The following is a 54,627-nucleotide window of genomic DNA, read 5'->3' on the forward strand; positions in this document are numbered from 1 at the left end:
GTGCTGGCGGCGGCCGCGGGCGGGATGGCGGTCGGGGAGTTCGCGGTGGGCAGGTTCGCGACGCCCCCGCTGCGGGAGCGGCTGTCGTTGCCGCTGGCGGTGCTGCTGGGGGTGCCCTGGCTGGCGTACGCACTGGAGCCGGGGATCGTGTGGGCCGCCGTGCTGGCCGCGATCGCGACGGCGGGGCTGGCGTACCAGCTGGGGCTGCAGCGGCGGTTCGTGGACGTGGTGCCGGAGGAGGTGCGCGGGCAGGCGTTCGGGCTGCAGTCCGCGGGGCTGATGACGGGGCAGGCCGCCGGTGCGGCGCTGATCGGCGCGCTGGGCGAGGCGATCGAGCCGGGACCCGCGATAGCGGTCGCGGGCGTCGGGGGCATCCTGGTGGCGCTGGCCCTGGCCGGCGTACTGCGCCCGTCGCCCGCGCCTCAGCCGGTCCGCTGACCCGAACGCCCACGCGTGCCCCTGCCGTCATCGCGGCGGGTGGCTGGGCGAAGGGGTGGGTGGTCGGATGACGGGCGGGGTGCGCCCGGCGCATGCGGTGGTCAGGCCGGTGGGGGTGCCTGGAGTTCGCCCGAACCGCGCGGGATGAGCCGGACCGGGAGCTGGATGTGCTCGGGCGGCCCCACGTCGCCACGGAGGCGGCGGAACAGCAGCTCGGCCGCCACCTTCCCCATCCAGGCCGGGTCCTGCGCCACCACGGTCACCCCCGGATCCAGCAGATCGGCCAGCTCGAAGTCGTCGAACCCCACCAGCGCGATCCGCCGCCCCGCCAGCGCCCGCAGCGCCGTCACCGTGTACCTGCCGTTGCCGGTGAACAGCGCCGTCGGCGGCCGGTCCAGCGCGAACATCCGGGCCAGGTCGGCCCGCACCCCATCGAGCGACGGCGGCCGCATGGACACCAGCCGCGGGTCGAACAGCCCTCCGAGCGTCTCGCGGTAGCCGCGGAGCCGCTCGGCCGCGGTGTAGATCGCCGGGTCGTCCCCGAGGAAGGCGATCCGATGGTGGCCGTGGCCGAGCAGGTGGCGGATCGCCTGCTCGGTCCCGCCCGCGTTGTCGGCGAGCACGGTGTCCACGTCGAGCCCCCTCCCCGGCGGCCGGTCCGCGAACACCACCTTCGTACCCTCCTCCAGCTCGGGCCGCAGGTACGTGTGATCGTCCCCGGCGGGCACCACGATCAGCCCGTCCACCCGGCGCGCGCAGAACGTGTCGACCAGCTCCCGCTCCCTGCGGGGCTCCTCCCCGGACGAGCCAGTCAGCAGCAGGCAGTCGTGGGCGATGACCAAGTCCTCCACGGCCCGGCTCAGCCCGGAGTAGAACGGGTCGGCGACGTCCTCGATGACCAGCCCGATCGTGGCCGTCCTGCCCCTGCGCAGCACCCGCGCGCTCTCGTTGGGGCTGTAGCCCAGCCGGTCGATGGCCGCGCGCACCCGTTCGGCGGTGGCCGGGTGGACGCCAGGCTCGCCGTTCACGACGCGCGAGACGGTCTTGAGCGCCACGCCCGCCGCCGTGGCGACGTCCTTCATCGTCGGTCTCACGCCAGGATCATTTCCTACCTGGGCGGGGTAGACAACGTTGTCAGGGCGCTGTGCGAGAGTGGTGCCCTATGTCGTTGCGATCTGCCGTGCTCGTGGCCGGGTTCGTGCTGGCCGCGCTCAACCTCCGCCCGGCCATCGCGGGCGTCTCGCCGCTCCTCGACGAGATCATGAACGACGCGGGGCTCTCGCCCGCGGGCGGCGGCGCGATCACCACGGTCATGGTGATCTGCCTGGGCGTGTTCGGCCCGGTCGCGCCGCTGCTCGCGCGGCGCATCGGCCTCGATCGCACGTTGCTGGCCGGCCTGCTCGTCATCGCCGCCGGCGTGGCGCTGCGCGGCCTCGACGGCGCGCCCGTGCTCTACCTCGGCTCCGCCCTCGCCGCCACCGCGATCGCCGTGATGAACGTCGCCATGCCCGGCGTCGTCAAGCAGCACTTCCCGTCCCGGGTCAACGTGATGACCGGCGTGTACGTCTCCAGCGTCGTGGCCGGCGCCGCCACAGCCTCCGCGGCGATGGTCCCCGTCGAACACGCCACCGGGTACGGCTGGCGCGGCGTCTCGGCCCTGCTCGCCGTGCCCGCGCTGCTGGCCGCGCTGCTCTGGCTGCCGCAGGCCCTGGGCAAGCAGGCCGAGCCGCAGAACGGGCCCAGGCCGTTCGGCATGGTCCTGCGCAGCCGCGTGACCTGGTACATCACCGCGCTGATGGGCCTGCAGTCCCTCACCTTCTACGTCATGCTGGCCTGGCTGCCGACGATCTTCCTCGAGCGCGGCCTGCCCGCCGACCAGGCCGGCTACCTGCTCAGCCTGACGAACCTGATCCAGGTGGCGGCCTCGCTCGCGGTCCCCGTGCTGGCCGGGCGGCGGGAGTCGCAGGTGCCGTACGTGGTCGGGGCCGGCGTGCTGACCGTGCTCGGCTACCTCGGCGTGCTGCTGGCCCCGACGACCGTCCCGTGGCTGTGGATGATCGTGCTCGGGGTCGGCCAGGGCGCCTCGTTCGCGCTCGCGCTGCTCATCATCGCGTTGCGGCCGGCCGACCCCGCCGCGGTGACCGCGCTGTCGGCCGTGGCCCAGTCCGCCGGCTACGTGATCGCGGCGCTCGGGCCGCTGCTGTTCGGCTTCCTCAGGGAGGTCTCCGGCGGCTGGTCGGTGCCCCTGATCGCCGGGCTGGGGGTGCTCGCGCTGCAGATCTTGGCTGGGTGGTTCGCCGGACGCCCTGCTACTTTAGGTAAGGCTAACCTTTAGGGGGAGGGTTCCAGCGTGCTGACCGAGGCGCTCCAGCGCATGGCCGACGGGCGCGGCGGGGTGATCGGGGTCGAGCCCGGCCTCGTCATCGAGCCCGACGAGAGCTGGACGCCGGTCACTGAGCTGGTGCGGGAGCCGTACACACTGCTGGACGGGCTGATCGGCGAGACGGCCGGGCGCTGGAACGCGCCCCGCCACGTCGGCGCGGCGCTGTTCTGGAAGACCTTCAGCTACTGGCACACGCTGCCGATGGCGCTGGGCTGGGCGCTGGACGGGCAGGTGCCGATCATGCGGCCGGCCGACACGTACTTCAAGGTCTCCGAGGCCGGGGTGACGATCGCGGCCACGCGCGTGAGCTGGGCCTCCGGCGCCCGCGCGATCGGCGACGCGCTGGCCGAGGCGCAGCGGCCGCTGGTCGAGGCCATCAGCACCCGCGCCAAGGTGGGCGAGCGCACGCTGTGGGGGTCCACGGCGGAGGCGTTCGCCCATCCGCTGACGGCCATCGTCCCCGGCGACTACATGCGGCTGCTGAAGGAGATCGGCCGGCCCGTCGACGGGCTGGTCGAGCCTGCGGACGACGGCTACTTCCGCAGGACCTGCTGTCTGTGGATCACGCTGCCCGACGTCGAGCCCTGCGGGAGCTGCTGCGTGCTCAGGCCGCAGCGTCGTCCAGCGGCCTGAGCTCGTCGGCGTAGCTCACCGAGACGCGGCGCATGACGCCGGTGTCGTCGATCGAGTACTGGCCGAGCCGCCACAGCGGCGGCGAGTAGGCGTGGATGGAGACGCTGTCGTCGAGCGCGCCGGTCAGCCGGTGGATGTGGTCGGGCCCGAACGAGAACGACTGACCCTCCGGCATCACGGTCTCCAGGTGCTCGCCGCCGATGCGCGGGTTGCACTCCTTGAGCGCGCCCTGGACCACGTGTACCGCCCCTGAGGAGATGTCGTGGTCGTGCCAGCCCGTGTCGTCCTGAGGGCGCCAGCACAGCACCCAGACGTCCACGTACGCGTCGCGGTGCAGCGAGGCGTAATGCCGCCCGCCGTCCTCGGGGAACTCCACCTGGTCGCGCCACTCCTCGGGGCGGGCGGCCAGAGCGTCCACCAGGTCGCGCAGCTCGCGCCGGTCGAGCGTGCGCTCCGGGAGCCGCGCACAGGTGCCCCCGTCCTGGATCTGGTAGGTGCTCATTTGCGAGACTCCTTTCTGCCGAGTAGACGACGGGGGTTGGTGACGCGGATGGCGTGGGTGGCCGCGGCGCCGAGCCCGGGGTCGGGCGCGGTGGCGTAGGGGGCGTCCGAGCCGTTGACGACGACGTCGATGCCCAGCTCGCGGACGATCGCGTCGATCGCGCGCGGGCCGTAGGAGGAGGTCTCCACGAAGGCGTCCCGGTCGACCCGGCCGCGGCCGGTGCCACCCCTGGCCGTCAGGCGTTCGGAGTGCAGCGGCGCCAGGCCCGCCAGCAGCGCGAAGCACACACGCAGCCTCGGGTGCCTGGGTCTGACGACGGCGTGGAAGTAGTGCCAGGCGGCGTGCATCTGCTGCACGTACGGCACGAGCGCCGGCCACCACGGCGGCACGCCCGCGGTCCTCTCCGCCGGTCCCGGGTGCACGAACAGCGGCAGGTCCCGGTCGGTGAGCACCTTCAGCAGCCGGTCGTCGGGCACGGCGGTCGCGGGGATCTGCAGCCCGGCGAGGCCGCGGTCGAGGTCCTTGGCCAGCCGCTCAGGGTCGGGCTCGCTGTGGCAGGTGGCGGCCCAGGCGCCGAACGGCTCGCCCAGCGCCAGCGCGCCGTCGTGGTAGGCGTCGAGCAGCGGCCAGCACTCCTCGGGCGGCAGGAACTCGATGCCCAGCGGGCTCGACAGCGACACCAGCGCCAGCTCCAGGCCGGTGGTGTCGCGGTGCTCATGGTCGGCGGGATCGACCTCGTAGGGCGGCTCGCCGTCGAGGATCAGCGTCCAGCCGTCGAGGTATGGCGGGGAGGTGCGGGCCCGCAGCGCGTCGACGAACGAGCCGGTCCACAGATGCTGATGCACGTCGATGCTCACGATCACACCTCCCTGTATTTCCTACAAGTATTGCAGACAAACTCACTAAGCTGCGAAGCCGTCTCGTGAACCGCTTCAGTGATACGCTTCAGTGAACCGCTTCACCTCTCACTTGTCAACGGCTACCCTGGTGCGGCCAGACCACACCGGCCAGGTGTGTGATGGACGGTTCTGGGACCGATGACATGCCTTCGGGATAGGAAGGCAAGGCCGACAAGTGAGGCGGGAAATCCGTTTCTGTCGGTGCCACGCAATAGGCTGGCGGAATGCCTCGCAAGCGAGCCACGATCCGGGAAGTGGCCCAGGCCACGGGTCTGTCACCAGCGGCCGTCTCCTACGCGCTACGCGGACTGCAGGTGTCCGAGGAGACGATGGAGCGGGTGCGCGCGGCGGCGGCCGAGCTCGGCTACGAGGCCGACCCCATCGCCAGGGCCCTGGCCAGCGGGCGCACCGGCATGATCGGGCTGCTCTGCGGCTCACTCTCGGACCTGTGGCAGCAGTCGCTGGCGGTCGGCATCAGCAGGGGCCTGCGGGAGAAGGACCGCTACGCCCTGATCCTCGACGCGGTGGGCGACCCCGCCAGGGAGCGGGTCCTGGCCCAGCAGTTGCGCGACCAGCGCGTGGACGGCATGATCGTGCAGCCGCTCGACCCGTCGGCCGTGTTCTGGCCGGAGCTGGGCGAGTCGCTGCCGGTGGTCGCGATCGGCGACTCGCTCGCGGGCACGGCCGGTGAGGTGATCTTCGACAACCGGCGCGGGGTGACGCTGGCCCTGGAGCACCTGCGCGACCTGGGGCACCACAGCATCGCCGTCCTCACCTCGACCCAGCCCAGCACGCCCGACCGTCCCGCCGACGTGCACGTCACGGCGGAGGCCGACCGCCTGGGCCTGGACATCGAGGTCGTCACCGCCCCGCACGGCCTGGCGGGGGCCACTTCGGCCGCCCGCGACATCCTCACGGCGCGGAAACCGAGCGCCGTCTTCTGCTTCGCCGACTCCATCGCCTACGGCGTCTACGCGGCGGCCCAGGAGCTTGGGCTGTCGATCCCCGGCGACGTGTCGGTGATGGGCTACGACGACTACCCGATGTCAGGGCTGCTCACGCCGGGGCTGACCACGGTCGACTGGGACATCGACGGGATCGTGCGGGCGGCGGTGCGCCTCATCACGGCCGCGGCCGACGGCGCCACCCGCCGCCGCCGCATCGTCCAGGCCCCGACGCTCAGGGAACGCGGTTCGGTCGCCCAGATCTCCTGACCCGCCGCCGTGCCCACGCCTGGCCATCCGGCCTCTGCGGCGCGCCACCATCCCGTCCTTCCCGGTTCATCGCCTGGCGCCGGCCGTAGCGGCGGGCGGGTCAGCCGGTGGTGGGCTCAGGCGGTCGCCGTTCCGGGTCAGGGTGCGGCGGGCCGCCTCCAGGTCGTCCGTGAGGGGGCGATCCGGTGGCGGGGCGTGGAGGGCCCGGGTGGCGGCGGTGTGCTCGCAGGCCAGGACGATCTCCAAGGGCTCCAGGCAGCGGAGGGCGTGGCGGGCGGCCTGGGTGGCGAAGCCCGCGTGGTCCTCCACGCCGAGCGAGATCACCGCGGTGCCGGTCGTCACCGGGTTCGCCAGGTGGCGGAGCTCGGCCAGGGCGTCCTGGGCCACGTACTCGAGGATCAGGGCTCCCGAGGCGCCGGGATGGCCGGCGAGGAAGCGGTGGCGGCCGGTGTAGGCGGGGTCCATGAGGGTGGCCAGGCGAGCCGTGCTGAGCTGGGCCGTCTGCACGAGCGCGGCGCGCAGCGCGTCCAGCGCCAGGGCCACGGGGGCGGAGTGGAAGTTTCCGTTGTGCCAGGCCAGGGAGCCGGAGATGAGGGGGTTCTCGGCCGCGGCGTTGAGGTCGATCTCGACCGTGGCGGCCGCCCGGTCGAGGGCCTCCACGGCGGCGCCGTGCACTTGGGCGAAGGCGCGGAAGCCGTACGGGTCCTGGATCCGGGTGGCCTGTTCCCTGGCGAGCAGGCCGCGCAGGCGTGCTGCGACGGCGGTCTGGCCGGAGTGGGGACGGGCCTCCTGTACGGCGGCGGCCAGCGGTTCGGCCGAGGCGCCGACGGCGGTGAACGACACGGCGGCCACGTCGATGGCGACCTCGAACAGGAGCCGGAGGTGGTGGCAGGCGATCGCGGCGTCGGCCAGCGTGGCGGCCCCCGAGCTGATGAACGGCAGCGCGTCGCTCGACGCGAGCGGGAAGCGGGGAGCCGGGGCCGGCGGCTCGGGGTGAGGGTGAGCCGGGGCCTGCGGCTCGGGATGGCGGGGAGCCCGGGCCGGCGGCTCGCCGTGGTGCCAGGGGAGCTCGCCGAGCAGGCATAGGGCGGTAGTGGCCAGGGCGGCGAGGTCGCCGGTGCCGATGGCGCCGTACGTGCGGAGCGGCGGTGTGAAGCCGTGGTTGACGGCGTCGGCCAGCACCGGCAGCACGGCCGGGTCGATGCCGGAGCCGCCCGCGAGCAACTGGTTGAGCCGGACCACGAGCATCGCCCTGGCGCGGGCCGGTTCGATCGGCGGGCCGGCGCCGCACGCGTGGCTGCGCAGCAGGTCGAGGCCCGGGGCTTCGAGCGTGACGTCCTTGGCGGCGCCGACGCCGGTGCTGCGGCCGTACACGGGCCCGGTCAGCTCTTGAGCGGTGACCCACGCGGCCCGAGCCCGATCCAGGGAGGCGATCGTGACCCGGGCCCCGTCGTACGCGGCCTCGTGGACCTGCGCGCATGTCAGGCCGGCACCGTCGAGCAGCACCACGGAAGGTCAGTCTTTGTCGGGGATGAACAGACCCAGCAGCCAGCTCACCACGCTGACGATGATCGCGCCCCAGAACGCGGCCGGATAGAAGCTGTCGACGTGGAAGGGGATGTCCAGCTCTCCCGCGATCCAACTGGTCAGCAGCAGCATGAGCGCGTTGATCACGAGCAGGAACAGGCCCAGCGTCAAGGCGATGATCGCGCACCCGAGCGCCTTCACGATCGGCTTGACGATGGCGTTCACGATGCCGAAGATCAGCGCCACGAGAAGCAGGACGCCCCAGTATTTGGCCGAGTTGGACGGGGCATTGACGTCAATGCCATCGATGAACTGGACGGCGACCCAGAGGGCCACTGCCGCCGCGATGGTTCTGATGATGAATCTCACGCTGGTTGATCCTCCCACTTCAGATCAGCGCCGCGATAGAGGCGCAGCGGAACGATGCCCGGCCTTCACTGTTCGTAGTCGCCGGTTATCGGCGCCCGAACGCGGGGAAGAGGCGTGCAGGGGGGAGGGAGCGAGATGGACGCGAACGGGCTCGAGTCGTTGCCGGCCAACGAGTTGCACGATCGCGCGGTGCGGTACGCCGTGCGCCATGGCGACCTGGGATTCCTGTGGGAGCTGCTGAAGGTGATCCCGGCCGCCGAGGCGGCCAGCGGTCATGAGACCACCGCCGACCTCACCAAGGTGTCCGCGCTGCTCAGCGACGCCATCGCGGCCGGGGAGGGGGAGTTGGGCGAGGCGCTGCGCCCGGTCTACATCGAGTATCTGCGCAAGCACCCCGACGCCTAGCCCACGCCTAGCCCGCCAGCCGGGCCTCCGCGCCGCTGTACTCGGCCAAGCCGGGCGTGCTCACCTCCTGGCCGTCGCGGCCGACGATCATGGTCTGGTACGGGCTCGACGCCGCCAGATCGGCGGCGTAGCGCCGGGCCAGGATCGGGCCCATGGCGTAGATCGCGGTGGCGTACGCGTCGGCCAGTCCGAGGTCGGGGCCGATCACGGTGACGAAACCGAGCCCCTGCTGGACCTCACCCGTGCGCGGATTGACGATGGGCGCGCCGCCCGAGGTGGCGATGCCCAGGTCGTTGGCGAAGACGACCTTGCGGACCACGTCCTTGCGCGGGTCGCGGATGCCGACGCGCCAGCGCTTGCCCGGGGCGGCCGAGCCGCGTACCCGGACGTCGTTGCCCGCGGTGATGCGGTGGTCGCCCGCGCCCGCGTTGGACAGGGCGCGGGACAGGCGCTCCAGCGCCCAGCCCTTGATATAGCCGGACGGATCGATCACGCCGTTGATGCGGGCCTCGAACCAGCCGCCGGTGGCCTCGCTGAGTTCGTCGCAGCGGTGCAGGACCTCGATGAGCTCCGGGATCTGCCGGATTGTCCGGCTCCGGTTGAGCCGGCCGATCTGGCTGTCCTCCTTGACCGGGCTGAAGGTGTCATCCACCCACCTCAGCCAGGAGAATGCGTCATCCAGCAGGGGCGTCAGCTCACGGGCGGGGAGAGCCGTGCGGATGTCCACGCTGACCGGCATGCCCATGATCATTTCGGCACGACGCGTTCCAGGGAAAAGACGCGTTCCAGGGAAAAGACGCGTTCCAGGGAAAAGGGCGGTTCTGGGGAAAGTCGTCACCTTGCCTCCTTGTCGAGCCCACCGTTCCAGAAGGCGCATAATGTCAGGCTAAACATCTTGCCCAGATTTGAAATGAATCTGTGACTTTGGGATGGCAAGGCGTGACAGGGCGCCACCGACGTACCGCTTGAACTGCCGCGGACCGGCCACCACTACGTCGCGCTCGGCGATGTCGGGAATCTCGCGGCTCAGACCTGAGGCGCTCAGCCGCTCCTTGGCCCTCGGGTCGTGCTCCTTGCCCACGACGAGGATGAGCCCGTGTCTGGCCTCCAGGTCGCGGAGCTCGTCGGTGGGGTGCTCGGTCCGGTAGACCGCCACGGTGTCCGGGGCGCCGGCCAGGCGCGTGCGCAGGGAGGCCGGGTCCAGGCCGGTGGCGATCAGCAGGGAGCCCTTGGTCGTGTGGGGAACCCGGTGGCTCCAGACCGCCATCACGGCCGCCATCGTGTAGAGGATGAGCGCGCCCACGCGGCTGAGGTCCGTGACGTACGCCGTCGAGGTGAACTGATGGGCCACCAGCAGCGCGCCCGCCAGGTAGCCCCCGAGCCGCAACCGCTGCCTGGCCTCTTCGGTGCGCAGATAGCCGGCGGCCTTGACGCTGAGGAAGCCGAGTGCGACGAGCAGCGCCGCGGCGGCGTACGCGGTTGGGGTCCACGGGTAGCCGAAACCCGGCTGGATCGCGCCGAACTCGGCTACCGCGACACCGCACCAGAACAGGACGGGACCGTGATGAGCTTTGACCTCGCTAGCCATGTCACTCACGTTCCTGAACGAACATTAAAGGTTTCTGAGTGATGCTGAGGAATCTGGTTAATGTGGCCGGCGCCGGCGGACTTCACCGGTCACGGCAGTGGGGCCGCAGGTTCATGAGCAAGGCCTGGTCGGTAAAGTCCCCATCATGGCTAACGTGCGTGTTGAGCGGACTGAAGACGGCGGATTCCGGGCCACGAACGCCCGTGGCGCCGAGGTGCGGATCGGCGACGGCAAGGAGGACGGGGTGTTCACCCCGGTGGAGCTGCTGCTGGCCGCGCTGGGTGGCTGCAACATCGTGACCGTCGAGCCGCTCACCGCCAAGCGCGGTCACCGGCTGGTCCGGCTGGCCATGACCGTCGGGTCGGAGAAGGTCGAGCCGAACAAGCTGGGTCCGGTGACGATCACCTACGACGTGGAGCTGCCGTCGGAGCAGGCCGGGGAGGTGTTCCGCGCGGTGGCCGGGCGGGTCCACGAGAAGTACTGCACGGTGGGCAGGTCCCTGGAGGAGGGCACGAAGGTTCGGTTGGAGCTTCCGTAGTCGGATTAAACAGATATTCGACCCCGTTATGACGCGACCGTTGCATTCGTCTCGGTAGCGTTGTAGCAGGTCAGGAGCACTGCGACTGACCAACGGCTTTCACCGAAGCGGACGCGGAGGGGGACCGCGGGCCGCTAGTGCGGGACCGCCGACGTTTTTGGGGGAAATCGTCGGCCTGGACCGCCGCCGATCGGGCCGGGCAGCTTTGGGGGAACTGCCCGGCCCGATCCATGCGTATCCTCCGGTTTTGTGAAGAAGATTCTCCTTGACTGTGACCCCGGCATCGACGACGCGCTCGCCCTGGCTCTGGCCGCCGGATCCGCAGACGCCCTGGAGGTGGCAGGGATCACCACGGTGGGCGGAAACGTCGATCTCTCACTGACCACGGCCAACGCGCTGGCGCTCAGGGAGTTCCTGGAGTTCGGGGACGTCCCGGTCACGCCGGGCAGCGCGGGCGCGCTGCTGCGGCACACGGTGCGGGCCACCCACGTGCACGGGGCCACCGGGCTCGGCGCCGTGGTGCTGCCCGCGCCGGAGCGGGGGCCGTCCGAGGGGCACGCGGTCGACTTCATCGTGGAGACGTTGCGGGCCGCCCCCGGCGAGATCACGCTGGTGGCCGTGGGGCCGCTGACGAACATCGCCCTCGCCGTACGCCGGGAGCCCCGCGTCGTCGAGTGGGCCCGCGACCTGGTCATCATGGGCGGCTCCTACACACGCGGCAACCACAACCCGGCCGCCGAGTTCAACATGCTGGCCGACCCGGAGGCGGCGGCGATCGTCTTCGAGGCCGGGTGGACGGTCAAGATGATGGGCCTCGACGTGACGCTGACCGCCATGGTGACCTCGGACGTGCTGGACCGGATGTGGCCGCTCGGCCGGCTGGCGGAGCTGCTGGTGCCGGCCGCGCAGTCGTACGGGGTGGTGACGGCCGAGAGCGGGCCGGCCATCCACGACGCGTGCGCGGTGGCGTACGTGCTCGACCCTTCGCTGTTCACCTGCGTTCCGGCCGTGGTGAACGTGGAGACGGCCGGGCTGTACACGCGGGGGATGACGGTGACCGACTTCAAGGTCGGCGACCGGCGGGCGAACGCGCTCGTGGCGACCTCGCTGGACGTGAAGCGGTTCTGGGATCTGGTGCTGGGGGCCTACGAGAGGCTGGCCGCCCGGCTCGGCTGATGTGCGTGGGCAGTGCTCGGCGGCTGATACAGTTACACCTGTTGCGCCGCTAGCTCAGTTGGTTAGAGCAGCTGACTCTTAATCAGCGGGTCCGGGGTTCGAGTCCCTGGCGGCGCACCATTCCAGGTCCCTGACCAGGTGAAACCGTCTAGTTCGCTAGGCGGTTTTGCTGTTTCCGGGGTAGGAATCAACGTTTCGTCAACATACGGCGGGGCGTCAACGTCTTCAGCGATGGCCGCCCGCGACCGGCTCGGCCGGGTCGCGAGCAGGCGCTTGCCGCGTCGGCGACCGGAATAGGTGGAATTTGCCGGTTACGGCTGTCTCGGGAGGGTGAGGCCGTGCTTGCGGGCCTGGCTCAGCGCCTCCTCGTAGCCGGCGTCGGCGTAGCGGGCGACGCCGAGAGCGGGGTCCGCCCAGAAGACGCGGCCTATCTTGCGGTCGGCCAGCGCGCTGCCGTCGGCGACGACCACCTGGCCGCTGTGGACGCTGCGGCCGACGCCGACGCCGCCGCCGTTGCCGACGGCCACCCAGGTCGCGCCCTGGGCGGTGTTGAGCAGGGCGCTGAGGATCGGCCAGTCGGCGATGGCGTCGCTGCCGTCGCGCATGCTTTCCGTCTCTCTGGTCGGTGAGGCGACCGAGGCAGGGTCCATGTGGTCGCGGCCCAGCGCGAGTGGGCCGATCTCGCCCCGCCGTACCAGGTCGTTGAGGTGCAGGCCGACGGCGTGGCGTTCGCCGAGGCCGAGCCAGCAGATGCGCGCGGGCAGCCCCTGCGGGGTGACACGCTTCCTGGCCAGCGCGAACCACCGTTCCAGGCCAGGTGTCCCCGCCACCTCCAGGACGGCTTCCTCGCTGCGCCGCAAATCGGCGGGGTCGCCGCTGAGGCAGATCCAGCGGTAGGGGCCGACGCCCCTGGCCAGGATCGGCCTGACGTACTCGGCCACGAAGCCGGGGATCTCGGCGGCCCCTTCCGCACCGGCGGCGACCGCCTGGGCACGCAGGTTGTTGCCGTACTCGAAGACGATCGTGCCCCGCTCGCGTAGCGCCAGCAACGCGACGGCGTGCGCTTTCAGCGTGGCCTGTACGGCGGAGCGGTAGGCGGGAGAGGAGGGGTCCGCTGCCCGTGCCTGTTCGACGTCGTAGCCGAGCGGGATGTAGCCGCGGTCCAGGTCGTGCGCGGCGGTCTGGTCGGTGGCGACGTCGACGGCGATCCCGTCGGCCACCATCCTGGGCAGGACGTCGGCGATGTTGCCGACCAGGGCGATGGCGGCCGGGTCTGCGGACCCGGTGAGGTCGGCCACCGCGGCGGCGTAGTCGGGGGCGATGCGGTCGACCCAGCCGGCCGCGAGCCGCCGCTCCACCCGGTCGCGGTCGACGTCGACCAGGAGCGCCCGCCCGCCGAGGTTGGCGATGGCCAGGCCCTGGGCGCCGCCCATCCCACCGAGTCCTGCGGTGACCACGCGGCGCCCGGTGAGCGTGCCGTCGAAGTGACGGCGGGCGATCGCCGCGAGGGTTTCGTGGGTGAAGCCGAGGACGCCCTGGGTGCCGATGTAGAACCAGGACGCCGCGGTCATCTGGCCGTACATGGTCAGCCCGGCCTCCTCCAGGCGGCGGAACTCCTCTGCCCCTGACCAGGCGGGGACGACCATCCCGGTGGAGATCAGGACGCGCGGCGCGTCCGGGTGGGTCGGCAGGACCAGGACCGGCCTGCCGGACTGGATGACGAGCGTCTCGTCGGAGCCGAGGCGTTCCAGGGCGGCGACGATCGCGTCGACATCGGCCCACGAGCGGGCTGCCCGCCCCCGCCCGCCGTACACGACCAGCTGGGCGGAGTCCTCGGCCACCGCCGGGTCGAGCGTGTTGAGCAGGCAGCGCAGCACCCCCTCCTGTTCCCAGCCCTTGCAACGCAGAATGTCGCCTCGGGGTGCCGGCTCCCCCACCCTCTTGATTGCATCCATGGATGCAAAGTAGTCTCCCGGCCATGATTGCGGAACCCCCGGAGCAGCCTCCCGTGCACGCCAGGGCGCTGGCCGACGAGATCGCCTTCCGGCTGCGGGCCGAGATCCTCGACGGCAAGCTGCCGCGCGGGGCGCGTCTCCAGCACGAGGAGCTCGCGGCCAGGTTCGGCGTCAGCCGTACCCCGATCAGAGAGGCGCTCCGCCAGCTCAAGGCGATGAACCTGGTGGTGGTGGCGCCCAACAGGGGCGCCACGGTGCGCGTGCCGTCCAGGACCGAGGTGACCGACGTGTACGAGCTGCGCGCCGACCTGGAGGGGCTCGCCTGCGAGCTGGCCTGCGCCCGCGCCGGCGAGGAGGACCTGGCCGAGCTCGATCGGGCGCAGTCCCGGCTGACCGAGGTGGTCGCCGCTGCCGAGCAGCTCGGCGAGGCGGAGCTGGACGCGGCCTTCGCCACCTGGAACACGGCCTTCCACCACTGCGTGCACCGGGCGTCGGGCAACCGCCGCCTGGTGGAGACCATCGAGCAGCTGCGGGCGTTCTTTCCCCGCGACTCCGTCTGGCGAGCGCTGGCCCATGATCAGGCGGCGATGACGACGATGAACGTCACCGAGCACGAGACGATCGCCGCGGCGCTCCGCGCACGCGACGCGAAGCTCGCCCGCAGCGCGATGCGCGATCATGTCCACGACGCGGGCGAGATCCTCCTCGCCTACCTCGACAGCCAGCGGTTCTGGCGATGAGAGCGCTCGTCGTCGGCGGCGGCACCATGGCCGCGGGGATCGCCGCCTGCCTGGCGGCGGCCGGCATCGACACCGTGGTCCAGGTCAGGCGGGCCTCGGTGGTGGACGAGGTCCGCGCCGAGATCGCCCGCAGGGGCGCCGGACGGCCGGTCTCCGTGGTGGCTGGGGAACCAAGCGGTCCGTTCACACTCGCGGTGGAGTCGATCGCCGAGGACGCCAGGGCCAAGCGCGATGTGCTCGCACGCGCCGAGGCGCTCCTGGCCGAGGACGGGATCGTGACGACCAACACCTCCTCGCTGCGCCTGGCCGACCTGGCAGGCGGGCTGGCCCGCCCTGAACGGTTCGCCGGCTGGCACTGGTTCAATCCCGCCGAGCTCGTCCCGCTGGTGGAGGTGGTCGGGGGGCCGCAGACCCCGCCGGAGACGCTGGAGCGCCTCACGGCGCTGTCCGAGCGGATCGGCAAGCGGCCGGTGACGGTACGGCGGGACGTGCCGGGGTTCATCGCCAATCGGCTGCAGTACGCGCTGCTGCGGGAGGCGTACGCGCTGGTCGAGGCGGGGGTCTGCGACGTCGCCGACGTCGATCGGGCCGTCGTCGACGGTCTCGGGTCCAGGTGGGCGGCGATCGGGCCGTTCGCCACCATGGACGCGGCGGGGCTGGATGTCCACGAGGCCGTCGTCGAGCAACTGTTTCCCGTGCTTTCCCGGCAGACGGACGTCCCTGACCTGCTGCGGCAGGCCCGTGAACGAGGCGAGACCGGGATGAAGGGCGGAGCCGGACTCCGCGGCACATATGGGCCGGACGCGGTGCGGGAGCTCGCCCGCCGCCGCGACGCGATCCTCGCCCTGCTCAACGAGAAGGGGGGATCCCGGTGACCGAAGCTCCGCTGGTGCTGGGGGACGGGCCGCTGCGGCCGGAGGACGTGGTGTCCGTCGCCTACGGCAGGCGGATCGTGCTCGGTCAGGCGGCGAGGGAGCGGATGCTGGCCTCGCGCGCCGTACTGGAGGGTGCCCTCGCGCGCGGCGACGCGGTCTACGGGCTGACCACCGGCGTCGGGGCAATCAAGACCGTCCCTGTCGCCCCGGAGGCGCAGGCGGAGTTCCAGGTCAGGCTGTTGCGCGCGCACCGAGTCGGACACGGCGAGCTAGCGCCGCCCCCGTTCGTGCGGGCCGTGATGGCGGTCCGCGCCGCGGGCCTGGCCGTCGGCGTGGCGGGTGTGCGGCCGGACCTGGCCGAGGCGTTCTGCGCGGCGCTGGACACCCCGGTGGCACCCCGCGTCCACCAGCTCGGGTCGATCGGCCAGGCCGATCTCAGCCAGCTGGCCGAGATCGGCCTGGCCCTCATCGGCTACGGCGAGGACGGTGCCGCGCTGGCCGCCGCGGGTTACTCGCCGATCGTGCTCGGCCCGCGCGAGGCGCACGCCATCGTCTGCGCCAACTCCTTCTCCGTCGGCGTCGCGTGCCTGGCTCTGCATCGCGCCGATCTGGCGCTGCGCGCACTGGATGTGTCCGCCGCCACCTCCCTGGAGGCGCTCTGCGGCAACGTCGACGCCCTTCACCCCGCGGTCGCCGCCGTCCGCCCGCACCGAGGGGTGGCCGAGACCGTCGAACGCCTGCACAAGCTGCTGCGCGGTGGCGGGCTGCTGACCGGAGCCCGCCGCCCGCGGATGCTCCAAGATCCGCTGGCATTCAAGGTGGTGCCGCAGACCCACGCCGCCGCGCGGGCCGCACTCGCGCACTGCCGCGACAACCTCGAAGTCGAGCTCGCCTCCTCCGGCGACAGCCCCATCGTCCTGGCCGAGGAGAACCGGGCCATCTCTACTGGCAACCATGACATCACCCCGGTGGCCATCGGCTTGGACTACGCGCGGCTCGGTCTCGCCCAAGCGGTCACGATCGCGGGTGAGCGCGTGCAGAAGCTGCTCGACGGCTCCTTCACCGGGCTGACCACCGGGCTGCGGCCGGACCCCGATTCTCCCGACGACGGCCTGGCGATCGTCGCCAATGGTGCCGCCAGCCTGGCCGCGGAGATCCGGCTGCTTGCCCAGCCGGTCACCCTCGAACAGCCGACCAGCGGCATCGCCGCCGGCATCGAAGACCGCATCACCAACGCGCCCACCGGCGCGCGCCGCCTGCACGACATGGCGGGCCTGGCCATACGGCTCGCCGCCGTCGAACTGATCTGCGCCGCCCAGGCCATCGATCTGCGCGGCATCACCGGTGAGCTCGGCGAGGGAACGCTGCGGGCCTATCAGGCCACCCGCGAGTCGATCCCGTTCACCACACCGGAGGCCGCCGACGGCGACCTCGACGCGCTCCAAACCTGGCTCACGAGCGATGACCTGCCCTGATACGACTGAGAACGGAGCACGATGTACCTGACACCCGCAGAATGCGCCGAGCGCGCCCGCCGCGCCGCGGCCGACTTCGACACCGGCACGCTGCCAAGGGAGGGACCGGGCTCCTACCTCCTGCTCTGGGCGGACGAGCAGTCGGTTGCCTGGCTCAACACCTGGTGGGAGGGGCGGGACACCGGCTACCACGACCATGACGGCTCCGCGGTCGGCATCTGCGTCCTGGAGGGCAGGGTCACCAACGAGGGCCTGCCGATCGACGGCGTGCGCCGCGTGCGTGCCTACGGTCCGGGCGAGTCGCTCTCGCTTCCCGGCTCGGGCATTCACCGGATGGACCATGAGGCGGGGGCGATCACGATCCACGTCTACTCGCCGCCGCTGCGCGCCATCGGCCACTACGACGTGGTCGACGGGCTGCTGCAGCGGGTGCCGGGCCCGCCCGACGAGGGCTCGCCACCCAGCCCGAACCTCCTTAAATCGCTCACGTTTGCACAGAAGTAACACCTTCTTAACTGAAAGACATCTTTCAGTCAGAATTCTGCATGAAGCTTTCCATTCAAGGGGAAACTCGTGATCAGATTCGAAGCAGTGACCAAGGTCTTTCCAGGCGGCACGACCGCCGTGGACGCCCTCGACCTGGAGATCCACGAGGGGGAGACCACTGTCCTGGTCGGCTCGTCCGGCTGCGGGAAGACCACCACTCTTCGAATGATCAACCGGATGATCGAGGCCTCCTCCGGCACGATCACCGTGGGTGGGCGGGACGTCGCCACGCTGGATCAGAACACGCTGCGCCGCGGCATCGGTTACGTGATCCAGCAGAGTGGCCTGTTCCCGCACAGGACCGTCCTGGACAACATCGCGACCGTGCCGCGGCTGCTCGGCTGGGACAAGAAGCGTGCGCGGGCCCGCGCCGCGGAGCTCATGGAGATCGTCGGGCTCCCGCAGGAGATGGCCACCCGATTCCCGCACCAACTCTCCGGCGGTCAGCAGCAGCGGGTGGGAGTGGCCAGAGCGCTCGCCGCCGACCCGCCCATCCTGCTCATGGACGAGCCGTTCGGCGCCGTCGACCCGGTGGTACGCACCCTGCTCCAGGATGAGCTGCTCCGCCTCCAGAAGGAGCTGCGCAAGACCATCGTCTTCGTCACCCACGACATCGACGAGGCGGTGCGGCTCGGTGACCGGATCGCGGTCTTCCGCCAGGGCGGCCACCTGGTGCAGTACTCCACCCCTGCCGAACTGCTGGCCCACCCCGCCGACGACTTCGTCGCGGAGTTCCTCGGCGCCCAGCGCGGCCTCCGGCTGCTCTCACTTGGCTCGCTGAAGGAGGTGCCCGCCCTCCCGGTGACGACCGTCGCCCGCGACGCTCCCGCCGAGACGGTGGCCGCGACCGCCGCCGGGGCCGGGATCCGCTGGATGGTCGCGGTCGAGGCGGACGGCCGGCCGTATGCGTGGGTGGACGCCGAAGGCAACAGCCTGCCGGTCGCGACCGTCCGCGACGGCGGCACCCTCCTGGACGCCCTGGAGGCGGTGGTCTCCTCACCGCGCGGCCATGTGGTCCGCGTCGACGCCGAGGGCAAGGTCGCCGGAGTCTCCTCCGAGCGCGACGTCCTGCGGGCCGCCGCGGCCCACCGCTCCACCGTGATCGGCGACGGCGGTCAGGAGGTGGCCACGTGAGATGGTCCTGGTTCGCCAGCCACGTCGACGAGATGGCGGAGCTGACCCTGCAGCACGTGATCACCACGGTGATCTCGGTCGGTTGCGGGCTGCTGATCGCGCTTCCGCTCGCCGTCCTGGCCCACCGGATCCCCAGGCTGCGCGGGCTCATCCTCGGCATCACCAGCGTGATCTTCACGGTGCCGTCGATCGCGCTGTTCATCCTGCTGCTGCCGTTCACCGGGCTGAGCCTCACCACCACCGTCATCGGCCTGACCCTCTACTCGCTGGTGGTACTGGTGCGGAACATCGTCGAAGGGCTCGCCTCCGTCCCACCGCGCGTCCGCGAGGCCGCCAGAGCCATGGGGTACGGCAGAGCCCGGGCACTCATCGCGGTCGAGCTGCCGCTCGCCCTACCGGTGATCATGGCGGGGGTCCGCATCGCGACCATCATGACGATCAGCCTCACCAGCGTCGCCCTCGTCATCGGCCAGGGCGCACTCGGCCAGCTGTTCGCCGACGGGCTGCAGCGGAACTTCGCCGAGCCGATCATCGCGGGCATCGCCCTCACCCTCCTGCTCGCCATGGTCGCCGACGTCGCCCTGGTGGGCGTCCAGCGTGGCCTCACCCCGTGGACGAGGCGGTAACGCCATGCTGGAACTCCTGCGGCAGATCTTGGCCTGGTTCACCGATCCCGCCCGTTGGGCCGGGGGCGACGGGCTGCTCGCCCGCCTGGCCGAGCACCTGGAGTACTCCGCACTCTCCACGGTCGCCGCCGCCCTGATCGCCCTTCCCATCGGGCTGGCCATCGGCCACACGGGACGCGGCGCCTTCCTCGCCATCAACGCCACCGGGTTCGGCCGCGCACTGCCCACGGTCGGGGTGGTCACCCTGGTCTTCCTGGTCAGCGGGCTCTCCCTGTGGCCGGTCTACATCGCGCTGGTCGTGCTCGCCGTACCGGCCATCGTGACCAACACCTACGCCGGCATGGCGGCGGTGCCGCCGGAACTGCGGGACGCGGCACGCGGCATGGGCATGACCGGCTGGCAACGGCTGTGGCAGGTCGAGGTGCCCGTCGCCGTGCCGCTGATCCTCGCCGGCATCCGCATGGCCGCGATCCAGGTCATCGCCACCGCGACGATGGCCGCGTACGTGAGCTTCGGCGGTTTCGGCCGTTACCTCTTCGACGGGCTGGCGCAGCGGGACCTTCCTCAGGTCCTCGCTGGGGCGATCTCCGTGGCGGTCCTCGCCATCGCCACCGACCTTCTGCTCGCAGCGCTTCAACGGGCCCTCACCCCCCGGGGACTCCGTGACACCCGAAAGGAAGCCCATGCTTAAACTGAGCGCCGGATTTCTCGGCCTGGTCCTGACCTTGACCGCCTGCGGTGGCGGCACCACCACATCGCTGGCCGAGCCGTCCGCCACCGCGTCCTCGTCGGGAGCGCCGGGCGGCGAGACGATCGTGATCGGCACCGCCAACTTCACCGAGAACGTCACCCTCGGCTACGTGTACGCGGGCCTGCTGGAGAGCAAGGGCTACACGGTGACGGTCAAGCCCAACCTCGGCTCCCGGGAGATCATCTTTCCGGCGCTGAAGAACGGCGAGGTCGACATCCTGCCGGAGTATCAGGGCGCCCTCATGGCCCACCTCGACCCCGACGCCAAGTCCTCCGACGGCGACGGCGAGGCCAAGGCGCTGGCCGCCACCCTCCCTGCAGAGCTCAAGGTCCTCCCCTACGCGCCGGCACAGGACCAGACCGTGTGGCTGGTCACCAAGGAGACCGCCGCCAAGCACAACCTGAAGTCGATGGAGGACCTGGCCAAGGTCAGCAAGCAGCTCGTGTACGGCGCGCCGCCCGAGAACAAGACCCGCTACGTCGGCGTGGTCGGCCTGAAGAAGGTGTACGGCATCGAGTTCAAGGAGTTCAAGTCGCTCGACGTGGGCGGGCCGCTCACCAAGGCCGCGCTGAAGAACGGCGACGTCGACGTCGCCGACGGGTTCAGCAGCGACCCGGCGATCGCCGACAACGGCTGGATCGTCCTGGAGGACCCCGAGCACTTGGCGCCGACGGAGAACATCGCGCCGCTGGTCAGCACGGGCAAGGTGACCGACAAGCTGACCGCGGCCTTCACCGAGCTCAACGCCAAACTCACCACTGAAGAGCTGGTCAAGATGAACCGCCGCACCGACGTGGACAAGGAAGACCCCGAGGACGTTGCCGATGAATGGCTCAAGACCGTTGGACTCGTCTGACGTCTCCGCGCGGCTGAGGGAGCTCCTCGATGGGCACAGGCTCTCCCCTTCGCAACGTCGGATCGCCCGCTACCTGCAGGACCATCCTCACGAGGCGGTCTTCCTCAACGGCATGGACCTGGCCAAGGCGGTCGGCATCAGCCAGCCGTCGGTGACCAGGTTCGTGGCCGCCCTGGGATTCGCCGGTTTCCCCGAGTTCCGCGACCACCTGCGGGCGGCCGTGAGGGACGGCCAGGGCGCCCGCCCCCAGGCGGGCAGCGAACTGCAGTCCATGGTGGACTCCGAGATCCGCAACCTGGAGCGGCTGCGCGACAGCCTCGACGAGCCGGGACGGCTCGCCGAGGCGGCCGCCGCGCTGGCCGCCTCCCGGCCGCTGCCCGTGGTCGGGCTGCGGGTCTCCGCGCCGCTGGCGTCCCTGTTCGGTTTTCTGGCGGCCAAGGTCCACCCCGACATCCGGGTGATCGACGCGCCGGGGTCGACGCTGGAGGACCGGCTCAGCCGGGCGGCGGAGGCGGGCGCTACCTGGCTGCTGGCGTTCGGCCTGCCCCGCTATCCCCGCGAGTTGCGCGAGGGGCTGAGCTGGGCCCGGCGGTGCGGGCTGCGGATCGTGCTGGTCACCGACCACGCCGTCGGCGGGGTGGCCGACCAGGCCGACGTGGTGCTGACCGCACCGGTAAGCTCGCGGTTCGCCTTCGACTCGCAGGCCGCACCCGCCGTACTGTGCGCTGCGTTGGTGCATATGATGATCAACATGTTGCCCGCGGCGCCGCTGGAGGATTTCGAGAGCGGGGCCGCGGAGCGGAAGCTCTTTCTGACCGACTGAAGAGCCGTTCAGTCGGAGGAACCGCGGCTTGACGAACCGCCGGATGCGGGCCCGCATGTCCGGTGGTGTGAGAGGAGGGTGAGGAGACCTCACCCTCCTCCTCGATTCCGGGGTCTGGTGCTCGACGGGAGACGGTCAGTCCTTGACGGCGCCTCCAAGTCCTGACACCAGCCGCCGCTGCACCGCCACGAAGAAGATCAGCACCGGGATCGTCATCAGCGTCGAAGCCGCCATGATCCCGCCCCAGTCGTTCTCGTCCGGCTTGAAGAAGACCAGCAGCGCCGCCGGCAGGGTCTGGTTGTCCTTGGCGGAGATGATGAAGGTCCTGGCGAAGAGGAAGTCGTTCCAGGCCGTGATGAAGGAGAACACGCTGGTCGCCACGAGTCCGGGGGCGACCAGCGGGAACAGGATCCGCCACAGCACGGTCGCGCGCCCGGCGCCGTCGATCATGGCCGCCTCTTCCAGCGCCTCCGGCACGGCGGCGACGAACCCGCGCATCATCCAGATCGCGAACGGCAGCGTGAACGCCAGCTGCACCACCACCAGCGAGGCCAGCGTGTTGAGCAGCCCGAGGTCCCGGACGACGAAGAACAGCGGGATGGTCAGCGCCTCCACGGGCACCATCTGCGCGATCAGGAACATGATCAGCACGGTGGTCCTGAGCCTGAACGTGAACCTGGTCACGGCCACGGCGGCGAGGAAGGCGACCCCGGAGGAGAGCACGACCACGGTGAGCGCCACGCCCGCGCTGTTGAGCAGGTAGCGGCCGAAGCCCTCCCCGGTCAGCACCCTGACGAAGTTGTCCAGCGTCGGGTGCAGGGTCCACGGCTTGACGTCGAGCGACTGGATCTCGCCGTCGGGCTTGAGCGCCGACAGCACCATCCAATACAGCGGGAACGCGGTCAGGAACGCGATGACCAGTGCCACCGCGTTGGGCAGCAGGCGTCTCCTCATAGCCGCTCCCCAGTGCGATAGAGCGCGCGGATGTACAGCAGTGTGATCCCCAGCAGGATGAGCGTCATGACGACGGCGACGGCCGAGCCGAGGCCGTACTCGGAGGAGCCGAAGGCGGTCTGGTACGCGTACACGTTGAGCACGGTGTTCTGGCCGGCGACGCCGCCGCCGTTGGTCATGACGTAGATCTGCGTGAACACCTTGAAGTCCCAGATGACGGACTGGATGACGACGATCGTGATCAGCGGCCGCAGCATCGGCACGACGACCGCCCAGAACGACCGCCAGGCCGAGGCCCCGTCGAGCGCCGCCGCCTCCAGCACGGACGCCGGGATGGCCTGGATGCCCGCGTAGAGCGTCACCATGACCAGCGGGAACGAGTGCCACACGATGGTCGCGCCGACCACCCCGAACGTCACCCACCGGTCGTAGAACCAGTTGAACCCGTCGAGCCCGAGCACCTGGTTGACCAGCCCGAGATCGGCGTCGAACAGGAACATCCACACGGTCGAGCCGGTCATCGCGGGCGCCGCCCAGGCGCCCAGCGCGGACAGCGACAGCGCCGTCCGCGGCACCGGGCCGACCCTGGTCAGCAGCACGGCCAGCGCCGCGCCGACGGCCAGGGTGGACACCACGAGCGCCGCCGCGAACCCCACGGTCTGCGCCAGCACCTCCCAGAACCGGGCGTCGCCGAGCAGCGCGGCGTAGTTGCCGAACCCGACGAACGTGCTCGGCTGCCCGCCGCTGACCTGGGCCTGCCGGTAGTCGAAGACCGACAGCAGGCCCAGCATGTACACCGGGTAGCCGAACATGGGCACCAGCACGGCCGCCGCGGGCAGCAGGTAGAGCCAGGGGCGCGTCTTGGTACGGCGGCTGACGAGGACAGCGGTCTCAGAAGTCGGCATGAGATTGCCATGTCACAGCGGTCACGAGGGCCCGAAGGCCGCCTTGACGGCGGCGGCCGCCTCGGTGGTCGCCTCGTCCACGGTGGCCTGCCCGGTGGCCACCTTCTGCAGCATCGTGGGGATGACCTTGCTGTTGTCGATCTTCACCCAGGCGGGGTCGATCGGCACGAACTTCGTCCCCTTGGCGACCGTGTCCAGGAACGGCTTGAGGAACGGGTCCTTGGCCGCCAGCTCGTCGCGCGCCCCGGTCAGCGTCGGCAGGTTGCCCATGGCCTCGTACATCTTGACCTGGTACGCCTTGCTGCCCAGCAGCTTGACGAAGTCCACGGCCAGCGTCCGGTGACCGGCGTTCTTCAGCACGCCCAGGTTGTTGCCCCCGGCGAAGGCGGGCGCGATCGAGCCCTCGGCCGAGCCGGGCAGCGGCACCACCGCGTACTTGCCGGCCACCGCCCCGGCGTCCATCGCGGAGCGGTTGAAGTTGCCCCCGATGCCCATAGCGGCCTTGCCGCTGGCGAACAGCTCGACCGTCTTGCCGCCGGTGAGCGACACGCACGCCTGCGGCGGGCAGATTTCGTCCGTCAGCAGGTCCGTGTACGCCTTGACGCCCTTGCGCGACTCGGCCGAGTCCAGCGAGGTGATGTCGCCGCCGGCGTCCCAGATGAAGGGCAGGGCGCCGAAGGTGTTCTCACCGCCGACGGCCATGCCGTACAGGTCGGGCTTCTTCTTGCGGATCGTGCGGGCGGTCTCCGTCAGCTCGCCGATCGACGCCGGAGGCTTGAGCCCCAGCTCGTCGAAGACGTCGGTGCGGTAGTAGAGGGCGCGGACGCCGATGAACCACGGCAGCCCGTACTGCTTGCCGTCCACGGAGACGGACTCCAGGAGCTCGGGCGTCATGTCCTGGCCCTTGATGTCCGCCGTGAGGTCGGCGAAGCCGCCGGCGGCGGCGTACTCGGCGAGGTCGGTGTTGCCGTACTCGGCGACGTCCGGCGAGCTGGCCGGGTCGTTGAAGGCGCCCTTGAACTTCTCGTGCCGGGCCGGCGTGGTCGGGATGTAGGCCACCTCGACCTTCACGTCGGCATGTGCGGCGGTGAACTCCTTGATCGCCTCGTTGACGACCTTGTCCTTGGGGGCGCGGTTGGGCTCGTCGAAGAGCCACACGCGTAGCGTCCCGGTCTTCTCGTCGCCGCCGCCTCCCGCCGGGGCGGTCGAGGGGGCGCAGGCGGCCAGCGCGAGCAGTGCGGTCCCGGCCGCGGTCCAGTAAAGAAACTTCACTTTTTACCTCCTGGGCGCAGACACTAGGAACCCGTCCAGGAGCCGGGAAGGTTCGTAATTAGTTGTTGTGCATTGCACAACGCTGTGTTGCATAGACGTTTCCTTGATGGCGTATGTTGATCGGCGTGCCCGAACGCAACCAGTCCGCCTCCCTCCGCCGCGCCCTGGCCGTGCTGGACCATGTTCGGGACCACACGGGCCTGTCGCTCACGCAGCTGGCCGAGGCGCTGGGGGTGGCCAAGAGCACGGTGCTGCGGCTGAGCGTCCCGCTCATCGAGGCCAGGCTGCTCGAACGCGACCGCAAGACCGGGGTCTACCGGCTGGGCCACGGCGCGCTGCGGCTCGGCCAGGCGTACCTGGCCGAGCTCGACCTGCGCGTGGTTGCGGCCGAGGAGTCGCACCGGCTGATGACCGAGGTACGCGAGACCGTCCACCTGGTCGTGTACGACCCGCCGCACGTCGTCTACATCGACAAGGTGGAGAACGAGACGAACGTCCGCATGGCCTCGCGCATCGGCAGCCGCGGCCCCGTCCACTCCACCGCGGTCGGCAAGGCCATCCTGGCCTGGCAGCCCGAGGAGGCCGTCGCCGGGCTGGCACTCGAACCCAGGACCAGGCACACGATCATCGACCACGACCGGCTGCGCGCCGAGCTGGCGCACATCAGGCGCCGCGGCTACGCCGTGGACGACCGCGAGAACGAGCCCGAGGTGCGCTGCGTCGCCGCACCGATCTTCAACCACACTGACGCGGTCGTCGCCGCCATCTCCGTCTCCGGGCTCACGTCGCGGATCACCGCCGCGCGCGTACGCGAGCTGGGGCCGGTGGTGGCCGGGGCGGCGGCGCGGATCTCGAGAAAGCTGGGTAGCCCGAGCAGATGATCGAACTGGTGACCTTCGGTGAGACCATGGCGCTGTTCGCTGCCCGCCGCACCGGGCCGCTGCGCTTCGCCCGCGACTTCGACCTGGGCCTCGGCGGCGCCGAGTCCAACGTCGCGATCGGCGTGGCCAGGCTCGGCCACCGCGCGGCGTGGATCGGCAGGGTGGGGGCCGACGAGTTCGGCGACCTGATCCGGGCGACCCTCGCCGGCGAAGGCGTGGACGTGCGCGCCATCCCCGACCCCGGCGCGCCCACCGGGCTGATGATCAAGGGCAGGCGCACGGCCGACCTCATCGACGTGCGCTATTACCGCAAGGACAGCGCGGGCTCCCGGCTGTCGGTCGCCGACCTCGACCCGGAGCTCATCAGGTCGGCCCGGGTGCTGCACGTCTCCGCGATCACGCCCGCGCTGTCGGACTCGGCGCGCGACGCCGTACGGCACGCGATCGCGCAGGCGCGGGCCGCCGGGGTGACCGTCTCGCTCGACGTCAACTACCGCCGGGCGCTGTGGACCCCTGAGGAGGCGGGCGCGTGGCTGCGGGAGACGGTCGGCGACGTGGACGTGCTGTTCGCGACCGAGGCCGAGGGCCGGCTGATCGCGGATGTCGGGGCGCCGGTCGAGCTGGCCAAGGCGCTGGCGGCCCTCGGGCCGCGGCACGTGCTCGTCAAGTTCGGCTCCAAGGGCGCCATGGAGCTGACCGACGGCGTCGTGCGGCGGGCGGAGCCGTACCGGGTGACCGAGGTGGACCCGGTGGGGGCCGGGGACGCGTTCGCGGCCGGGTGGCTGGCGGACTGGCTGGCCGGGGCGGAGCCCGAGCAGCGGCTCAGCACGGCGTGCGCGGCGGGGGCGTTCGCGGTGACCTCCCAAGGCGACTGGGAGAGCCTGCCGCGCCGGGCCGATCTGAGCCTGTTGCGCCGCCCGGCCGACGGCGTGAGCAGGTGATCCGCGCGCCCCGTTGAAGCCGGTCGTCGGTTTCGCTCGAAAGACCACTGCCCGTAACCGGCTTTACGCCCAAAGAGCGCCGCGCGTAACCCCGAATGTCATAGCCTGCCGGGATGCTCGATCAACTTCTCGACGAACTCTTCCAGGCCGCGGACGACCGGGACCCCGCGCGCTTCTTCGCTGTCCTGCCGCGGCTCTACGCCGCCGCCCAGACCGCCGGGCAACCGGCACTGTCGGCCGCGCTGGCGCGGTTCGGGGATCTGTTCGAGCGGCTCCCGCTGAGGATCGGCGCGCGCCTGGGCATGCTCTGCGGCGCGCTGGCCGAGCTCGGCGGCTATCCAGGGCCGGTGACCGAGCCGCTGGTGAACGAGCTGAGCGACTGCCTGGAGCTGGCCGGCGGGTTCGCCGCGAAGTGGCGGTCGGTCACGGGCGAGGAGCCGCCCGAGCCCGTCGACGACGACCACCACTGGACAGAGGCCACAGCAGGCCGCCTGACGAGCGCCGCGCTCACCCGCGAGCAGGCGGTCGAGCTGACCGACGCGTGGTCGTTCGCGTACCTGCGGGCCCTGCCCGTCATGTCGATCCTGGCGCTGTCGCGGCAGGTCAGGACCTCGCTTCCGGCCCGCGAGCGGCTGATCGCGGCCCTGGGGACGGTGCTCGACGAGCGCGCGGACCTGGAACCCCTCGCGGGCCTGCTGCGCGTGCTCGACGGCGAGCGGCTGATCGTGCTGCACCGGCCGACCCGGCGCGGCTATGAGGTCGTGATCGGCGGGATCGGCGACAACTTCCAGCTGCACACGCTGCTGGCCGACGCGCTGAGCGGCCCGGCCGCCGACGGGCTGCTGGAGGGCGTCCGGCCGGACCCGGCCTGGGTGCGGGCCGCCACGGACGGCCCCGTGGAGTCCGACGCGCCGCCGGTACGCGGTCAGTTCAACCTGGTGGACGCGAACGGCAAGTGGATCTGGAACGAGGGCCGCCCGGTCGACATCCCCCGCCTGGACGGGGTACGCGTCGTCGTCCTCGACCCGCCGCCGTACGAGCGGGCGTGGAGCCCCGGCCGGATGTACCCGATGATGCGGCCTGCCCTGCGCCTGCAGCGGATCCTGCCCGCGGAGGAGGCTGCGGCGTGGCTGGCCAAGGTCGCACCGGAGGGCGGCTCCGGCGCGTGACGGCGCCCATAAAGGGCAGGCTCGAAGGTAGGGAGGTAGTCGTCATGGAGTACAAGCAGTGGAACATACAGATCTGGATCAGCGAGGACGAAGACGACGCCCTGACCACGGCCACGGCGGTGCTGTTCACGCCGGACGGCAAGCGCCACGAGAGCGTGGGGCACGCCCGCCGCAACCCGCACGACCGGCCGGTGCCGGGGATCGGGGACGAGCTGGCGGCCGGGCGGGCGCTGTCCGAGCTGGCGGCGAAGCTGATCGAGGACGGCGCGAAGGACGTCGCCCACTTGGCCGGCCGCGCCTGATGGAGGCCCCGCCTGGCTAGAGCAGCCCGGCGGCGGCCAGGAGCTTGCCGATCTGGCCGATCTCGTCGTCGTTCAACGGGATCTGCGGGAGCGCGGTGATCGGGCAGTCGATGACGCCGCGCAGGTGAAGTGCGGCCTTGAACGCTCCGAGGCCGGACGAGCTGCCGCCCATGCGCGTGCCGCCGACGTGGACGATCTCGAACAGCCTGACCAGGCGCTCCTGCTCCGCCCTGGCCGCCTCCCAGTCACCGCGGGAGGCGCACTGGTACAGCTCGACGTAGCCGTGCGGGTCCACGTTGCCGAGCCCTGGCACGACGCCGTCGGCGCCCATCCAGAGCGCCGAGTCCACGGTCACCTCGGACCCGGTCAGCACGCTGAACGGCGCCTCGCGCCCGAGAATGACCTGCCGCAGGCCGCCGTCGTCGCCGCTGGAGTCCTTGACCCCGGCCAGCGCCCCCTCGGCGGCCAGCTCGAGCAGCAGGCCGGCGCTGAGCTTGGTGTGCACGGAGACCGGCAGGTCGTACGCGTAGACCGGCAGCGCGCTGCGGGCGGCGATCGTGCGGAAGTGCGTACGGATCTCCTCCGGGTGGGTGCGCGTGTAGAACGGCGCGGTCGCCACCAGCCCGGACACCCCGGCCTCGGCCGCGATCCGCACGTGTTCGAGCACCCGCGGCGTGGTCATGTCGATCACCCCGGCCAGCACCGGCACCTGCCCGCCTACGTGCCCGACCACCGTGTCCAGCACCACCCGCCGCTGCGCGTCCGTCAGGTAGGCCACCTCCGACGACGAGCCGAGCACGAACAGCGCGTCCACCCCACCCGCCAGCAGATGGTCGACCAGCCGGGTGAGCGAGGCGGCGTCCACCTGGCAGTCGGGGGTCATCGGGGTGCAAACCGGCGGAATGACACCGGTCAACATCGCGGACTCGGCGACATTGGAAAACGTCATGCGCGCTCCTGGATCAGCTCTACGTCGGTCACTCCCGCCGCCACCGGGTGGTGGCAATGGAAGAGGTGGTCGTCGTCGGTCCGCGCGGCGGGCATCTCCGCGGCACAGATGTCATCTGCCCGCCAGCACCGCGTGCGGAACGGGCAGCCGCTCGGCGGCCTGGTGGCCGAGGGCACGGTGCCCACGAGCGGGATCGGGTTGATGGGCGAGATCAGCCCGGGGGTCGCCGAGAACAGCGCCCGCGTGTACGGGTGCCGCGCCCGCAGCGGCACGGCCTGCGCGGGCGTCTGCTCGACGATCCTGCCCAGGTACATGGTGACCACGCGGTCGCTCATCCTGCGTACCGTCTGGATGTCGTGCGAGACGAACACCAGCGCGAGCCCGAGCCGTTCCTTCAGGTCGAGCAGCAGGTTGAGGATCTGGGCGCGGACCGACACGTCGAGCGCGCTGGTGGGCTCGTCGGCGATGAGCAGGTCGGGTTCGAGTGCGAGCGCCCTGGCCACGGCCACCCGCTGGCGCTGCCCGCCGGACAACTGGCTGGGCAGCGCGTCGGCGGCGCTCGCGGGCAGGCCGACCAGGTCGAGCAGCTCGCGTACGCGGGCGTCGCGCTCGGCCGGGGCACCGCGCCGATGCACGTTGAGCGGGTCGCACAGCACCTGCCGGACGGGCAGGCGGCGGTTGAGCGCCGTGGACGGGTCCTGGAAGACCATGCCGACGCTCGACCCGATCAGCGCGCGCCGCTCCGTCTCCTTCAGCGCCCACAGGTCCTGGCCGCGGAACGTGACGGTGCCCGCGGTCGGCCGCTGCATTCCGACCAGCACCTTGGCGAGCGTGGACTTGCCGCATCCCGACTCGCCGACGACGCCGACGGTCTCGCCGGGATTGACCACGAGGTTCGCGGCGGTCAGCGCGTAGACGCGGTCGCGCGAGAACACCCCGCCGGAGCGGGCCTTGTGGACGACGTGCACGTCCTTCAGCTCAAGCATGCTGCTCCTCACTCTTCGCGAGGACCACCGCCGGGTGGTGGCAGGCCACCGCGTGCCGGTTGGCGTCGCCCTCCAGCACCGGAGCGCTGGTACGGCACACGTCCGTGGCCATCGGGCACCGGTCGGCGAAGCGGCAGCCGGCCGGGAAGTCGGCCGGGGCCGGCACCACGCCCTGGATCTGCGTGAGCCGCTCGGCCCCGGACTCCAGCGACAGGACCGAGCCGAGCAGGCCGCGGGCGTAGTGGTGGGCGGGTGCGCCGACCAGGGTCGCCGTGACGCCGGTCTCGACGATCTGGCCGCCGTACATGACGACCACGCGGTCGGTGACGTCGGCGACCAGCGCGAGGTCGTGCGAGACGAGGATCAGCGCGAACCCGAGCTCCTCGCGCAGCCGCAGCAGCAGCTCGATGACCTGCGCCTGGACGGTCACGTCGAGCGCGGTGGTGGGCTCGTCGGCGACGATCAGCTTCGGGTCACGCGACAGGGCCATGGCGATCAGCACCCGCTGCCGCTGACCGCCCGACAGCTCGTGCGGGTAGGCGGACAGGGTGCGGCGGGCGTCGAGGCCGACGAGCTCCAGCAGCTCGACCGGGCTGCGCCGGCCGCCGCGCCGGGTGAGCTGCTTGAGCTGGGCCTTGATGGTCATGGCCGGATTCAGCGAGGACAGCGCGTCCTGGTAGATCATCGCCATCTCGTGACCGAGCAGCCGGCGGCGGGCGCGGCGGGACTCCGTGAGCAGTTCCCGCTGGTCGAAGCGGATGTGCCCGCTGACGCGGGCGTCGCGAGGCTGCAGGCCCATGATGGTCAGCGCGGTCAGCGACTTGCCGCAGCCGGACTCGCCGACCAGGCCGAGCACCTCGCCAGGGCGTATCTCGAAACCGATGCCGTCGACGATGTCCAATGTCGCCGAGCCCGCGACGGCGTCCACACCTCTGGGGAACCCGATGCGCAGCCGCTCCACGGCGAGGATCGGCGGGCCCTGCGGGAGCGGGCGGGCGCGTTCGGCCAGCCGTTGCGCGGCCTCGGCCAGGCCGGGCAGCTCCACGATCTCGCCGGAGCCCGGCCGGGCCTGCTCGAAGGCGTCGTCCTTCTTAGGAACGGCCTTCCGGGCGGCGGGCGCGGCCCAGGCGTCGGAGATGCCCTCCGCCAGGATGTTCAGGGCCAGCACGGTGATCAGGATCAGCAGGCCGGGGAAGACCGTGGCCCACCAGCCGCCGAGCAGCACCATGTTCTTGCCGTCGGCGATGACGCTGCCCCAGGACGGGTTCGGGGGGCGTACGCCGGCGCCGATGAACGACAGCGACGCCTCGAACACGATGGCGTCGGCCACCATCACCGTGCAGAACACCAGCACCGGCGCCGCGCAGTTGATCGCGACGTGCCTGATGAGGATGTGCGGGGTGCGGGCGCCGATGATGCGCTCGGCCGCCACGTAGTCCTCGCCGTACTGGGCGATCACGTTGGCCCGCACGACGCGGGCCACGGACGGCATGTAGAGGAAGGCCATGGCCATGACCAGCACTGTGATGCTGCCGCCGAACACGGCCACGAGCACCGCGGCCAGCGCGATGCCGGGAAAGGCCATGACGACGTCGAGCAGGCGCATGATGGTCTCGTCCACGGCGCGGCGCGAGGTGGCCGCGGCGGCGCCGATGATCGCGCCGGCCACCAGCGCCAGCCCGGTCGCGCCCAGGCCGATGATCAATGACCAGCGGGCGCCGTACAGGAGCCTGGACAGGATGTCGCGGTTGGCGCTGTCGAGCCCCATCCAGTGCTCGGCGGACGGGCCGCCGCCGGCGGCCTCCTGGAAGTACGGCGAGTGCGGCGCGATCCACGGCGCGAGCAGCGCGGCCAGCACGACGACGGCGACGATGCCGACCGCCACCCACGACAGGGGCTTCAGCCGGCGGAACCGCATGCCCGGCCGGGCCAGGCGCTCCGTCAGTCCACGTCTCATGCGGCGCTCCTGAGGCGGGGGTTGACCAGCAGGTAGAGGACGTCGACGACCAGGTTGACGACCATGAACCCGATCGCGATGGTGAGCACGACGCCCTGGACGACGGCCGGGTCGCCGTCGCGCACCGCGTTGATCATGAGCTGGCCCATGCCGGGCAGGCCGTAGATGGTTTCGATGACCACGGTGCCGCCGATCAGGTAGCCGATGCGCAGGCCGAGCACGGTCAGCGGGGTGATGAGGGCGTTGCGCAGCACGTTGCGGCCGATCACGACGATCGGCGGCAGGCCGCTGCCGATCGCGGTACGCACATAGTCCCGGTCCAGCTCCTCCACCATCGAGGTGCGGATGATGCGGGTGAGCTGCGCGGCGATCGGCAGCGACAGCGACAGGGCGGGCAGCGTCATGGACTGCAGCCAGCCGGTGGTCGAGTCCGCCGGGTTGATGTAGCCGCCCGTCGGGAACAGGCCCTCGCCGACGGCCAGATACTGGATCATCAGCAGCGCCAGCCAGAACGGCGGCGCCGCCACCCCGACCAGCGACACCACGCGGATCACCTCGTCGGGCCAGCGGTCGCGGAACAGCGCCGCCGTCACGCCGAACACCAGCGCCAGCACGACCGCCACGGCCAGACCGAGGAACGTGAGCTGCAGCGTCAGCGGCAGCGCGGTCGTCACGGACTCCAGCACCGGCTTCTTGGTGAGCACGCTGGTGCCCATGTCGCCCTGCGCCAGATCGGCCACGAAACGGACGTAGCGGATCGGCATCGGGTCCAGCAGGCCGTTCTCCAGCTGGAACTGGTGGATCTGCTCGGGGGTCGGGTTCGCGCCCTGGAAGTAGGCGTACTCCGGCTTGCTGTTGGAGAAGCGCATCACGATGAAGACGAACGCGACCACGCCGAGCAGGATCGGGATCAGAACGAGGAGCCGCCGCAGCAGCATCCGGGCGACGATCGTCATGTCCTCTTGGCCTGCAGCAGGTTGATGCCCGGGTAGGGCTGGGCGCGGATGCCGGACAGCTTCTTCGGGTCCCAGGCGGTCATCAGCTCGTTGTGCACGACCGGGTAGAGCACGGCCAGCTCGGCCACCAGATCCAGATATTTGTGGATCTGCTCGGTCTTCTGGGCCTTGTCCGTTTCCTTGCTGGCCTCGTCCATCATCGCGAACAGCTTCTTGGCGTCATCGCTGCCGTCGAATTGGCTGTACTTCATCCACAGGCCGCCGGGCACGTAGTTGTAGTGCAGGATCAGGTCGGCGTCCATGCCGAACTGGTTGGGGTTCGAGGCCGCGGCGACCACCTGGTAGTCCTGGAACTGGTCCATCTTGGTGAACAGCGCGGCCGTGTCCTGCGGCTCCAGCGTGGTCTTGACGCCGATGGCCTCCCAGGAGGCGGCGATGGTGGGCAGGCAGTCCGCGATCCAGCTCACGTTGACGGCCATGAGATTGATCGTCAGATTGCTGACGCCCGCCTCTTTCAGCAGCGCCTTGGCCTTCTCCGGGTCGTAGTCGTAGACGACCGAGGCCCGCTTGTGGTCCGGATGGCCCTCGTTGAGGAACGAGCTGGAGGCGGTCCCGTGGCCCTTGAGCGCCACGTCGATCATCTTCTGCTTGTCGATCGCGTAGTGCAGCGCCTGGCGCACCCGTACGTCGTCGAAGGGCTTCGTGCCGGTGTTGAACATCAGGAAGATGTGGTTCATGCCCTTGCCGCCCTCGACCGTCAGGCCCTGCTGCTTGAGCTGGTCGACGTTGGCGTACGGGATGTTGTCGGCGATCTGCGCCTCCGCCGAGCCGCCGGAGATCTTGGCGACCCTGGCCGCGGCGTCCACGATCGTCAGCCAGTTCATCTTCTTGACCGTGGCCGGGCGCGGGCCGTTGTAGCCGTCGAACGCCTCGAAGGAGGTGTTGGACTTGGGGTTGTGCGCCGTCTGCTTGTACGGCCCCGAGCCCACGGTCTTGCCGCTCTTGGCCTGGTCCCATGCCCCCGCCTGGCTGAACACATGCTTCGGCATGATCTTCGCGATCGTCAGCCGGGGCGCGGCGTCCGGGAACGGGAACTTGAAGACCAGCTCGACATTCTTGTCGTCGATCTTCTTCACCTCCTGCAGCCAGGACTTGAAGAAGTTGCCGACCAGCACGTTCGCCTCGGGGTCGAGGACGCGCTCGAACGTGAAGACCACGTCGTCGGCGGTGACCGGCTGCCCGTCGTGCCACTTGGCGCCCTCGCGCAGGGTGAACTTCCAGGTGGTGGCGTTCAGGTCGGACGGCAGTGCGGTGGCCAGCGCCGGGTACGGCTCGCGGGTGATCGGGTCGGTGTCGAGCAGGCCCTCGTAGATGTGGTTGATCCCGGCCATCGCGAAGGCCGAGGCGGTCTGCGTCGGGTCCCAGCTCTGGTCGTTGCCGTAGCCGATGACGGCGGTGATCAGGTCTTTGTTGGATCCGGCGCCGACCGAGCCGGTCGAGGCCGGGCCTCCGGAACAGGCGGAGAGGGTGGCCGCGATGACCGCCGCCGCACCCGTCGCTCCGCTGTAGCGCAGGAAGTCACGGCGGCTGAACTCAGAGCTCACGGATGCCTCCTGGTTGTACCCTGGTCATAGGACGTGGGACATCCCATGTCCTACCTTGTGCGTAAGGTGGACGGTAAACGCCGCCCCCGCTTGAGGTCAACAGAACATTTCAGGATTGTTACCTAGAACGAAAGGATTCTTCATGACCGCTGTCCCGCGTCCGGTACGGCCCAGCCGTGCCGTCGAGGCCCAGGAGGGCGTCAAGGACCTGATCGTCCGGCGCGGGCTGGTGGCCGGGGATCCGCTGCCCACCGAGTCCGAGCTCATGGAAGAGCTGCACGTCAGCCGCAACTCGATCAGGGAGGCGCTCAAGGCACTGCAGGCGGTCGGCATCGTCGACATCCGCCACGGCTTCGGCATGTTCGTGGGCCGCATGTCGCTGGCCGGGCTGGTCGACGAGCTGGCCTTCCACAGTCGCATCACGCTGCAGAACGGCAAGAACCACCTGGCGCACCTCGTCGAGATCCGCGAGATCCTGGAGCGCGGTCTCGTCCAGCGCCTCATCGACCTGGGTCCCGAGGCCGACCTGGCCCCGGTCGCCGGCGTCATCGCCCGGATGGACGCCGAGGCGGAGAACGGGCTGGTCTCCCCGGAGACCGACCGCCTCTTCCACGACCTGCTCTACCGGCCGCTCGGCAACCCGCTCGTGAGCCAGCTCCTGGGGGCGTTCTGGGACGTCTACTACCAGCTACGCGATCATCTGGGGGCCCCCGACGAGCCGCCGGGCGACGTGGCCAAGCGGCACCGCGACATCTACGCGGCCGTCCTGGCCGGCGACGGACCGGCCGCGGCCGCCGCCGTCACCGCCCACTTCGACGGCGTACGCAACCGCCTGGCCCGGCTGAGGGGCTAGGCGGGCCAGCGCTCCACGCGGCGCCAGTGCCGCCGCCACTCCCCGTACCACTGCGCGAACCACGGGTGGGCCCCGGCCAGCGGCATGATGTACGCGACGGTCTCGAGGTAGTAGCGCCGCTGGAACCGCCACGACATCCGCTGCAGCTCCTGCACGTTGCTCGCCCGGTCGGCCAGCTTCACCAGCACGGCCTCCGGCGGCGCCTTGACGAGGGAGCCAAGGTAGTCGGCCTTCACTCCGCCGCGGGGCTTGGTCACCCACCGCACGAGCTCCGCCACGCGGCCGCCGAACCGCCGCATGATCTCCCGCTCGGTGCAGGGCGTGTCCTCCAGCACGTCGTGCAGCACGATCGCGACCAGCACGTCCCGGTCGCTCACCCGGGCCCCGGCCACGGCCACCTCCAGCGCCTCGAGCAGATGCTCCAGGTAGGGCCGCCCGGTCGGCCGCTGCTGAGCCCCGTGCCACCGGCCGGCGAACGCGACCGCCTCGCGCAACGCCTCCACGGTCGGTGCCGGGAGCGCCTCGCCCAGCGGGCCCTCCGCGTGCTTCCAGGACGTCCAGCTCGTGAAGGTCTCCATCCCGATCCTCTCGATGTGATCGTGCCCGCCCGTGTCTTACGCTGAGAATATGGCCGAGATCGCCGTCCCCGACGGCTCGTGGACGTTCAACGGCGAAATCCTGCGCATCGTGCCCGGCAGCGACAAGGACGTGCACGATCTGCGCAAGACCCTTGGCGAGGTGGTGGTGCCGCGCGACGCGATCGCGGGGATGGCGTTCGAGCCGGCTCGCAAGGGCGGGCACCTGCGCCTGCGGCTGCGCAAGGGCGCCGATCCCCTGTCGGACGCGGTCGCGGGTGCGCTGGGGTCGCCCGCGGACCCCTACCGGCTGTCCGTGCCGAAGGCGCGCGCGGGCGCGGCCGAATACTTCGCCGACGAGGTCCGCGACACGCTGCTCGTCTACCAGACCCCGACCGGCCCCTGCGAGGACTACCTCATGCCCGGCCCCGACGTGCCGATCTCCGCCACGGCCGGCGACGGCACGGCGATCTTCGACGGTGAGCGCGTGCGGCTGGAGTGGAACGGGTTCGCCAGTTCGGAGAAGGAGAAGGCCGGGCCGCAGGAATTCCCGCTGCCGGACGTGGCCGGCGTGGAGTGGAAGCCGCAGTCCGGCATGGGCTACGGCACGCTGCGCTTCCGGATCAAGGGCGAGAGCCCGGCCCAGCCGCCGCAGAAGGACGTGCGCTGCGTGTCCTGGGGCATCCAGCGTTTCGGCGGGGCGACGGCCCTCGTCGCCGCGGCCGTGCTGGCCCGCCTGCCGCGCAACGTGCCCGAGCTGCCCCCGCCGCCGCCTGCTCCGGTCTCCGACGACGTCCACGACGCGGTCTTACGCCGCCTGGCCGAGCTGGGGGAGCTGCACCGCTCGGGCGTGCTGACGGACGAGGAGTTCTCGCTGGCCAAGCAGGCCATGATCCGGCGGCTGCAGGACTCGTAGGAGGCTGCGAGAATTCCGAGACGTCCGCCCGCCGAGCCGAGGAGCCAGAGTGACACACGACGACGAGAAGCTGCTCCGCCGCGCCATCGAGCTCGCCGCAGAGGCCAGGGCCGGCGGCAACCCGCCGTTCGGCTCGCTGCTGGCCGGGCCTGACGGCGCCGTCCTGGCCGAGGAGCGCAACACCTCGCTCACCGACCGCGACATCACCGCGCACCCGGAGCTGAAGCTGGCACGCTGGGCCGCCCGCGAGCTCGACCCCGCCGCCGCGGCCGCCACCACCATGTACACGAGCTGCCAGCCCTGCGGCATGTGCGCGGGCGCGATCGCCCGCTCCGGGCTGGGCCGCGTCGTCTACGCCCTGTCCGGCGAGCAGCTCGACGGCCTCAAGCCGCCGGGCACCGCCTTCACCGACCCCCCGTCCGAGGGCCCGGCCCTTTACGCGGAGGCCCGCGTTCCCGTCGACGGTTACTACCGCTGAGCCGGGTCCCGGCTGACTCGGCCCGCTGACAGGAAATCGACTCGTTGTAAAGAGCGAGCTTGCGCGAACCCGTCCCAAGAAATTGAGCACAAACTGCTTCTGCGTTTCCCGGTTTTTCGCTTCATCGTTGGATTGTCAGGCGAACCTTGCCACGACATGCGTCCAACTCCCGGGCATTGGAGCAGGTTGTCATGGTCAGACGGTCCCTCGCCACACTCTTCTTCGCCGTCCTCTCCCTCGGATTCGCGTTACCGGCCCATGCGGTGACCCTGGAGCAGAAACTCGCCGCCCTTTCCGGATTCAGCCAGGCGACCGCCGCCAGCGCCACGTCCTGGCGGGCCGCCTGGCAGAACCAGGCGGCCTGGGCCGACTACGCCTTCGACTGGTCGACCGACCTCTGCTCCAGCAGCCCCGACCAGCCGCTCGGCTTCGATTTCCGGATGTCCTGCCGGCGACACGATTTCGGTTACCGCAATTACAAGGCCGTGAGCCAATTCCCGGCGAACAAGGCACGCATCGACGACGCGTTCTACTTCGATATGCGGCAGGTGTGCGCCCGATACTCAGGAGTCTCCAAATCCACCTGTGACGGGCTGGCGTGGACGTACTACCAGGCGGTCCGGGAGTTCGGCGACCTCGTGGTCACCGACGAGCAGATCCAGCGGGTCCAGCGGCAGGCCGAACTGAACGCGCAAAGCGCCGACGCCTGACAGAGCCGGGCGGGGATGCCGTCGCGTCCCCGCCCTGTTCAGAACTTGGACGGGCCGTTAAAGACTGATATTTCGTGCTTGTCGGCCGGTGCCAGGAACTCCAGCAGCCGCAGCCCTTCCTTCTCCGCCTCCTCCAGCACGGAGATCGGCTCCCACTGGTGGATGTTGAGCGTCGAGGTGCCCTTGGCCCGGGTGACCGTCCAGTCGCCGGCGGTGAAGCCGTCCACCAGGATGATGCGCGGCACCACGTTCGTGCCCATGAACCCCTGCTGCACCACGGCCGCGCCGTTCTCGGTGATGACCCTGGAGCGGTCGGCGTGCGACAGGAACAGGTTGTCGAAGTCGTACATCAGTCGCACCGGGGCCGGCACGTCCTCGCCGGGCCGTACGGCGTCCGGCAGGTCGTACAGGGTCCGCCCCGCCTCGTCCCTGAACCGCACCAGGTCCAGCGACTCCACCACCTCGCCCAGGCGCGTCAGCCCGGACCACGTCTGCACGTCCATCACCGACGTGGGACCGAACGCCGCCAGGTAGCGCCGCACCAGCTCGGCGGGCGTCATCGGCGGCACCTCGAAGCCCAGCCACGACTCCGCGCTCGTGTGCGCGATCGGCCCGCTCTTGCCCCACACTCCGCGCGGCGGCACCTGCACCAGCGACACCAGCGACCGCACGCCCATGCCGAGCGCACGCGGGTCTGCCGACGGCCACCGGTCGCCCAGCGCCCGCCCCAGCTCGGCGAACGTCATGGGCCGCGCCTCCAGCAGCGCCCGCCCGGCCGTCGCCAGCTCGTCCAGGTCCACTCCCGCCAGCTGCTTGCCGAAAGCCGTCCTGGTCATGCGCTCGGTGACGATCTGCAGCAGCGGCCGCATGGCCAGGCAGTCGCGGGCGCTGACGAGGTGGATGGTGGAGCGCTGCAGGGCGAGGCGCACCAGCTCGCGCGACACCAGCAGGTCGGCGGCGTCGCCGGGCGTGAAGCCGGCGATGCGGTTCCACAGGCCTGTGTACCAGGTGTGCGGGGTCTGCGCCTGTAGCCCGCCGAGGTGCTCAACGACGTCTACGACACCTTTGTCGGTGCGGCGTAGCAGGAGCTGCCGGTCGAGCGTGGCCCGGTTGAGCGCCCTGCGGCTGATGAGGGGATCCATGGCACAAAGGTAGGGGCTATTGCGGCCGGTCCCGGGCCGCAATAGCTGACTCGGGGCAAACCGACACTGGACGGTCGCCGGACCAAGGCACAGGATGAACTTTGGCCAGGGGGGTGAGTCCGATGGCAGTGCGCGCCCTTCACAACGGACCCGAGCGCTCCCGCGACGAACAGTTCGTCGGTCGCTGCCGGGAACTGGCGGTGCTCCACGCCCAGCTCGGCCGCGTCTGCGAGGGCCGGTCGAGCCTCGTGGTGCTGGAGGGGCCGGCGGGAATCGGCAAGACCGCGCTGGCCGGCGAGTTCCTGGCCGCGATCGAGAACGCGATCGTGCTGGACGTGAGCGGTGAGGAGGGGGAGGCCGAGCTGCCGTACGGCGTGCTCGGGCAGCTCGGGGCGCAGGCGCAGCCCGTACCCGAGGTGCTGGCCCGCTTACCCGGGCCCGGCGCGCCCGCGCAGCCGGATCCGCTGGTGGTCGGTGCCGCCCTGCTGGAGCTGCTCGGCCAGCTGCAGCGCACCGCGCCGGTGGTCATCGCGATCGACGGGGCGGGGTGGGCGGACCTGCCGTCGCTGCACGCGCTGACGTTCGCGCTGCGGCGGCTGCGTACCGACCGGGTGCTCGCCATCCTGATCGCAAGAGAGAGTGACGATCCCCGGCTGCCCGACGGGCTGCGGCGGCTGCTGCGCAGCAGCGCCGCGCTCAGGCTGCCGCTCAGTGGGCTGAGCACGCGCGAGCTGCAGGCGCTCAGCGCCCGGCTCGGCCCGGTGCGGCTGACGCCCCAGGCGGCCGAGCGGCTGCACGAGCACACCAACGGCGTCCCGCTGCACGCCCGCGCGCTGCTCCAGCAGGTACGCGCGGAAACCCTGGCCGATGTGGACGCCCCGCTGCCCGCGCCGCGCGCCTACACCACGCTGGTGCTCGACCGGCTCGGCCGGTGCGGGACCGCGGCGCAGCGGCTGATGACCGCGGCCGCCGTGCTCGGCACGTCTGCGCCGGTGCACCTCGTGGCCCGCATGGCGGAGCTGGCCGAGCCGCTGCCCGCGCTGGAGCAGGCCACCGGGGCCGGGCTGCTCGTCGAATGGCGTACCGGGGCCGGGGTCTCGCTCGGCTTCCCGAACCCGCTGGTCAGGGCCGCCATCTACCACGACCTCGGCCCGGCCACCCGGCGCCGGCTGCACCTGCTGGCCGCCGACCTGGCCGACGACGTCGTGCACCGGCTGCACCACCGGCTGGCGGCCGCCGACCAGGTGGACGAGGAGCTGGTGCGGGAGGTGGCCAGGATCGGGCGGCGGCAGGCGACGGCCGGACGTTGGTCGAGCGCGTGCGGCTGCCTGACTCGGGCCGTGCAGCTCACGGGGGAGGGATCCGCGCGTGATCGGCTCATCGCGGAGGCCGTGGAGGCGCTCCTCGCGGCCGGCCGCCCGCTGGACGCGGGTGCGCTCGCCGCCCAGGTGGCGCCCGCGGCCGATCCGGCGGTACGCGACTACGCGCTGGGGTCGGTGGCGCTGGTGGCCGGGCGGTTGGAGGAGGCCGTCCGGCAACTCGGCAACGCCTGGTCCCACGCGGCCTGCGACCCACGCCTGGCCGCGGGCATCGCGGGCCGCCAGGCCATGGCGTCCCTCCTTCACGGCGATGGCCCGGCCGCGGTGCAATGGGCGGAACGCGCCACGACCGGCACCCCATCACCGCCCCAGCCCCCGCCCTCCGGCGATCAGATTTCGGACGGCGCTCGGGCATCGGGTGCGGAGTCGTCGGGCGGCGGTGAGCTGGTGCGGTTTGCTCGGCTTGTCGGGCTCGGGCTGGCGGGAAAGGTCGAGGAGGGGCTGGGGGCGAGCGGGGAGTTGCCCACGCCCGCGCAAGGCGCGCCCGGAGAGCTGGACGCGCTGCTCGGCAGGGGGATGCTGCGCCTGTGGGCCGACGACCTGGCCGGAGCGCATGACGACCTGCTCGGCGTGCTCACCGTCAGTGCCGAAGGGTCGGCTCCGTTCCAGCTTCTGGTGGCGACGGCGCTGGCCCAGGCCGAGTACCGGCTCGGCCGCTGGGACGAGGCCGCCGCGCACGCCGAGATCGGCGCCTCGACCGCCGACGACTTCGGTCAAGTGTGGCTGGCGAGCTACGCCCACGCGGTGGCCGCCCTGGTGCCCGCCGCCCGCGGCGAATGGGAGCGGGCGCTCACCCACGTACGCGCCGCTCGCGCCGCCTGCCACCCGGACAACCTTCCGGCCCAGGTCAGTACGGCCGGCGCCGACGCCCTGACGGCCACCGCCCGGGGCGACCACGAGGCTGCCATCACCGCGCTCATGCCGCTGACCAGGACGGACCTCCCCGGTGAGCCGTCCATCGTGCTCTGGCGCACGCTCCTGGCCGACGCCCTGGTCAACGCCGGCCGGCTGGAGGAGGCCGAAGCGGTCCTGGTGCCGTGCGAGCTGCTGGCTCTGGAGCGGGAGCGCCGCAGCGCCCTGGCCGCGGTCGCCCGCGCCCGGGCCGGCCTGCTGGCGGCCAGGCACGAGCCGGTCGAGGCGGAGAGCTCCTACCAGGTCGCGCTGGGGCACTCCGCCAAGATCGACATGCCGTTCGAGGAGGCCAGGATCCAGCTCGCGTACGGTACGTTCCTGCGCCGCAGGGGACGCCGGGCGGCCGCCGCCGAGCAGCTCGAGGCGGCCCAGCTCACGCTGTCCAGGCTGGGGGCGCTGCCGTACCTGGAGCAGTGCGACCTGGAGCTGGCGGCGAGCGGGCGGGCGGTGCTGCGCCCGCAGGACACCGCCAGTCTGGGCCTGACGCCGCAGGAGCACACGGTGGCGGTGCTGATCAGCAAGGGACTCACCAACCGGCAGGCGGCGCGCAAGCTGGTGCTGAGCGTCAAGACGGTCGAGTACCACCTGAGCCACATCTACACCAAGCTCGGCATCACCTCGCGGACGGCCCTCATCGGGAGACTGGGCGATCTCGGGGAGTGACAGATGGCGGGGAGAGCGGCGCGGGCCCTACGCTGCTCGCATGCACAGACGGGTGATCGACGGCCGCTTCGAGCTGATGGAGAGGCTCGGCGGTGGGGGCATGGGCCTGGTGTGGCGCGCTTGGGACGCAGCCCTGCACCGCGAGGTCGCCCTTAAGGAGGTACGCCCACCGGATCCCTCCATGGACGAGAACGACCCGACCCGCGCCCGCGAGCTGCGGGCCAGGGTGCTGCGCGAGGCCCGAGCCCTCGCTCGCCTCAACCACCCGCACGTGGCCACCATCCACCACATCGTCGACCCAGGCGAGCACGACTACCCGTGGATCGTCATGGAGCTGGTGACCGGCGGCTCTCTCCATGACCGCCTCCAGCGCGGAGCCATGACGCCGGGGGAGACGGCCAGGCTCGGTCGCGAGGTCTTATCCGCCCTGCGGGCCGCGCACGCCGTCGGCATCCAGCACCGCGACGTCAAACCCGCCAACGTCCTGCTGCGCGAGGACGGCCGGTCGGTGCTCACCGACTTCGGCATCGCGGCGGTACGCGAGTCCACGAGCCTGACCGCCACCGGGTCGTTCATCGGCTCGCCCGAATACATGGCGCCCGAGCGCATCAACGGCCACGAGGGCGATCCGGCGTCCGATCTGTGGTCGCTCGGCATGCTGCTGTACGTGGCCGTGGAGGGGCGGCATCCGCTGCGCAGGAGCACCACGCTGGCGACGCTGGCCGCGGTGCTCAACCAGGACGTGCCGCAGGCGGAGCGCGCCGGGCCGCTCGGTCCCGTGCTGCACGCCCTGCTCAGACGCGACCCGGCCGCCCGTCCCGACGCCGAGACCCTGGACCGCATGCTGGCCTCGGCCGCCGAGCCCGGCTCCGGCCCGATCTCCCTGCCGCCCCTTGGCCCCGCCGCACCTGGCGCGGCAACGGGGATGCCGGGCACTGCCATGCCGGGGCCTGCCAGTCATGGGCTCGCCGGTCAGGGGCCTGTCGGGCAAGGGCCAGCCGGGCAAGGACACGCCGGTCAGGGGCACGGGGCGCCGATGCCGATCGGCTCCGCCTATACGGCGCCTCCCGGTCCCGCCGGGATGGCGCCGCCCATGTCCGGACACACGATGCCGCACGGGTACGGTCATGCGGCGCCGCAGGGTCACCCGGCACCGCAGCCGCCTGCGTGGGGTGCGGCGCCGATCTCGAAGATGGGCACCGTGCGCTCGCGCCGCCCCCGCCGCGCCGCCCGCAACGCGGTGGGCGCGGTCTCCGTCGCGGCCGTCGTGGTGATCGGCGTGCTGGTGTGGCGGCTCCTCGCGGCCGCGCTTCCCGTCACCACCGCCGGCGAGGATCCGTTGAACGTCACCCCGGTGGTGAGCGTCACCCCCGAGACCCCGAGCGAGACCCCGAGCGAGAGCGAGAGCAGCGAGCCGGAGAACCTGCTGACCACCGCCGGCATGAAAGCCTTGATCGTCAAGGTCAAGTCGGCCATCGGAGGCAGCAAGGTCGTCAGGATGACGGTGTACCCGACCTATGCCTCCATCGAGGCGCCGCTCAAGGGGGACAAGGAGCTCTACGACAGGTACGACTACCGCAACGGCACAGTCACCCGCTCCGGGAACGGCGGCGAGGTGGACGGGCCTGTGGTGGACCTGGACAAGTACAACTGGAACGCTCTACCCGCCCTCATCAAGAAGGCGGACAAGGATCTGGGCGTCCCCAAGCCCACCACGCACTACGTGATCGTGGACGCCGACTACGCGTTCGCGAACCCGAGCCAGGTGCTGCTCGTCTACGTGTCCGACGACTACAACCGCGGTGGTTACCTGGTCGCCAACCTCGCGGGCAAGGTGGTCAAGACCTACCCGGAGGACTAGCCGAAGACCGCGCGCTCGCGGCGTGGTCCCGCCGAGCAGCGCCGTGAGGCGGCGCAGGAGTCGCCGGCTTGTCGCCCGTCAGCACACGTCCAGGTAGCCGCTCTCCGGGATCAGCCGCGTCCACTCCGCCGGGCTCAGCGGCCCGCCCGCCCTGGCGCACACCTCCCGCGCCGTCAGCACGGGATCGACCGGGCTCTCGCGTACGGTGCCGTCCAGCGCCACGCCGCGCAGCCGCTTGCCGTCCTGGCTGAACGCCAGCCCGGCGACCCACGACCCGACCTGGCCCACCTCGCGCAGCGTGCGCACGTCCCACAGCGACGTACGGGCGGCGTCGATGGCCAGCAGGCCGCCGTCCGGCGAGAAGCGCAGCTCGTCCACCTCCGACGTGCCCGTCTTGATCGTGCCCAGCCGCTCGGCTTCGCGTACGTCCCAGAGCAGCACCCGGCCGCCGTCCAGCCCGAACGCCAGCGTGCGCCCGTCGGGGGAGAAGGCGAGCGCGGCCGGCGCGGGCGCGCCGGCCGCGGCGGCGGTGCGCAGGTCGAGCGGGGTCACCTTGCCGGTCCGCAGGTCGAGCAGGCTGGCGCCGGCCGCCAGCGTCGTGCCGTCCGGGCTGAACGCCAGCGCCAGGTCGCCCGCGCCCTCGTACACCCGGAGGCGCCGCCCCGAGCGCACGCCCCACGTCTCCAGAGTCCGGCCACGCGCGGTGGCCAGCAGGTCGCCCTCAGGGGAGAGCGCCACGGCCAGCACGTCGCCGCCCGCGTCGATGGAGGTCACCGGCTTGCCGCCGGGCACCTCCCACACGGTCACCGGGTCACCGGCGACCGCCAGCAGGTTGCCGCCCGTGTCGAAGGCCAGGTCGCCGGCGGCGGCGATCCGGCCGAGCTTCCTGCGCTCCACGGTGTCGGTGAGCTCGATCGCGTCCCCGACCTCCTTGGCCGCGTACCGGCCGTTGCCGGAGAAGGCGGCCGTCTGGTGGTCGTCGGACGGGACGGGCAGTCCCGACACGTCGAGCGAGATGACCGAGCCGGTGCCGCTCAGGTAGCGCAGCGAACGCCCGTCGGCGGAGAACGCCAGGCCGGGCTGGGGGTCCTTGATCGGGTAGGAGCCGGCGAGCCGCCGCTCGGCCACGTTCCACACCCGTACCTCGCCGCCGCCGGGCAGGGCGAGCAGGCGGCCGTCGGGGCTGAAGACCGGGACGTCGGCCGAGGACCCGGGCGGGACCGCCTCCAGCCGCTCGGTGCCGGCCGCCCCCGCGCGGTGGACATCGGGCGCCTCAATCCCGTCGCCTTCACGCGCCGCCCCCGGCTCCGCGGAACCGGTCGCATGCCTCTCCGCATGATCCGCCGCGTTTGTCTCCGAGCCTTCCGCGTCACGTGTCTCCGCGACATCCCCGCGGCCGGCTGTGGGACGGCGGTCCGGGGTGAGGGCGTCGGCCGCGGCCTTCACCGGGTCCACGAGCGTGACCCCCTGGCGGCCCGCGACCGCCAGGACGGTTCCGTCCGGGCTGAACGCCAGGGCAGGGGCCGCCGCGTCCGGGCCGGTCAGCGGCCGGACCGCAATGGTCGCCGTCTTGGTGCGGCCCGCCAGCTCCCACAGCTCCACCCGCCCGTCCAGCCGCGAGACCGCCGCAGTCGCCCCGTCCGCCGACAGCGCCACCCTGCGGTCGGCGACCTCGAACAGCACCTGGCCGCCCCGGTAGACCCGGGTCCTGTTGCCCCGGCTGATCGCGTACACGCCCGAGGACGGCGTCCGCCCGGTCGCCACGTCGAGCGGCATACCGTCGACCGCCTCCGCGAACCGCCCGTCGTCGCTCAGCGCCGCGTTGCCCGGCGGCAGCGCGTACGAGGCCACCCGCCGCCCGGCGGCGACGTCCCAGACGGTGACCGTACCGGCGTCCCATTTGACCAGCTCGTCGCCGCGCAGCAGGTAGCGTGCCCGCGAGTCGGGAGTGGGATCGGTGAACACGCCCAGCTCCGGCTGCACGAGCGAGGCCTGCAGCGCGGCCCGCGCCTCGAACACCGGCGACAGCCGCCACGCGGCCACGCTCAGCCGCATCGCCGTACGCGGGTCGGACGTCCGCAGCGCCTCCGCCCTGGCGGCCACGGCCCGCGCGTTCGCCTCGACGAGCTGCCCGCGCAGTTCGTTCTGGCCCTGCACGGAGACCACCGACATCGACACCGCGACGGCCAGCACCGCGCCCAGCGTCACCAGTGACGGGACCAGCAGCCTCCTGCGTTGCTTGGACAGGGCCACGCTGTCGTTGATGAAGTCGCGTTCGAGCTGGTTGAGCCGCAGGTGGCGGCGCTTGGTCGCGGCCCAGCCGAGCGCCGTGTCGAGCTCCTGGCCGCGGAAGAGGTGGCTCCTGCCGCGCCGGTGCTCCGACCAGTGCCCGGCCGCCTGGCGGATCCGCCGGTGCACCTGCATGCTCTCGCGCTCGTCCACCACCCAGCCGCGCAGCCGGGGCCAGGCCCGGTACAGTGCGGCGCTGGCGGGGGCCACCCGGCCGTCGCTGACGGCCACGAGCTTGCCGACGGCGGTCTCGGCCGGCGGGACGCGTACGCTGCGGCGGACCAGGAGGCCGGCCTCCATGAGGGGGCCCAGCACGTCGCCCTCGTCGTGCGGGCTGTCGCCGTCCAGCAGGCGCAGCAGCAGGCCGGGCACCTGCTCCTGCTGGCCGGGGGTGAGCGCAAGGTACGCCTTCTCGGCCACCTCGCCGAGCGAGCGCGGCCCCGCGTGCCCGTCGGGCGGCCGGAGCTCGGCCGCGCTCTCGATCACCACCTTGCCGGGACGGTCGGCGGGATCCTTGGCCAGCGCGCGCCCGACCGGCTCACGCAGCGGTTCCGGCAGGCCGCTCAGGTCGGGGTCCACGGTCAGCAGCCGGTGCATGACCCCGCCCAGGCTCTCCCCGCGGAACGGGTCGCGGCCGGTGGCCGCGAACAGCACCACGGCTCCCCAGGCGAACACGTCGGCCGCCGCCCCCGTCTCCTGGCCCGTCAGCACCTCGGGCGCCAGGTACGTGAACGTGCCGTCCACCGTCCCCGCGGCAGCCAGCCCCAGCTCGATGACCTTGGGCCCGCCGGCCGCCAGCAGCACGCTCTCCGGGTTCAGCCCGCGATGCGTCAGCCCGGCATCGTGCAGCGCGCCAAGCGCGGAGGCCAGCGCGGCCGCCAGCGCGACCAGCTCGTCATCCTGGTACGGGCCGTGCAGCTCGACCGCCCGCCGCAGGTCGGGCCCGTCCACGTATTCGCTCACCACGTAGGGCACGCCCTCGTCGGCCCCGACGGCGACCACCTCCGCCAGGTGGCGGCAGGTCACCCGCTCGAACCGCCGCCCGGCCACCTCCCCGCGCGGCACCGTGACCGCGTATCTGCGGCCCTCGTCGTCGTAGGCGTCGTAGACCACGCCGCGCCCGCCCGCGCCAAGTCTGGCCGCCAGCCAATAGCCGCCAAGCCTTTCGGGGTCGCCGGGCACCAAGCGCATACTCACTGATGCTTAGATGCGCGGCGCGGGGCTTTGGTTGTCCGGAAAGAGGACGTCACAAGCCCCCCGCGAGACTCGGGGGACCCACGCGTCATGATCATTATGTCAGTGTCCCAGATCCCCCGGCATTCCGTCACCGGTGCGCGGGCAGGTCCAGCTCTCGCAGCACCGCGTCCCGCACCTGCTCGGGACGCATGACACCCACGTCGCAGACCAGGTCCGCCACCTCACGGAAGTACGGCTCGCGGCGGGCCCGCATGGCCGCCGGATCGAAGTCGGGCCGATGATCGCTGGAGCGCATCCGCTCGGCCAGCACCTCGTCGGCCGCGTCCACCCAGACCACGAACGCCTCGCGCAGCGCCGCGCGCACCCGCGGGTCCTCGATCGTGCTGGCCGCCGCCGCGATCACCTTGGGCTCACCGGCCAGCTCGGCGAGCACGTGCTCGGCCTCGTACCGGTGCAGGGCATCGGCCCCGTCGCGGGCGGCGATCTGCGCGGCGGTGCCGCCGTACCTGGCCTTGAGGAACGGGTCGCTGTCACTGAACGCCAGCCCCAGCGCCTCGGCGATCAGGACGCCCGCCGTCGTCTTCCCCGAGCCCATGAGCCCGATCACCACGACTGGTTTGTTTTTCGACATGTGGATAGAGGTTCCTTCGTGTCAAGGAGGTAAATCTGATGACCATCGCCGGAAGCATCATCCTCATCATGCTCGGCGCGATCCTCACCTGGGCCGTCGAATTCGATCTCGCCGGCCTCGACATCAACGTAGTGGGGGTCATCCTCATGCTCGGCGGGCTGGTGGGACTCTTGTTCGGCATTTACCGGATCAGCGTCACCCGTCGGGCGGTCGGCCCGATCGACGAGCCGGTGCACCGCCACGAGATCTACGAGGAGCCTGAGACCCGCAGGACGACCGTGTACGAGGACCGCCGCCACTACGACGAACCACCGATGTAGGAGGTGAATCGGCATGCCAGGCGTCGAAGAGTTGCCGTCGACCATCAAGCGTTCGCCGAAGAAGGCGCAGACCACGTGGATCAAGGCGCACGACAACGCCGTGGAGCAGTACGGCGAGGGCCGGCGCGCCCACATGACCGCGTTCGCCGCGCTGAAGCACTCCTTCGAGAAGGTCGGCGACCATTGGGAGCCGAAGGCCGGCAAGGGCCCTTCCGACAAGGGCGCCACGGACCGGTCCGGCCGCACGGCCGAGGGCGTGGACGCCAACGCCAGCAAGGAGCACCTGCAGAGCGTGGCCGCCAGGCTCGGCGTGCAGGGCCGCTCGAAGATGACCAAGCAGGAGCTGGTCAGCGCCATCAAGAAGGCCAACCGGCAGGCCACCGCCAAGGCGCGGTGACCCCCCGTCACTCACAACAACCGCTTGACCGCCGCGGCAATAGCGTGGCGGTCAATGCGTGCGTCGGCCAGCTGCTCCTCCGGCGTCGCCGAACCGGGCAGCCCCGTCACCCCCAGCTTGACCACCCGGGGGCCCAGCTCGCTGACGGCGTCCATGACGGCGTCGCCGAGCCCGCCCTCCAGCCGGTGATCCTCGACCGTGATCAGGTTGCCCGTGGTCGTGGCCGCCTCGACCAGCACCGCGGAGTCGACGGGCTTGACCGAGTACAGATCGATCACTCCCACGGGAACCCCGGACGTGGCCAGCTCGTCGGCCGCGGCCAGCGCCTCGTGCACGGTCACCCCGGCCGCCACGATCGTGGCCCGGTCGCCGGGCGAGTGCCGCAGCACCCGCGCCCCGCCGACGGGGAACCGCTCGCCCGCCTCGTAGATGACCGGCGTGTTCCCGCGCGTGGTCCGCAGGTAGGACACGCCCTCGACGTCCGCCATCTCGGCGGTCAGCGCCGCCGTCTGGTTGGCGTCGCACGGATAGAGCACCGTGCTCCCGTGGACGGCCCGCAGCATGGCCAGGTCCTCCAGCCCCATCTGCGACGGCCCGTCCTCCCCGATGGACACGCCCGCATGTGAGCCGATCAGCCGGATCGACGCCCCGCTCACTCCCGCCATCCTGATGAAGTCGTGCGCCCGGGTCAGGAACGCCGCGAACGTGGCCGCGTACGGTTTCCAGCCCCGCACCTGCAGCCCGACGGCCGCGGCGATGAGCTGCTGCTCGGCGATGTACATCTCGAAGAACCGCTCGGGGAGCGCCTTCCCGAACGTCTCGGTCTTGGTCGAGTCCGCCACCTCGCCGTCCAGTGCCAGCACGTCGCCCTGGGCCGCGCCGAGCGCCGCCAGCGCCTCCCCGTACGCCGTCCGCGTGGCGACCGCGTCTCCCACCTTGTACGCGGGCAGCTTCAGCGGCCCGTCCTCGAACCGGAACGGCGCCGGTGCCTCGTCGGGCCGGTGCACGTCGACCCGCACGTTCCGCGGCCCGCCGAGCTCCTCGATGGCCTTGTCCGCGTCCTTCAGCGCCTTGCCGTGCGCGCCCTCGCGGTTCTCGACCTCCAGGACCCCTTCGCCCTTGCGCGTCTTGGCCAGGATCACGGTGGGCCGCCGCCGGGTGTTGCACGCGTCTCCCATAGCGAAGTCGATCTGCCCGGGATCGTGCCCGTCGATCTCGATCGTGTGCCACCCGAACGCGCCGAACCTGCGCGCGTACGCCCCGGTGTCCCACCCGTGCCGGGTGGGCCCCCTCTGCCCGAGCCGGTTCACGTCCACGATCAGGGTCAGATTGGCCAGCCCCTCCTCCCCGGCGTGCTCCGCGGCCTCCCAAATCGACCCTTCGGCCAGCTCACTGTCCCCGCAGAGCACCCAGATCCGGTACGGCAGCCGTTCCAGCCGCCCGGACATGGCCACCCCGACGCCGATCGGCAGCCCCTGCCCGAGCGACCCGGTGGCCACATCCACCCAGGGCAGCCGGGGGGTCGGATGTCCTTCGAGCCGGCTTCCGCGCTTCCTGAACGACAGCAACTCCTCGTCATCGATGACCCCTGCCGCCTTATAGAGCGAGTAGAGCAGGGGAGAGGCGTGCCCCTTGGAGAAGATCAGGTGATCGTTGGCCGGGTTGCCCGGGTCGGCGAAGTCGTAGCGGAGCCGGCAGGCGAACAGCACGGCCATCAGGTCGGCAGCGGACATGGACGAGGTCGGGTGGCCGGAGCCGGCTGCGGCGGCGGCCCGTACGGAGTCGACACGCAGCTGCGCGGCCAGCTCGGCCAGGTACTGAAGATCGCGCTCAGGCATCATGGCCTCCTCGAGACGGTTTCACGCCGCCTACCCCTTACGGCCCGCTTAACTCAGGCCGCCGGCAGCCCGGCGCTCCCGTCCCGACGAGGTCCTAGCGGACCCGGGGCAGCACCTCGCGCTCGTAGAAGTCGAAGAACGCGTCCTGCTCCTCGCCGATCTGGTTGATGTAGACCTCGTCGAAGCCCGCGTCCACGTACTGCCTGATCGCCTGGGCGTGCGCCTCGGGGTCCGGGCCGACCGGGCTGCCGTTGACGGCCTCGTCCTCGGTGACCATCTGGGCGAGCTGCTCGAAGTGCCGCGGCAGCGGCAGGAGCTGCGACGCCTCGCCCTTGATGCCCTGCGTGGGCCACAGGCGGTGCACGGTCTTGCGGGCCGCCGCCTGGTCGGTGGCGTAGCAGGCCTTGAGCCCGCCCAGCGCCGGCTTGCCGGCGCCACCCGACTGGCGGAACCGCTGGACGGACTCCGGGTTCGGCGCGGTCGAGATGTAGCCGTCGGCGATGCGCCCGGCCAGCTCCGTCGACTTCTCGCCCAGCCCGGACATGATGATGGGCGCGGGCTCGTCCGGCAGGGTGTAGAGGCGGGCGGTGTCCACGCTGTAGTGGCGGCCCCTGTGCGTCACCAGCTTGCCCGTGAACAGCTCCCGCATCAGCCCGACGGCCTCCTCCAGCATCTCCAGCCGTTCGCTGAGCGGCGGCCAGCGGGAGTCGGTGACGTGCTCGTTGAGCGCCTCGCCGGTGCCCACGCCGAGCCGGAAGCGGCCGCCGGTCAGGGCCGCCGTGGTGGCCGTGGCCTGGGCGATGACGACGGGGTGGGTGCGGACGAGCGGGCAGGTCACGGCGGTGGTGATCGGCAGCGACGTGACCTCGGCCAGGGCGCCGATCACGGACCAGACGAACGGGGACTCGCCCTGCTCGTCGAGCCACGGGTGGAAATGGTCGGAGATCCAGAGGGCCTCGAAGCCGGCGCGTTCGGCGGCCTTGGCCTGCCGTACCAATTCTTTCGGGCCGTGTTCCTCGCACGACAGGAAATAACCGAATGTCGTCATAATGTTTTCCCTGCCCCTTATGGCAAGGAAAAACATGTTACGGGGCTGACCCTGAGGGCAGTTGCAGCACCATGGCTACCTTGCTCTGGATCATCGCGGTAATACTCGTCATCTCCGGGATCTACGTGATTCTGGCTCGGCGCGACCTTCTCTGGGGGATCGTGCTGATCGTCCTCGGGTTCCTGGTGGGGCCCGGCGGAGTCAGCATCTTCAATGTCTAGGGGCGCCGGCCATCCGGTTCCCCGTCCATATCCGCCGCTGGACCGATCCTCCGAGAACGGTCCAGCGGTTCCCTGCTTTCTAGAAATATCGTAATTACCGCCTTCTGAGCCGGCACCCGCCGAGCCGGCTCAGAGCGCGGCGTTCTCGAGGCAGTACACGCCGTACGCCCGGCCCAGCACCGGCAGCGCCACGTTGCGCACCCGGATGCCGCCCGGCGTCATGCCCTTCTCGCTGCCCTTGTGCGCGTGGCCGTGCAGGATCAGGTCGGCACCCGCCGTGTCGACCGCCTCGGCCAGCAGGTAGCTGCCGAGGAAGGGGTAGATCTCCGGGGGCTCGCCCTCCAGCGTCTCCTTGACCGGGGAGTAGTGCGACAGCACCACGCGCTGGTCGGCCACCATCTCCTTCAGCGCCACCTTCCACGCCTCGGCGATGTAGCGGGTGTGTGCCACGAAGTTCTTGATCTCGCGCTCGCCGAACTCGCTCGCGCACTTGCCGGCGAACCCGCCGCCGAACCCCTTCCCGCCGGCCACGCCCAGCTTCCGGTCGCCGCACTCGATCACCGCGCCGTCGTCGTCGAGCACGATGACCCCGGCGTCGCGGAGCTCGGCGGCGATCTCGTACTGCAGGTCGGAGTGGTAATCGTGGTTGCCGAGCACCGCGACGACCGGGATCTGCAGGTTGCGCAGCTCGTCGGCCACCAGCCGGCCCTCCTCCAGCGTGCCGTGCCGGGTCAGGTCCCCCGTGAGCATGAACACGTCGGCGCGGTCCTCGATGCCCTCGAGTTTTTTGCGGTATTGGCCGCGTTGGTCCTCGCCGAGGTGGATGTCTCCGACGGCCGCTATGCGCAGGTCAGTCAAGGTGCTCTCCCTCCCCCGGCTCGGTGTACTCCACGACCTGGATCTCGTTGTGCACGCGAAGTTCGGGCGCGGCCTCGTGCGCCACCTGGGCGAGCCGTTCCCGCTGCTCGGCCCCGCTCACGTGGCCGCGCAGGAACAGCTGGTCGCCTCTTATGTCGACGCGGATTCCGAGCTCGTGCGTGCGTGCGTCCTCGGCCAGCGCCTGCTGGACACGGGCCGCGACGTACTGCGGAGCTTCCATCGCTCGCCTCCTTCTTCTGTCGCCGCATGCCCGGGGTTGAACAGCTCAAACGGTACGAATCAGGTCAATGACCGCGCGTTCCACCGTCCCAGCCGTGGCCAGCTGACCGAAGTCGGCGTCCGCCCCCAGCTCCGTCAGCACCGCGGCGATGGTTCTGTCCTGGTCGTACGCCTCCACGACGCGCGGATCCACGTACGACGCCCGCGCCACGGTGGGGGTGTTGCCCAGGTATTCGGCGACCTCCCGCATGACGCGGGTGACCGCCCGCTTCTTCCTGGTACGCCCCTCCGTCCCTGCCTGCCTGGACACCGCCAGCCCCACGGCCGCCAGGACCGTGGCGTGCCAGGTGCGGAAGTCCTTGGCGGTGACCTCGTACCCGATGGTCTCGCGGAGGTAGTCGTTGATGTCCTCGCTCCTGACGTCGGCCCAGCCGCCCTGGTGCCGGTAGCGCAGCAGCTCGCCGTCCACGCCGAGCGTCTTCAGCGCCCGCAGCACCGCGCACGCCCCCGGGTCGGCCACCTCGACCTCGCGCTGGACGTCGCCCTTGGCCTGGTAGGAGCAGGTGACGATGCCGTTCGCGCAGGTGACGTGCTCCATCCTGAGCGTGGCCAGGCCATAGGTGTCGTAGCTCTCGCCGCCGATGCGGAAGAAGCCGATGTCGAGCAGGCGAGCGGCCGCGGCCAGCACCCGCTGCCGGGTCAGGCCGCGCCCGTCGAGCTGGTCGTCCACGGCCTTCCTGAACGCCGGCAGCCGCTCGGCCACCTCCAGCACCCGGTCGAACTTGACCCGGTCCTGCTGCTCGCGCCACACGTCGTGGTAGCGGTACTGGCGGCGCCCGGCGTGTGATGGCGATCTCATGCCGACTTCTGAGACCGCTGTGTCCGTGCCGGCGGCCTGCAGGTGTCCGCAGGCCGACGTGCAGATCCACACGTCGGTCCAGGCCGGGGGGATGGCCAGTGCCTTGATCCGCGCCAGTGTGCCGCGGTCGCGCACCGGGTGGCCGCCGGGCCCCTCATACGCGAACCCGCGCCCGCGGCGCCGGCGCGCGATCCCCGGCTCGCTCTGGTCACTGGGATGCAGCTCGGCCACGAAAGGCGCGCTACCCGGGACGTTAGGCGACAAACGGGACGGGCAGATGGGCGGCATGTCAGATAAGGGAGAGTGGCACGAGGAGCGGGACCGCAAGGGTCACGCCATGGTGCCCGCCACACCGCGCGACGTGGTGCACATCAGGGTGGGGTCGTTCTTGCTGGTGTTCCTGTTCGCGTTCACGGTGCTGGGGATCATCGTGGGAGCCCCGGTGATGACGGGGGTCGCCGTCGCGCTGGCCGTGGCCACGCTGATCGACATCGTGCTGGCCGTACGACGCCAGAAGGAACGACACAACGGAGAGGCGGGCTGATCTCGACGTGGTACCACTTCGCGGGCGGATTGTGGTGGTGACGGGTGCGAGCGGCGGGGTCGGGCGCGCAGTCGTACGCGAGCTGGGGGAGCGGGGCGCCAAGGTGGCGCTGATCGCACGCGGGACGGCCGGCCTCGGGGCCGCGGCCGTGGACGTGGGGGTCTCGGGCGGCACCGGCCAGGTGTACGAGGCCGACGTGGCGGACTACGACCAGGTGCGGCAGGCCGCCGAACGGATCGAGGCGGAGCTGGGCCCCATCTCCGTCTGGATCAACACCGCCTTCTCCAGCGTCTTCGCGAAATTCACCGATATTTCCCCAGACGAGTACGAGCGCACCACCGCGGTCACGTACCTGGGGTATGTCTGG

55 protein-coding genes, 1 tRNA gene and 1 pseudogene (1 of these 57 only partly in view) are annotated in these 54,627 nt (G+C 71.2%); 32 read left to right on the forward strand and 25 right to left on the reverse strand.

Features of this window, described 5'->3' with window-relative positions:
* Nucleotides 1-438, forward strand: a pseudogene (locus tag EJK15_RS25855) (MFS transporter); the annotation flags it as partial.
* Nucleotides 439-539: 101 nt separating this feature from the next.
* On the opposite strand, the gene EJK15_RS25860 reads toward EJK15_RS25855, so the two are convergent.
* Nucleotides 540-1,532 (reverse strand): LacI family DNA-binding transcriptional regulator, encoded by a 993-nt coding sequence (locus EJK15_RS25860; protein WP_420847086.1) that lies wholly within the window; start codon nt 1,530-1,532, stop codon nt 540-542.
* A 68-nt stretch (nt 1,533-1,600) separates the two neighbouring features.
* Between EJK15_RS25860 and EJK15_RS25865 the strand changes: the two genes are divergently transcribed.
* Both EJK15_RS25865 and EJK15_RS25870 read left to right on the forward strand, forming a co-directional pair.
* Nucleotides 1,601-2,773, forward strand: coding sequence for a CynX/NimT family MFS transporter (locus EJK15_RS25865; protein WP_138713060.1), 1,173 nt, complete (start codon nt 1,601-1,603; stop codon nt 2,771-2,773).
* 15 nt (nt 2,774-2,788) lie between these two features.
* Nucleotides 2,789-3,454, forward strand: coding sequence for a hypothetical protein (locus EJK15_RS25870; RefSeq protein ID WP_138713061.1), 666 nt, complete (start codon nt 2,789-2,791; stop codon nt 3,452-3,454).
* Here the strand turns inward: EJK15_RS25870 and EJK15_RS25875 are convergent.
* Together EJK15_RS25875 and EJK15_RS25880 are read right to left on the reverse strand one after the other, a co-directional pair.
* Complete coding sequence (locus tag EJK15_RS25875; RefSeq protein ID WP_138713062.1) at nt 3,426-3,956, reverse strand: cysteine dioxygenase; 531 nt, start codon at nt 3,954-3,956, stop codon at nt 3,426-3,428. The genes EJK15_RS25870 and EJK15_RS25875 overlap by 29 nt on opposite strands.
* Entirely contained in the window at nt 3,953-4,813 is an 861-nt protein-coding gene (locus tag EJK15_RS25880) for an amidohydrolase (protein ID WP_240777209.1), read from the reverse strand. Before EJK15_RS25880 ends, EJK15_RS25875 begins: the two co-directional genes overlap by 4 nt.
* Before the next feature lie 266 nt (nt 4,814-5,079).
* Between EJK15_RS25880 and EJK15_RS25885 the strand changes: the two genes are divergently transcribed.
* Nucleotides 5,080-6,069, forward strand: a complete 990-nt coding sequence (locus tag EJK15_RS25885; protein ID WP_138713063.1) for a LacI family DNA-binding transcriptional regulator — start codon at nt 5,080-5,082, stop codon at nt 6,067-6,069.
* 66 nt (nt 6,070-6,135) lie between these two features.
* Here the strand turns inward: EJK15_RS25885 and EJK15_RS25890 are convergent, their stop codons facing one another.
* The gene (locus tag EJK15_RS25890) at nt 6,136-7,578 is read right to left on the reverse strand and encodes an aromatic amino acid lyase (protein WP_138713064.1); all 1,443 of its coding nucleotides are present in this window, start codon (nt 7,576-7,578) and stop codon (nt 6,136-6,138) included.
* A 6-nt stretch (nt 7,579-7,584) separates the two neighbouring features.
* Nucleotides 7,585-7,965, reverse strand: coding sequence for a phage holin family protein (locus EJK15_RS25895; RefSeq protein WP_138713065.1), 381 nt, complete (start codon nt 7,963-7,965; stop codon nt 7,585-7,587).
* A gap of 135 nt (nt 7,966-8,100) precedes the next feature.
* Between EJK15_RS25895 and EJK15_RS25900 the strand changes: the two genes are divergently transcribed.
* The gene (locus EJK15_RS25900; RefSeq protein WP_138713066.1) at nt 8,101-8,370 is read left to right on the forward strand and encodes a hypothetical protein; all 270 of its coding nucleotides are present in this window, start codon (nt 8,101-8,103) and stop codon (nt 8,368-8,370) included.
* 7 nt (nt 8,371-8,377) lie between these two features.
* On the opposite strand, the gene EJK15_RS25905 is transcribed toward EJK15_RS25900, so the two are convergent.
* Nucleotides 8,378-9,109 carry an FAD:protein FMN transferase gene (locus EJK15_RS25905; RefSeq protein WP_171074535.1) on the reverse strand — a complete coding sequence of 244 codons (732 nt, stop codon included), beginning with the start codon at nt 9,107-9,109 and terminating at the stop codon, nt 8,378-8,380.
* 147 nt (nt 9,110-9,256) lie between these two features.
* Complete coding sequence (locus EJK15_RS25910; protein WP_138713068.1) at nt 9,257-9,958, reverse strand: ferredoxin reductase domain-containing protein; 702 nt, start codon at nt 9,956-9,958, stop codon at nt 9,257-9,259.
* Nucleotides 9,959-10,103: 145 nt separating this feature from the next.
* On the opposite strand from EJK15_RS25910, the gene EJK15_RS25915 reads away from it, so the two are divergent.
* The 3 genes from EJK15_RS25915 to EJK15_RS25925 all read left to right on the forward strand — a co-directional run bounded on the left by EJK15_RS25915 (nt 10,104) and on the right by EJK15_RS25925 (nt 11,792).
* Nucleotides 10,104-10,496: an OsmC family protein gene (locus EJK15_RS25915; protein WP_138713069.1), complete on the forward strand. Its 393-nt coding sequence runs from the start codon at nt 10,104-10,106 to the stop codon at nt 10,494-10,496.
* 249 nt (nt 10,497-10,745) lie between these two features.
* Nucleotides 10,746-11,672, forward strand: a complete 927-nt coding sequence (locus EJK15_RS25920; RefSeq protein ID WP_138713070.1) for a nucleoside hydrolase — start codon at nt 10,746-10,748, stop codon at nt 11,670-11,672.
* 43 nt (nt 11,673-11,715) lie between these two features.
* Nucleotides 11,716-11,792, forward strand: a tRNA-Lys gene (locus EJK15_RS25925).
* Nucleotides 11,793-11,983: 191 nt separating this feature from the next.
* On the opposite strand, the gene EJK15_RS25930 is transcribed toward EJK15_RS25925, so the two are convergent.
* Nucleotides 11,984-13,627, reverse strand: coding sequence for a urocanate hydratase (locus tag EJK15_RS25930; protein WP_138713071.1), 1,644 nt, complete (start codon nt 13,625-13,627; stop codon nt 11,984-11,986).
* 23 nt (nt 13,628-13,650) lie between these two features.
* Between EJK15_RS25930 and EJK15_RS25935 the strand changes: the two genes are divergently transcribed.
* The 9 genes from EJK15_RS25935 (at nt 13,651) to EJK15_RS25975 (ending at nt 21,453) form a co-directional block, all read left to right on the forward strand.
* Nucleotides 13,651-14,367, forward strand: coding sequence for a GntR family transcriptional regulator (locus EJK15_RS25935; RefSeq protein WP_171074536.1), 717 nt, complete (start codon nt 13,651-13,653; stop codon nt 14,365-14,367).
* On the forward strand, nt 14,364-15,242 hold the full coding sequence (locus EJK15_RS25940) for a 3-hydroxyacyl-CoA dehydrogenase family protein (RefSeq protein ID WP_138713073.1): 879 nt from the start codon (nt 14,364-14,366) through the stop codon (nt 15,240-15,242). Before EJK15_RS25935 ends, EJK15_RS25940 begins: the two co-directional genes overlap by 4 nt.
* The gene (locus EJK15_RS25945) at nt 15,239-16,717 is read left to right on the forward strand and encodes an aromatic amino acid ammonia-lyase (RefSeq protein WP_171074537.1); all 1,479 of its coding nucleotides are present in this window, start codon (nt 15,239-15,241) and stop codon (nt 16,715-16,717) included. Before EJK15_RS25940 ends, EJK15_RS25945 begins: the two co-directional genes overlap by 4 nt.
* A 21-nt stretch (nt 16,718-16,738) precedes the next feature.
* The gene (locus EJK15_RS25950) at nt 16,739-17,221 is read left to right on the forward strand and encodes a cupin domain-containing protein (protein WP_138713075.1); all 483 of its coding nucleotides are present in this window, start codon (nt 16,739-16,741) and stop codon (nt 17,219-17,221) included.
* A gap of 69 nt (nt 17,222-17,290) precedes the next feature.
* Nucleotides 17,291-18,397, forward strand: coding sequence for an ABC transporter ATP-binding protein (locus tag EJK15_RS25955; protein ID WP_138713076.1), 1,107 nt, complete (start codon nt 17,291-17,293; stop codon nt 18,395-18,397).
* Nucleotides 18,394-19,023: an ABC transporter permease gene (locus EJK15_RS25960; protein WP_206061113.1), complete on the forward strand. Its 630-nt coding sequence runs from the start codon at nt 18,394-18,396 to the stop codon at nt 19,021-19,023. The genes EJK15_RS25955 and EJK15_RS25960 overlap by 4 nt, the downstream gene beginning before the upstream one ends.
* A 4-nt stretch (nt 19,024-19,027) precedes the next feature.
* A complete protein-coding gene (locus EJK15_RS25965; protein ID WP_138713077.1) occupies nt 19,028-19,714 on the forward strand; it encodes an ABC transporter permease in 687 nt (228 codons plus the stop codon).
* Nucleotides 19,707-20,630 (forward strand): ABC transporter substrate-binding protein, encoded by a 924-nt coding sequence (locus tag EJK15_RS25970; protein WP_138713078.1) that lies wholly within the window; start codon nt 19,707-19,709, stop codon nt 20,628-20,630. Before EJK15_RS25965 ends, EJK15_RS25970 begins: the two co-directional genes overlap by 8 nt.
* Nucleotides 20,617-21,453, forward strand: coding sequence for a MurR/RpiR family transcriptional regulator (locus EJK15_RS25975; protein ID WP_171074538.1), 837 nt, complete (start codon nt 20,617-20,619; stop codon nt 21,451-21,453). Before EJK15_RS25970 ends, EJK15_RS25975 begins: the two co-directional genes overlap by 14 nt.
* Before the next feature lie 135 nt (nt 21,454-21,588).
* Here EJK15_RS25975 and EJK15_RS25980 read toward each other — a convergent pair whose 3' ends face one another.
* From EJK15_RS25980 to EJK15_RS25990, 3 genes are read right to left on the reverse strand one after another with little or no spacing between them, the layout of a single operon-like run.
* On the reverse strand, nt 21,589-22,407 hold the full coding sequence (locus tag EJK15_RS25980; protein ID WP_138713080.1) for a carbohydrate ABC transporter permease: 819 nt from the start codon (nt 22,405-22,407) through the stop codon (nt 21,589-21,591).
* Nucleotides 22,404-23,312, reverse strand: a complete 909-nt coding sequence (locus EJK15_RS25985) for a carbohydrate ABC transporter permease (RefSeq protein WP_138713081.1) — start codon at nt 23,310-23,312, stop codon at nt 22,404-22,406. Before EJK15_RS25985 ends, EJK15_RS25980 begins: the two co-directional genes overlap by 4 nt.
* 21 nt (nt 23,313-23,333) lie before the next feature.
* Nucleotides 23,334-24,584: an extracellular solute-binding protein gene (locus EJK15_RS25990; protein WP_138713082.1), complete on the reverse strand. Its 1,251-nt coding sequence runs from the start codon at nt 24,582-24,584 to the stop codon at nt 23,334-23,336.
* 113 nt (nt 24,585-24,697) lie between these two features.
* Between EJK15_RS25990 and EJK15_RS25995 the strand changes: the two genes are divergently transcribed.
* From EJK15_RS25995 to EJK15_RS26010, 4 genes are all read left to right on the forward strand, one after another.
* The gene (locus tag EJK15_RS25995; RefSeq protein ID WP_138713083.1) at nt 24,698-25,465 is read left to right on the forward strand and encodes an IclR family transcriptional regulator; all 768 of its coding nucleotides are present in this window, start codon (nt 24,698-24,700) and stop codon (nt 25,463-25,465) included.
* On the forward strand, nt 25,462-26,406 hold the full coding sequence (locus EJK15_RS26000; RefSeq protein ID WP_138713084.1) for a sugar kinase: 945 nt from the start codon (nt 25,462-25,464) through the stop codon (nt 26,404-26,406). Before EJK15_RS25995 ends, EJK15_RS26000 begins: the two co-directional genes overlap by 4 nt.
* Nucleotides 26,407-26,519: 113 nt before the next feature.
* On the forward strand, nt 26,520-27,575 hold the full coding sequence (locus EJK15_RS26005; protein ID WP_138713085.1) for a hypothetical protein: 1,056 nt from the start codon (nt 26,520-26,522) through the stop codon (nt 27,573-27,575).
* Between the two features lie 44 nt (nt 27,576-27,619).
* Nucleotides 27,620-27,877, forward strand: a complete 258-nt coding sequence (locus EJK15_RS26010) for a DUF1876 domain-containing protein (RefSeq protein WP_138713086.1) — start codon at nt 27,620-27,622, stop codon at nt 27,875-27,877.
* Between the two features lie 16 nt (nt 27,878-27,893).
* Here EJK15_RS26010 and EJK15_RS26015 read toward each other — a convergent pair whose 3' ends face one another.
* From EJK15_RS26015 to EJK15_RS26035, 5 genes are read right to left on the reverse strand one after another with little or no spacing between them, the layout of a single operon-like run.
* A complete protein-coding gene (locus EJK15_RS26015; protein ID WP_138713087.1) occupies nt 27,894-28,826 on the reverse strand; it encodes a dihydrodipicolinate synthase family protein in 933 nt (310 codons plus the stop codon).
* Nucleotides 28,823-29,812 (reverse strand): ABC transporter ATP-binding protein, encoded by a 990-nt coding sequence (locus EJK15_RS26020; RefSeq protein ID WP_138713088.1) that lies wholly within the window; start codon nt 29,810-29,812, stop codon nt 28,823-28,825. The genes EJK15_RS26015 and EJK15_RS26020 overlap by 4 nt, the downstream gene beginning before the upstream one ends.
* Nucleotides 29,805-31,769 (reverse strand): dipeptide/oligopeptide/nickel ABC transporter permease/ATP-binding protein, encoded by a 1,965-nt coding sequence (locus EJK15_RS26025; protein WP_138713089.1) that lies wholly within the window; start codon nt 31,767-31,769, stop codon nt 29,805-29,807. Before EJK15_RS26025 ends, EJK15_RS26020 begins: the two co-directional genes overlap by 8 nt.
* Nucleotides 31,766-32,725: an ABC transporter permease gene (locus EJK15_RS26030; protein ID WP_138713090.1), complete on the reverse strand. Its 960-nt coding sequence runs from the start codon at nt 32,723-32,725 to the stop codon at nt 31,766-31,768. Before EJK15_RS26030 ends, EJK15_RS26025 begins: the two co-directional genes overlap by 4 nt.
* A complete protein-coding gene (locus EJK15_RS26035; protein WP_138713091.1) occupies nt 32,722-34,329 on the reverse strand; it encodes an ABC transporter substrate-binding protein in 1,608 nt (535 codons plus the stop codon). Before EJK15_RS26035 ends, EJK15_RS26030 begins: the two co-directional genes overlap by 4 nt.
* A gap of 142 nt (nt 34,330-34,471) precedes the next feature.
* Here EJK15_RS26035 and EJK15_RS26040 point away from each other — a divergent pair, with 142 nt between their 5' ends.
* Nucleotides 34,472-35,182, forward strand: a complete 711-nt coding sequence (locus EJK15_RS26040) for a FadR/GntR family transcriptional regulator (RefSeq protein ID WP_138713092.1) — start codon at nt 34,472-34,474, stop codon at nt 35,180-35,182.
* Here EJK15_RS26040 and EJK15_RS26045 read toward each other — a convergent pair.
* Entirely contained in the window at nt 35,179-35,760 is a 582-nt protein-coding gene (locus tag EJK15_RS26045) for an HD domain-containing protein (RefSeq protein ID WP_138713093.1), read from the reverse strand. The two genes, EJK15_RS26040 and EJK15_RS26045, sit on opposite strands and share 4 nt — an antisense overlap.
* A gap of 49 nt (nt 35,761-35,809) precedes the next feature.
* Between EJK15_RS26045 and EJK15_RS26050 the strand changes: the two genes are divergently transcribed.
* The 3 genes from EJK15_RS26050 to EJK15_RS26060 all read left to right on the forward strand — a co-directional run bounded on the left by EJK15_RS26050 (nt 35,810) and on the right by EJK15_RS26060 (nt 37,861).
* The gene (locus EJK15_RS26050) at nt 35,810-36,673 is read left to right on the forward strand and encodes a DUF4429 domain-containing protein (RefSeq protein WP_138713094.1); all 864 of its coding nucleotides are present in this window, start codon (nt 35,810-35,812) and stop codon (nt 36,671-36,673) included.
* 49 nt (nt 36,674-36,722) lie between these two features.
* Nucleotides 36,723-37,151, forward strand: a complete 429-nt coding sequence (locus tag EJK15_RS26055; protein ID WP_138713095.1) for a nucleoside deaminase — start codon at nt 36,723-36,725, stop codon at nt 37,149-37,151.
* Nucleotides 37,152-37,342: 191 nt separating this feature from the next.
* On the forward strand, nt 37,343-37,861 hold the full coding sequence (locus tag EJK15_RS26060; RefSeq protein WP_138713096.1) for a phospholipase: 519 nt from the start codon (nt 37,343-37,345) through the stop codon (nt 37,859-37,861).
* 38 nt (nt 37,862-37,899) lie between these two features.
* Here the strand turns inward: EJK15_RS26060 and EJK15_RS26065 are convergent, their stop codons facing one another.
* Nucleotides 37,900-39,003, reverse strand: coding sequence for a winged helix DNA-binding domain-containing protein (locus EJK15_RS26065; RefSeq protein ID WP_138713097.1), 1,104 nt, complete (start codon nt 39,001-39,003; stop codon nt 37,900-37,902).
* Between the two features lie 122 nt (nt 39,004-39,125).
* Between EJK15_RS26065 and EJK15_RS26070 the strand changes: the two genes are divergently transcribed.
* Both EJK15_RS26070 and EJK15_RS26075 read left to right on the forward strand, forming a co-directional pair.
* On the forward strand, nt 39,126-41,957 hold the full coding sequence (locus EJK15_RS26070) for a helix-turn-helix transcriptional regulator (RefSeq protein ID WP_138713098.1): 2,832 nt from the start codon (nt 39,126-39,128) through the stop codon (nt 41,955-41,957).
* A gap of 40 nt (nt 41,958-41,997) precedes the next feature.
* Nucleotides 41,998-43,818 (forward strand): serine/threonine-protein kinase, encoded by a 1,821-nt coding sequence (locus tag EJK15_RS26075; RefSeq protein WP_171074539.1) that lies wholly within the window; start codon nt 41,998-42,000, stop codon nt 43,816-43,818.
* A 78-nt stretch (nt 43,819-43,896) separates the two neighbouring features.
* On the opposite strand, the gene EJK15_RS76405 is transcribed toward EJK15_RS26075, so the two are convergent.
* Together EJK15_RS76405 and EJK15_RS26085 are read right to left on the reverse strand one after the other, a co-directional pair.
* Nucleotides 43,897-47,298, reverse strand: coding sequence for a serine/threonine-protein kinase (locus EJK15_RS76405; RefSeq protein WP_171074540.1), 3,402 nt, complete (start codon nt 47,296-47,298; stop codon nt 43,897-43,899).
* A 133-nt stretch (nt 47,299-47,431) separates the two neighbouring features.
* A complete protein-coding gene (locus tag EJK15_RS26085; protein ID WP_240777210.1) occupies nt 47,432-47,935 on the reverse strand; it encodes a shikimate kinase in 504 nt (167 codons plus the stop codon).
* Nucleotides 47,936-47,973: 38 nt separating this feature from the next.
* On the opposite strand from EJK15_RS26085, the gene EJK15_RS26090 reads away from it, so the two are divergent.
* Both EJK15_RS26090 and EJK15_RS26095 read left to right on the forward strand, forming a co-directional pair.
* Nucleotides 47,974-48,255 (forward strand): hypothetical protein, encoded by a 282-nt coding sequence (locus EJK15_RS26090; protein WP_138713100.1) that lies wholly within the window; start codon nt 47,974-47,976, stop codon nt 48,253-48,255.
* A gap of 13 nt (nt 48,256-48,268) precedes the next feature.
* A complete protein-coding gene (locus tag EJK15_RS26095; RefSeq protein ID WP_138713101.1) occupies nt 48,269-48,652 on the forward strand; it encodes a ChaB family protein in 384 nt (127 codons plus the stop codon).
* Between the two features lie 11 nt (nt 48,653-48,663).
* Here EJK15_RS26095 and EJK15_RS26100 read toward each other — a convergent pair whose 3' ends face one another.
* Both EJK15_RS26100 and EJK15_RS26105 read right to left on the reverse strand, forming a co-directional pair.
* Entirely contained in the window at nt 48,664-50,493 is a 1,830-nt protein-coding gene (locus EJK15_RS26100; RefSeq protein ID WP_240777211.1) for a transketolase, read from the reverse strand.
* A gap of 91 nt (nt 50,494-50,584) precedes the next feature.
* A complete protein-coding gene (locus EJK15_RS26105; RefSeq protein WP_138713102.1) occupies nt 50,585-51,538 on the reverse strand; it encodes a TIGR03557 family F420-dependent LLM class oxidoreductase in 954 nt (317 codons plus the stop codon).
* 71 nt (nt 51,539-51,609) lie between these two features.
* Between EJK15_RS26105 and EJK15_RS70855 the strand changes: the two genes are divergently transcribed.
* Complete coding sequence (locus EJK15_RS70855; protein ID WP_165959640.1) at nt 51,610-51,759, forward strand: GPGG-motif small membrane protein; 150 nt, start codon at nt 51,610-51,612, stop codon at nt 51,757-51,759.
* 129 nt (nt 51,760-51,888) lie between these two features.
* Here EJK15_RS70855 and EJK15_RS26110 read toward each other — a convergent pair whose 3' ends face one another.
* The 3 genes from EJK15_RS26110 to EJK15_RS26120 are packed head-to-tail and all read right to left on the reverse strand — an operon-like array spanning nt 51,889 to nt 53,947.
* The gene (locus EJK15_RS26110; RefSeq protein WP_138713103.1) at nt 51,889-52,617 is read right to left on the reverse strand and encodes a metallophosphoesterase family protein; all 729 of its coding nucleotides are present in this window, start codon (nt 52,615-52,617) and stop codon (nt 51,889-51,891) included.
* The gene (locus EJK15_RS26115; RefSeq protein WP_138713104.1) at nt 52,610-52,858 is read right to left on the reverse strand and encodes a BON domain-containing protein; all 249 of its coding nucleotides are present in this window, start codon (nt 52,856-52,858) and stop codon (nt 52,610-52,612) included. Before EJK15_RS26115 ends, EJK15_RS26110 begins: the two co-directional genes overlap by 8 nt.
* A 45-nt stretch (nt 52,859-52,903) precedes the next feature.
* On the reverse strand, nt 52,904-53,947 hold the full coding sequence (locus EJK15_RS26120) for a DNA topoisomerase IB (RefSeq protein ID WP_240777212.1): 1,044 nt from the start codon (nt 53,945-53,947) through the stop codon (nt 52,904-52,906).
* Nucleotides 53,948-54,002: 55 nt separating this feature from the next.
* Here EJK15_RS26120 and EJK15_RS26125 point away from each other — a divergent pair, with 55 nt between their 5' ends.
* The gene (locus tag EJK15_RS26125) at nt 54,003-54,260 is read left to right on the forward strand and encodes a hypothetical protein (protein WP_138713106.1); all 258 of its coding nucleotides are present in this window, start codon (nt 54,003-54,005) and stop codon (nt 54,258-54,260) included.
* Between the two features lie 7 nt (nt 54,261-54,267).
* On the forward strand, nt 54,268-54,627 hold the 5' end (the start) of the coding sequence (locus EJK15_RS26130; RefSeq protein ID WP_138713107.1) for an SDR family oxidoreductase. The gene runs 657 nt beyond the window's last position; the window shows 360 of its 1,017 coding nt (coding positions 1-360); it begins with the start codon at nt 54,268-54,270; its stop codon lies off the right edge, out of view.

Source organism: Nonomuraea basaltis, assembly GCF_005893125.1.
Lineage (GTDB): Bacteria > Actinomycetota > Actinomycetes > Streptosporangiales > Streptosporangiaceae > Nonomuraea > Nonomuraea basaltis.

What these genes read in the sequence shown, in the direction of transcription:
- EJK15_RS26090 (WP_138713100.1), top strand. Translation starts at nt 47,974, where the DNA reads ATGACCATCGCCGGAAGCATCATCCTCATCATGCTCGGCGCGATCCTC.
- EJK15_RS26115 (WP_138713104.1), bottom strand. Translation starts at nt 52,858, where the DNA reads ATGGAAGCTCCGCAGTACGTCGCGGCCCGTGTCCAGCAGGCGCTGGCC.
- EJK15_RS26005 (WP_138713085.1), top strand. Translation starts at nt 26,520, where the DNA reads ATGCTCGATCAACTTCTCGACGAACTCTTCCAGGCCGCGGACGACCGG.
- EJK15_RS25915 (WP_138713069.1), top strand. Translation starts at nt 10,104, where the DNA reads ATGGCTAACGTGCGTGTTGAGCGGACTGAAGACGGCGGATTCCGGGCC.
- EJK15_RS25865 (WP_138713060.1), top strand. Translation starts at nt 1,601, where the DNA reads ATGTCGTTGCGATCTGCCGTGCTCGTGGCCGGGTTCGTGCTGGCCGCG.
- EJK15_RS26060 (WP_138713096.1), top strand. Translation starts at nt 37,343, where the DNA reads ATGGTCAGACGGTCCCTCGCCACACTCTTCTTCGCCGTCCTCTCCCTC.
- EJK15_RS25905 (WP_171074535.1), bottom strand. Translation starts at nt 9,109, where the DNA reads ATGCCGGTCAGCGTGGACATCCGCACGGCTCTCCCCGCCCGTGAGCTG.
- EJK15_RS26085 (WP_240777210.1), bottom strand. Translation starts at nt 47,935, where the DNA reads ATGTCGAAAAACAAACCAGTCGTGGTGATCGGGCTCATGGGCTCGGGG.
- EJK15_RS26095 (WP_138713101.1), top strand. Translation starts at nt 48,269, where the DNA reads ATGCCAGGCGTCGAAGAGTTGCCGTCGACCATCAAGCGTTCGCCGAAG.
- EJK15_RS25980 (WP_138713080.1), bottom strand. Translation starts at nt 22,407, where the DNA reads ATGAGGAGACGCCTGCTGCCCAACGCGGTGGCACTGGTCATCGCGTTC.
- EJK15_RS25940 (WP_138713073.1), top strand. Translation starts at nt 14,364, where the DNA reads ATGAGAGCGCTCGTCGTCGGCGGCGGCACCATGGCCGCGGGGATCGCC.
- EJK15_RS25950 (WP_138713075.1), top strand. Translation starts at nt 16,739, where the DNA reads ATGTACCTGACACCCGCAGAATGCGCCGAGCGCGCCCGCCGCGCCGCG.
- EJK15_RS76405 (WP_171074540.1), bottom strand. Translation starts at nt 47,298, where the DNA reads ATGCGCTTGGTGCCCGGCGACCCCGAAAGGCTTGGCGGCTATTGGCTG.
- EJK15_RS26020 (WP_138713088.1), bottom strand. Translation starts at nt 29,812, where the DNA reads ATGCTTGAGCTGAAGGACGTGCACGTCGTCCACAAGGCCCGCTCCGGC.
- EJK15_RS26045 (WP_138713093.1), bottom strand. Translation starts at nt 35,760, where the DNA reads ATGGAGACCTTCACGAGCTGGACGTCCTGGAAGCACGCGGAGGGCCCG.
- EJK15_RS26125 (WP_138713106.1), top strand. Translation starts at nt 54,003, where the DNA reads ATGTCAGATAAGGGAGAGTGGCACGAGGAGCGGGACCGCAAGGGTCAC.
- EJK15_RS25970 (WP_138713078.1), top strand. Translation starts at nt 19,707, where the DNA reads ATGCTTAAACTGAGCGCCGGATTTCTCGGCCTGGTCCTGACCTTGACC.
- EJK15_RS25910 (WP_138713068.1), bottom strand. Translation starts at nt 9,958, where the DNA reads ATGGCTAGCGAGGTCAAAGCTCATCACGGTCCCGTCCTGTTCTGGTGC.
- EJK15_RS25885 (WP_138713063.1), top strand. Translation starts at nt 5,080, where the DNA reads ATGCCTCGCAAGCGAGCCACGATCCGGGAAGTGGCCCAGGCCACGGGT.
- EJK15_RS25935 (WP_171074536.1), top strand. Translation starts at nt 13,651, where the DNA reads ATGATTGCGGAACCCCCGGAGCAGCCTCCCGTGCACGCCAGGGCGCTG.
- EJK15_RS25965 (WP_138713077.1), top strand. Translation starts at nt 19,028, where the DNA reads ATGCTGGAACTCCTGCGGCAGATCTTGGCCTGGTTCACCGATCCCGCC.
- EJK15_RS26100 (WP_240777211.1), bottom strand. Translation starts at nt 50,493, where the DNA reads ATGATGCCTGAGCGCGATCTTCAGTACCTGGCCGAGCTGGCCGCGCAG.
- EJK15_RS26025 (WP_138713089.1), bottom strand. Translation starts at nt 31,769, where the DNA reads ATGAGACGTGGACTGACGGAGCGCCTGGCCCGGCCGGGCATGCGGTTC.
- EJK15_RS25930 (WP_138713071.1), bottom strand. Translation starts at nt 13,627, where the DNA reads ATGGATGCAATCAAGAGGGTGGGGGAGCCGGCACCCCGAGGCGACATT.
- EJK15_RS26010 (WP_138713086.1), top strand. Translation starts at nt 27,620, where the DNA reads ATGGAGTACAAGCAGTGGAACATACAGATCTGGATCAGCGAGGACGAA.
- EJK15_RS25995 (WP_138713083.1), top strand. Translation starts at nt 24,698, where the DNA reads ATGTTGATCGGCGTGCCCGAACGCAACCAGTCCGCCTCCCTCCGCCGC.
- EJK15_RS25875 (WP_138713062.1), bottom strand. Translation starts at nt 3,956, where the DNA reads ATGAGCACCTACCAGATCCAGGACGGGGGCACCTGTGCGCGGCTCCCG.
- EJK15_RS70855 (WP_165959640.1), top strand. Translation starts at nt 51,610, where the DNA reads ATGGCTACCTTGCTCTGGATCATCGCGGTAATACTCGTCATCTCCGGG.
- EJK15_RS26000 (WP_138713084.1), top strand. Translation starts at nt 25,462, where the DNA reads ATGATCGAACTGGTGACCTTCGGTGAGACCATGGCGCTGTTCGCTGCC.
- EJK15_RS25900 (WP_138713066.1), top strand. Translation starts at nt 8,101, where the DNA reads ATGGACGCGAACGGGCTCGAGTCGTTGCCGGCCAACGAGTTGCACGAT.
- EJK15_RS26040 (WP_138713092.1), top strand. Translation starts at nt 34,472, where the DNA reads ATGACCGCTGTCCCGCGTCCGGTACGGCCCAGCCGTGCCGTCGAGGCC.
- EJK15_RS26030 (WP_138713090.1), bottom strand. Translation starts at nt 32,725, where the DNA reads ATGACGATCGTCGCCCGGATGCTGCTGCGGCGGCTCCTCGTTCTGATC.
- EJK15_RS26015 (WP_138713087.1), bottom strand. Translation starts at nt 28,826, where the DNA reads ATGACGTTTTCCAATGTCGCCGAGTCCGCGATGTTGACCGGTGTCATT.
- EJK15_RS26070 (WP_138713098.1), top strand. Translation starts at nt 39,126, where the DNA reads ATGGCAGTGCGCGCCCTTCACAACGGACCCGAGCGCTCCCGCGACGAA.
- EJK15_RS26050 (WP_138713094.1), top strand. Translation starts at nt 35,810, where the DNA reads ATGGCCGAGATCGCCGTCCCCGACGGCTCGTGGACGTTCAACGGCGAA.
- EJK15_RS26075 (WP_171074539.1), top strand. Translation starts at nt 41,998, where the DNA reads ATGCACAGACGGGTGATCGACGGCCGCTTCGAGCTGATGGAGAGGCTC.
- EJK15_RS25985 (WP_138713081.1), bottom strand. Translation starts at nt 23,312, where the DNA reads ATGCCGACTTCTGAGACCGCTGTCCTCGTCAGCCGCCGTACCAAGACG.
- EJK15_RS26105 (WP_138713102.1), bottom strand. Translation starts at nt 51,538, where the DNA reads ATGACGACATTCGGTTATTTCCTGTCGTGCGAGGAACACGGCCCGAAA.
- EJK15_RS26065 (WP_138713097.1), bottom strand. Translation starts at nt 39,003, where the DNA reads ATGGATCCCCTCATCAGCCGCAGGGCGCTCAACCGGGCCACGCTCGAC.